Origin of the sequence: Dyadobacter sp. SG02 (assembly GCF_900109045.1) — a bacterium.
Classification (GTDB): domain Bacteria; phylum Bacteroidota; class Bacteroidia; order Cytophagales; family Spirosomataceae; genus Dyadobacter.
In genome coordinates, this window is sequence record NZ_FNYL01000017.1 from 114,691 (window position 1) to 171,993 (window position 57,303).

Sequence of the window (57,303 nt, forward strand, 5' to 3'; positions counted from 1 at the left end):
GAAAACGCCAAACCTGTGAACCAGCGGGCCATTATCCATTACATCGCCAGCGCCAAATCGGTACAGGTGCGGATCGACCGGGCGATAATGATGACGGACCGGCTTAAAGCGGGGAGGATAGTGTAGTGGTCAGGTGTCGTCGAGTGTAGTCAGGTATTGTCAGGTATTGTCAGGTGTATTCAGGTGTAGTCAAGTGTTGTCAAGTGTAGTCCGGTATTGTCAGGTGTTGTCAAGCGTAGTCATGTATTGTTTTCCTTTCAATGACAATGCATGACAATGCATGACGATGCATGACAATACTTGACAATACTTAACAATACTTGACAATGCATGACAACACCTGACAATATCTGACGACATTGACAATACCCGACCATGAATGACAACGAATGACCATTCCTGACTAAAATCGTCATTCGTCGCGGTTCGTGACGTTCCGGTATTGGCTCGGCGAGATGCCTTCTGATTTGCGGAATTGCCTGCCGAAGTAGTTCAAATCGGAGAAGCCGAGCTGGTAGCAAATGTCCGAAATGCTATCCTTGGTATGCGAAAGGAGCTGTTTCGCTTTTTTGATTTTTTCCCTCAATATAAAATCCAGCGGGCTGATGCTGAACTCGCGTTTGAATGCGCGGTAGAACGACGCCCGGCTCATGCATGCCTTCTCGCTCAGCTCTTCTACCTGGATCTTCTCATTGATATTGGCCTTAATGTAATTCACGACGAATGCCAGCGGACTGTCCTCGTGCAGGTAGGAGGCGTCTTCCGTCGCCGCCAGGTGTTGCGTCTGGATAATGTGGACGATAAGCTCCTGCAAGGTAAGGTCGGCGAGGATGTCCTTGCCCAAGGCAGTACCCGAGCAGATTTTAATGAGCTTGTTGAGCGTCTGCGCGAGTTCGATATTGTTGAGGAAATGGTACTGGCTATGCTGCAACGACCAGAATTGCTGCCGGCCCTCGCGCGGATAAGTTTCGCTGAGGCGGTCGACGATCTGCTGGATTTTCATCTGATCGATCGCCAGGGCAATGCATTGGGTAGGATTGTCGAGCTGGGCTTCGGGGAAATCGATTTTCATCGTCACATTGGCCGGTACCAACACCGTTTCGCCCGGCAGGTAATCAAATCCGGGCTGATCGAACAAATGCATAACCTTTTTGCCCCGCAGCATGCTCGTTACCACAAAATCCTGAAAGGTGAGCGGTACCAACGCCGAAGGCTGTAAAGTTTCGAACAGATTTAACTCGCAGTTTTCCAGCGTGAATGCCCTGCGGTTCTCCACCAATGTCTTCAATGATTTCTCCCCCGAAACCGCCACCTGATCCAATCTGAAACCCGCTGCCATTGTTCTTTTGCTTTTATAAAATCAATACCATTTCTCACATCACGCCCCCATCCCCACCACCAACCCCTCTTTGACAATACCTGACCAAACCTGACCAAACCTGACCAAAAATGACCACCCTCCCTTTCCTCCATCCTCCCCATCTCCATTTCTTAAATATAATTGTTTTTTGAAAAAATGAGATAATTATCCTAACACTTGACACGATCGTGCCAATGATTAACGCCCTGCTCAGCTAGGTTTGTATCATCAATCATTTCTAAATATAACCTTTAATCATGGATACGATCACCGAAAAACCGGCAGTTGAGAGTAAGACGTACAGCAGTGAAAATCTGGCTAAACGGCCTGATTTTAAGGAAAAATATGATAATTATATCAACGGCCAGTTCGTAGCGCCGGCCAAAGGCGAGTATTTCGAAAACGTCTCGCCGATAGACGGCCAGGTGTTCACCAAAGCTGCACGTTCGACAAAGGAAGACGTGGAAGCGGCCCTCGACGCGGCGCATGCGGCGTTCCCTTCTTGGAGCAAAACTTCGGCGGCCAACCGCAGCAACCTGCTTCTGAAAATCGCGCAGGTGATTGAAGATAACCTGGAATACCTGGCTGTTGTCGAAACCATAGACAATGGGAAAGCCATCCGGGAAACCCGTGCCGCTGATTTGCCGCTTTGTGTCGACCATCTCCGTTACTTCGCGGGCGTGATCCGGGCCGAGGAAGGCAGTGTTTCGGAGCATGATGAAAATACGGTTTGCATTAACCTGCATGAGCCGTTAGGTGTCGTGGCGCAGATTATCCCCTGGAATTTCCCGTTGCTGATGGCGACCTGGAAAATCGCGCCTGCATTGGCGGCCGGTAACTGCGTGGTGGTGAAGCCTGCCGAGCAAACACCGACTTCGATCATGATATTAATGGAGCTGATCGGGGATATCCTGCCTCCGGGCGTGCTCAATATTGTTACCGGCTTTGGTGTGGAAGCCGGTAAACCGCTCGCATCGTCGCCGCGCGTGGCCAAAGTCGCATTTACGGGCGAAACCACTACCGGACGGCTCATTATGCAGTACGCGTCCGACAACCTCGTGCCGGTGACGATGGAGCTGGGCGGTAAATCGCCTAATATCTTCTTTCCGTCGGTAATGGATGCGGATGACGCGTTTCTGGACAAGGCGATCGAAGGAGCGGTGCTGTTCGCATTGAATCAGGGCGAGGTATGTACGTGCCCGTCGCGTATGCTCGTGCACGAAAGTATTTACGACCAATTCATCGAAAGGGTTATCCAGCGTACCGAAGCGATCAAAATGGGCCATCCGCTCGACGGCACCACGATGATGGGCGCGCAAGCCTCGAACGATCAGTACGAAAAGATTTTGTCCTACCTCAAAATAGGCAAGGAAGAAGGTGCGGAAGTACTCGCCGGCGGCGACGCACAGACTTTTGAAAATGGCATTTCCGGTGGCTACTATATTCAGCCCACCATTTTTAAAGGCCATAATAAAATGCGGATCTTCCAGGAAGAGATTTTTGGTCCGGTGGTGTGTGTGACCACATTCAAAACCACCGAAGAAGCCATTGCCATAGCCAACGATACACTTTATGGCTTGGGCGCTGGCGTATGGACGCGTGACGCGCACGAGATTTACCAGGTACCACGGGCGATTCTGGCGGGTAGGGTGTGGGTGAATAACTACCACGCCTATCCCGCCCACGCTCCGTTCGGCGGCTATAAAAAGTCGGGCTTTGGCCGGGAAAACCACAAAATGATGCTGGGTTACTACCGCCAGACGAAAAACATGCTGATTTCGTACGACAAGAATAAGCTGGGCTTTTTCTGAGGATATTATGACAGAGCGCGTATTAATCACTCCCGAAGCCGAAAAAGTCGTGAATCGGCTTCGGGAGGTGCATGGGGAGCTGATGTTTCATCAAAGTGGAGGTTGTTGTGACGGCTCGCAGCCTATGTGTTTCCCGAAAGGTGAGTTCCGCGTGTCGGATAGCGACGTGTTATTGGGGGAAATAGGGGGCTGCGAGTTTTTTATGAGCCGAGATCAATTCGAATACTGGCAGCATACGCAACTGACGATCGATGTCGTGCCAGGCCGCGGCGCGAGTTTCTCGCTGGAAATACCATTAGGCGTGCGTTTTATCACCCGGTCGAGGCTTTACACGCCGGAAGAAGCCGGTGATCTGACGGCAGTCGACGTCTGAAAGTCGCATATTAAAGGCAGGTGTAGTCAGGGGTAGTCAAGTGTAGTCAGGTGTAGTCAGGTTTTGTCAAGTGTAGTCAAGTGTAGTCAGGTTTTGTCAGGGATTGTTTTCCCAATGACAATACCCGACTATACCTGACTACACTTGACTATAAATGACCACACCTGGCCAACCCGTGTAGTTAATCTTTTACACGATGGTTTCGCACCTTTCTTGTCGTTTTAGCACTTATTGGTTATATTTGTTCAAATCGAGCGGTTTGCTGACTGGGAAAATCAAGGTCAGCTATATCTATAACACATCTGTAAATCAGCGGATTTATGGATTTTAAAAGCTGAATTTTGAATTTTAACGAATTTGAACTCCACGAAGACGTGCTGAACGCCGTGGATTCCATGAACTACCAACAGGCAACGCCTATCCAGGAGCAGGCTATACCACACATTATCAGCGGCAAAGACCTGCTCGCTTGCGCACAAACGGGAACCGGCAAAACCGCCGCGTACCTAATCCCCATTCTCGACAAGGTAGCCCACGAGGCCAACGAGCATACCGGTGCACTGATTCTGGTGCCTACCCGTGAACTTGCCGTGCAGATCGACCAGCAAATACAGGGGCTGGGTTATTTTGTGGGTGCTACCAGCATTGCCGTGTATGGAGGAAACAAAGGCCCCGAATGGGACCAGCAGAAAAAAGCATTGACGCAGGGCGCCGACATCATTATCGCTACACCGGGCCGGCTTATCGCGCATTTGCAATTGGGCTACGTCCATTTCCGTGACTTGCGGCACCTGGTCCTCGATGAGGCCGACCGTATGCTCGACATGGGTTTCCTGGGCGATATTATGAAAATCATGAGTTACCTGCCAACGGAAAGGCAGACGCTGATGTTCTCTGCCACGATGCCTTCCAAGATCGGCGAGCTGGCCAAACGCATCCTGAAAGATCCGGAAGAGATCAGGCTGGCGGTATCGCGCCCTGCCGACCGGATCGACCAGCAATTTTACTTGGCCAGAGACGAGCAGAAACTGCCGTTGCTGATGCATTTGCTGAAAGGCGTCGAAAACATCAGCATGGTGTTATTTACTTCGCGCAAATCCAATGTGGAGCCGGTCGTGCGGGCGCTGCGGAAACTTGGCCTGGGTGCGCACGGCATTTCCTCCGATTCGGAGCAGGGCGAGCGCGAAATTGTGCTGCGCGATTTCAAAAACCGACAGTTCCCGATCCTCGTCGCGACCGATGTACTATCCCGCGGCATAGATATTGATAATCTCAGCCATGTGGTGAACTACGACGTTCCCCGCGACCCAGAGGATTACGTGCACCGTATAGGGCGTACGGCACGTGCCGAATCAAAAGGTACTGCCATGACGTTCATCAATGAGCAAGATCAGAAGTATGTATTGAAGATCGAAAGGCTTTTTGAGAAGGAACTGGAGAAAAAATCCGTCACCGCGGAATTGGGACTGGGCGAGGCTCCTGTATTCGAGCCGCAACGCTTTCGTTCCGGAGTACGTAATGGTAACAACAGGAATAAGAAAAAGAAGGATGGACACGGAGCTCCAACCGCGCGGAAACCACACCGCGACGCAAGGCCCCGGGACACCAGCGCGGCGGCGAGCGTAACCGCCACACCGGTCGAAGGCGTAGCGCCTTCGGCGGAAGCAGACCGCAAACCGAAACGCAGAAATAAGCGGAGGAGGCCGAAAAAGGATCAGCCGCAAACCGTAAACCCTACTGAGGCACAGGCCTCTTGATCAGAGTTAGTCAGACGTGAGCATTGTTTGTCTTGCTTATTCGTCATGAAAGAACTTAAATTACGTACACTTGGACCGTTTGATAGATTGGATAAGGAATTATAAATTCAGCGTATCCGATCCTCCCATCATCACGATGGAGGGCTTGTTTTCGCTGTTGCTGCTTTTGCTTCTAAGCTTGCTTGCGGTATTTTTCCACCTTGTCCGCATCCTTTTCAACTCCCCGGTTGATTTTTCACTCGACTGGAACCTCTTCCTGAGCTGGATACCGCTCATTATCGCCTTCTTAGCAGATAATCTCACGAAGCGTTTCGGGCATATTCCGGTGGTGTTGGCCCTGTTCAGCATTGCTTGGCTGGCATTCTTCCCGAATGCGCCTTATATGATCACGGACCTTGCACACCTTACCGTGGATTACCAGCGCGACCTCACTTGGCACGACACCATTATGCTGTTTTCCTACGCCGAGGTGAGCCTGTTCAACGGTCTGGTGTCGCTCTACTGGACCCATCGCTCTTGGCGCCGGGTATTCGGGCGGAAGTCGGCTAACACCCTGCTGCTCATCAGTCTTCCGCTCGCAGGCTTTGGCGTGTATCTCGGTCGGGTGCGCAGGATGAACAGCTGGGACATCATCCACGAGCCAAAAGCTATTATCAATCACCTCTTCGAAAGTCTGCTCGACCGGACGGCCTGGGTATTTGCGATGGAGATCGGGATGCTGCTCGGGATACTGTACCTTGTATTGTGGGGTGTGATCCGGTTCCGTATCCGCCATTCAAGAAAGAACCCCGAATCCAATTAGTTCGTGATGAGTGTTAGTGTTGCGGACCGGGAGTGGCGACCTCTCCATTGACGATTTTCAACACATCAGCCGCCTGTTTTGGGATAAAATTCCCCGCTTTTAAATTTCAGAATGGACCCGTTAGAAATTTTATTTCAATGCGAGCATTTGGTTGCGATCAATAAACCCAATGGCCTGCTCGTACATCGCTCGCCCATCGCCAGCGATGCCAGCGAGTTCGCCGTGCAACTCCTCCGAGACCAGCTGGGGCAAAAAGTGTACCCCGTCCACCGCCTCGACCGCAAAACTTCGGGTGTGTTACTATTCGCACTGGACGAAGCGACCAACAGTGAAATGCAGCGCAAATTCATGGAAGGACAGGTCACCAAGACTTACCACGCGATCGTGCGGGGATACACGCCCGACGCCGGTGAAATCGATTACCCATTGAAGCGCGATGACGGCGTAACGCAGGACGCAGTAACCCGTTTCGAAACATTAACGCGCACCGAAGTGCCTTTCGCCATTGGACAACATCCCACCAGCCGCTACTCCCTCGTGAAACTGAACCCCGTCACAGGCCGCATGCACCAGCTCCGGAAACACATGGCGCATATCCTGCACCCGATCATCGGCGACCGCCCGCACGGGTGTAACAAGCAGAACCGATTCTTTAAAGAGCATTTGAATATGATGCAGATGATGCTGCATGCGGTGGAGTTGGGGTTTGTGCATCCTGTGAGTGGTGGGCCCGTGAAGATACAAGCGCCGTTTCAACCGGAGTTCGTGCGAATGCTCAATGCTTTGGATTTGAATGCGGAAGGTGTCCGGGAATAGGCAGACGCCGTGTTTAGTCACTCAGGTAATATGATTGAATTCCGCTGTTGGCAAAAAAGCCTTATATTTGCCCATGCTTTTGAATATGTTTTCTGAATGTGGCTAAGTCATTGCATTTAGGACTGTTAAAAGGCAAGACACTCAACGTAAACTTTTAAGATTTTGTTAAAAACTTCTCGGGTCATCCGACCGGCCGTGGCTGCATTGAAGCCGGTTTTGGACCCAATTCCACTTACCCGTGCTAGTACCAGGCACATGCAGCGAACTGGGATGTCATATGCTGGGTTCGTTAATGCAGCAATCACCTCATCCGACGCGCTAACCAGCCGCCAGAGTTCAAACTTCTATTATTGGTTATCTGCTGCCAGAATCACTGGCAACTCAATTACGCAATCGATGTACTCAAATCAAAACGGGGGATATCGCGTTGTGGAGGGCGTTGCTCGACGTCAACGGTAAATTCACTTGTGATTACTCTATCTAGTCAATAATTCCAGCATCAATTTTGTTGGCATTTCAATCAAAAGCCTAATGAAGCACAACACAAAATTTTTAGATGGCGTACGTCTTGTACTAGCGCTATGGGTGGCAGTGGGGCACCTTTATAAGTATATGGGCGGGGAATCATTTCTTGACATACCTATTATTGGCCGTTTAGTATTATACAACGGTGCCGCCGTGGATGGATTTATGGTAATTACTGGGTTTCTTATGATGTATCACTATTCATTAAGGGAAAACAAAGAGCCACCAACAGAGCGCAGTACTGCAATGAAATTTTACTTGCGCCGCCTTTTTAGAATATATCCGCTTTACCTGCTGGGAATTATCGCCGCCTATTGTCTTTTTAGTTTTAATGCGACCTGGGTAAATTCAAACTATGAATTTTTCGCCGGGCACAGCAACGTATTTACAACCACATATAACATTAATAATGTACCCGGGTACATTGATCTGTTGACGCATCTTACATTTTTACATGGCTTTATTCCTGGTCAGAATGTAAGTATATTGGGCCCGGCATGGAGTCTGTCGCTGGAAATGCAGTTTTATGCAATATTTCCGATACTTTTTGTCATTTTACTGCGTGGGAAAAATACAGCGATGATAGCCTTTTTTGTAATAAGTCTCGTCTGCCTCTATTTATCGCCTATTATTTTCGGAGACTGGAATCGTAGCGGGTCGTTAATATCATTGGGGGCACCTTCGATGATAACACACAAGCTAATTTACTTCTACTTTGGGATGCTGATATCAAACGTGCTGATGAGAAGATCTTCCTGGACTTTATTGGCAGTATCAATTGTGCTTGCTGCACCGGTAATGGGAATCGTATCGACGGGCGTGTTGATGATCATCGTGTTATTTATGTTTGCCGACGATATTCATTATAATTGGATAAGTTCTCCATTGCAAATAACCAGGAATGTTTTCTCCGGAAAGGTGTCAAAATGGGGCGCTGACGTATCTTATTCGCTCTACCTCATTCACATGATAGTGATGCCGGGCATCATTCATTTCGCCATATCTCTCGGGTTGAATAAATATTTAACGGGAGCCTTAGCATTATTCCTTTTCCTGGGGGTGAATTTTGTGATTGGTACATTACTTTATCAATATCTGGAAAAGCCATTCATTAATATTGGCAAACGGGTTATTACGACTAAGGAACAACAATTGGTTGTAAACGTATAAGATATATCACTTTCTTCAATCGTCACTAGGTAGCACCTTGTTGGAAGCGTCGCTGAGCGTTGCAACCGACAGGTGCTAAACCTAAAAGAAAGATTCATTCAGGAAAGTGAACTATCAAAGCATCAAACACGCATGGCAAGCTCCTTGTGAGGTGATCTGGAAAGGGGTTTTCCTCCGCGCAGGCCAGCATCGTGCTTATTTCCAGTACTTTCCGTTTTCAGGATTCCTGGCTTCTTGGCAAGTTCGACGAGGCTGATGAAATGCTTCACACTGAACCGCTCCATCAGCATCCTGCGATGGTATTTTAGCTCGATCATGGAAATTTTCAGGTTATTGGCGATCGTCTTGAACGGTTCGTCCCTCGACAGCGCTTCGAGAATGGCCCGTTCGACGCTCGACAAATATTCGACGGACGGCGCACCCGTGGTTATTCCCGTCGATAGTATCTTCTGAACATCTTCCGATAAAAACAGATTGCCTTTCTGTACTTGTGCTACGGCGGCAAAAAGCTCCTGGGACAGACAAGTTTTGGTCAGAAAAGCCTTTGCGCCTAACCGCATGTAGCTTCTGATCAGCCAATCGTCGTTCAGGGAGGTCAAGACGATTATTTTGGTCTTCTCGGAGTCCAGGCGGAAGATAACATCCACACCTTTATCGTATTTACCATTAAAACAAAGCTCGGTAATCACAAGGGTCGGCGTCGCCTCGCGGGCTTCCGCCACGAATGCCTGGATTGAACTATAATGATCTATCGATTCAATGTCGGGTAATGAGGTCAACAAATTCATTCTGAGCGCTTCCGTGAAGATCTGATGGCTATCGATCAATGCTATTTTCATTGTTGGAGGGTTTAAGGACAGGCGATTAATGTGTTGCCTGCCAATGGGTTGGTGATTTTGTGAGAAAATACAAACACGCCGTTCCTTACCCATGAATGCACCGAATGAAGCCGAGATCCCGTCAAAGAGATTCGGACAGCTTCTGCCATGAAAATCTCGACGCTGATTCTAAGCAGCGATTTCCAGGGATGAGGCGGTGAAAATGGGCAGGGAGCGCCAGGCGGCTAATGCGTGTACCCGACTGTGCATTGGGACGGCCGATCGTCAGGAGATGCCGATTGTTGCTGCGTGATCGGTGAAGAGATCCGGCCCGGTCGGCCGGTAAGGAAAATGGTTGCTGGTGACATCTTTTATAAATTAACGTTGAATAAAATCTCAATTTATCAGGTCACCATATCCTAAGTCAGCTGTGACAATCGTCGGAAGCCTGCTTTCGCGGATCATCGAAATACGTTGATCGGATATGGATATCAGTGCGTGAAAATGCGGGACCAGTGCCCCAAAAAAAGAAAATGTTTGGTTGAAACTATACAACAAACTTTATTATCACAAATCGCAAATTGACGTATATTGTAATTATTTGAAGAATTATTAAAATAATTATATTAATAAATTGGAAAGTTTTATTTTGTCTGTGCGGACCGTCGTGGCGTGTGTCAATTTGTTGAATGCGAGCTTCTTACATTTAGATGTTTGCTATGTTGGGCGGTAGTCCCCAGGCAGGCGCAATCAAAATAATACAAATCGTAACGTTCCCTGATATACGCAAAATGGCTCATCGAGTCGAATAGGGCGGCCCGGGAATGTAGTATTTGTAACCTGCAAGTTAATGACGAATGAAATGCAAGAGTACTATTACTTCTACACGTCGATGCTTCGGATGAATTGCTGTCGTGGAGACGTTGTGAAGGAGTTTTACAGTGCTGACCGATAGGTAATTATGTTGTAGAATGTAACAGGAGTTACAACCTAAACCTCGAATTAGGTCACTACATTCATATCGATTTTACTCAACGATATAAGGAAGGGGATCTTGCGCAATGCAGATCCCCATTTTTTGTTTTAGTTGGCTGCAACTTGCTGTGGCCTGAATTTGACCACCTTGTTGCTCTGGGGCTTCACAGTTTGCAGGTAGGCAAAAATCGCACGCAAATCACTTTCCTTCATGCCCGCGTACATCGTCCATGGCATGGGGGTATTCATGTCGTTCGGGCCGACTTTGTGTGGTTTGTAGCTGGAATCGGCGTAGGGTTTGAAGCGCGCTACGAATGCGTCGGCCGTCCAGGAGCCGATACCGTTGGTTTTGTCGGGTGAAATGTTTGCGGAGGTGGTGATCCCATTCGGCATGATGAATTCCATCCCGCCGCCAAATTCCGTTCCGGGTACTTTTTCGCCTTTCTCGCGTTTGCTGTGGCATTCCACGCAGCTGGCCGCAGTGGCCATATAGCGTCCGTAGGCGACCTGGTCGGTTTCAGCGGGGCGTTTTGCGAGATTGGCTTTCGCAGGCATCGTATTGATGAGGATGTTGACCGGGAAGTCGTAGGCTGGCGCGTCGATGTCGTGCTGCACGGGCGCGAGTGTGCGTATGTAGGCGATGAGGCTGTAAATGTCCTCCTGGTCGAGCTGGCCGTAGTTCAGGTAGGGCATGATGGGGAAAAGCGCGCGGCCGTCCTTGCTTGTGCCGGTGGTAATGGCCCGGAAAATCTCGCCGTCGGTCCATTTGCCGATGCCGTACGGCGTGATATTTCTGGCATAAAACACGCCGGGGAAACCCATGTCGCGGCTGAAAAGCTCGCCGCCGCCGCCGAAATTGCCTGCCGCCAGCGGGGCAGAGAACAACGACCAGTCGCGGGTACTGTGGCAATCCATACAGACATTGACGTGGTTGGCCAGATACTCGCCGCGTGCGATCCGTTCCGGCGTCTTTTCAATGGTCACTACCGGGGCTTCGCCCACGTCGGGTAGTGCGGTTTTTACATAGGTGGCGGCGGCCGCGGCGGCCAGGATGAGCACCAAAAGGAGAATGCCCACGATTTTGAGCAGCTTTTTCATAACAGAGGGGTGACAGTAAATGGTGAATTTGAGGATGGGTCAAAAGGTACAAAAATTCTTATAAAGCTCAAATACTTAGTTATTTACGGAAAATTGGAGAAGAAGCTTGCAACGTTTAAATGCAACATTGTGTCTAAAAACTCGAAATTCTAACCCGATCGCTGCCATGAAAAGAATATTACGCGCAAGCTGCCTTGCATTGCTGATGCTTTCGTGCTATCCGAGGGAATCGGAGCCATTTGTAGGCAATGAGAAATTCAATGGCACGGGTTACCGGCCTGTTTATAAAAATCCCGAAGAAATATCGAAGATCGAAGTCCAGGCGGCGCAGGCGCTCAAAACGCCTGGCAAAATCTACACATACGATCGTTACCTGTTTATCAATGAGGTCGGCAAGGGCATTCATATTGTCGACAATTCCGACGCGAAAAAGCCTGAAAACCTTTCATTTGTCTCCATCCTGGGCAACTATGATATTGCGGTTAAGGATAACTGGCTCTATGCCGACAATTTCTCGAACCTGCTCGTTATCGACATTGCGGATCCCAAGGCCCCCAAGGTCACGAAAAGCATTCCCAATGTCATTCCTGTTCATGATTATCCACCTTTGACCGGCATTTACTTCGAATGTGCCGATTTCAAAAAAGGCGTCGTGGTGGATTGGGAAAAGGTGGATATGGAACAGCAGCCCAAATGTTACCGGTAATCATTAAAAGCCATTTATTAGCTATGAAAAAGTTGATACCCTTCCTGTTCCTGGGGCTTGCCGTGGCGGGCCTGATGCTCCTGCTGAATGCATGCGGCGATAGCTCCGATTCCGCCCCGAGCCCTCAAACGGGCACCGGCGGATCTATGGCACGGTTCGCCATTACAGGGAACACACTGTACATCGTTTCGAAGGAATCGCTCGAAGTGTACGATATCAATGATGGCCAAAATCCGACAAAAACGGTGACGAAGAATCTCGGTGTGGGAATTGAGACCATTTTTCCATATCAGAACAAGCTTTTCATCGGCTCCAACGATGCCATGTACATTTATGATAACAGCAAACCCAATGCGCCGGAGCTAACGTCCAAATACACCCATGTGGTTTCCTGCGACCCGGTGGTGGTGCAGGGGCAGTATGCCTACGTGACGCTTCGGGCGGGTACGAACTGCCGGCCCGCAGGGTCTTTCAGCTCGCTGGACGTGGTGGATATCAGCGACCCGTCCAACCCGCGGATGGTAGGGAGCCAGCGGATGGACTCGCCCTACGGACTGGGCGTGTCAGGAAACAAACTGTTCGTGTGTGAGGGTGACAGAGGTTTTCGAATGATGGACATTACCGATCCAAAGGTGCCCATTGAAAAGCAGTTCTTCCAGGACGTACCCGCCTACGATGTGATCGTGCGTAGCAACCAGCTGATCGTTACCGGCAAGGGAGGTCTGTTCCAATACAAATACGACGATTCGGATAGCCTGCAATATCTCAGCAAGATTCCGGTCCTATGAGAAGTACACTTTTTATCTTCTTTGTATTGCTGTGTACGCTGGGAAATTCCTTCGCCCAGCCGTTCGATGTGGAAACGACCAAGCGGCACGTCATTATCAAATATTCGCCGGCGGCGATGTTCGATTTCGACAACACCATTCAGTTTGGCGTTGAAATACCTCTGGGTAAGGGAAATTTTGCGTTGCAACAGGACCTCGGCTACGGTCCTTCGCGAATGAGCTCCTGGCAGAACGACGATAATGACGTGGATAAGCAAACCTTTAAAAGCCGCACCCATTTGAGGTGGTATTTTATGGAGAAGAGAAGGATGCGCGCCTATGTCGGGCCTGAGTTTCTGTTCAAAAAAGTGGTGTTGAGGGAATCTCAATGGATAGGGAAGGATTGCAGCGGACCGTGGGGACCATGCAGCTTTTTTCAAAACCAGGACGTCCGGATCGATAAGAACGTTGTGGCGGGGCACGCGCGGTTCGGCTGGCAGTTTATTAAATCGAACCGATTCGTATTTGATGTCTTCACAGGTATCGGATTCCGGCATATTTTCAACACCTCGCACTCCCCCGGGGTACCCGACTACGAAGTCCGCGGAATCGATGACGTATGGGAATTCCTCCGGCCCAATGAAAGCGACCTTCGCCCCAGCGCGGTCATGGGCTTCCATTTGGGGATTATTTTGGGAAAATACCGCAGGGATTGAGTACATTACCATTCAATACCTTAACATCGGAGAACCATGGACAATGCTATCAGCTGGTTTGAAATCCCAACCACCGACCTCGATCGCGCTACCGCTTTTTACGAAGCGATTTTTCAGATCAAATTCTTCCCGCTCGACACGCCGAACCTCAAAATGCGCATGTTCCCGATCGATAATATGGCGACGGGCGTAGGCGGGGCGCTCGTGTATAGCGGTGGATTCCACAAACCATCCGCTAGCGAGGGGCCGCTGATTTACCTCAATGCGAACCCGGACGTACAGATCGTGCTCGACCGCGTGGCGGGTGCCGGCGGCACGGTGATCGTCCCCAAAACGCAGATCAGCCCCGAATACGGCTATATGGCGGCATTCATCGATTCGGAAGGCAACCGCATTGCGCTGCATTCTGCACCGGTCGCCTAGTTTTCCAGAATTATATTTTGACCTGCAATGTCAGGTAAAAGCCGCGCCCGTCGGACGGCAGGATACCCGGACCGGGATAGCCTGTTGCGCGGCGGGTGAAATACATTTCGTTGGTCAGGTTGTTAACGCTACCCTCGGCGCGGAACCGCTTCCATTCGTAGGAAAGGCTCACGTCCATGATCTTGTAAGCGGGAATAAGCCCGACTACCGATGATACACCGCCGTCGATAGCATTGGTAGCTTCGGAAAACTGGTCGGTGAGGTGCGTGAGCTGGAATGAACCTTTCAACTTTTTGTAGCCCAGCCGCAAGCCGGTTTTCAGGTTGACTTTCGGTACAAATTCCACCTGGTTGCCCTGCACGCCCGGAATTTCACTGTGTTTGTATTCTGATTTAATGAATGCGACATTGCCGAACAGGACGCCACTCCAATCCGCATTCCCGCTTCGCGCGAGCCTGAGGAAATCGGCTTCGGCGTAGGACTCCACACCCATGATAATGGCCTGGCCGACATTGCTTCTCAGCCGCAATACGCGGTTGCTTTCGTCATAGAACTGCACTTCGCCAATGCGGTTGTCATAATTCAGGTAAAAAAGGCTCACGTCGTAATTGAACAATGTGGTCTGATGGCTGCGCACACCGAGGTCGATGGAGTAACCTTTTTCGTCTTTCAGATTCGGATCGATGACAGACGACGGGTTTGCAATGCGCATATCGCTGAATGTGATCGAACGGTAGTTTTGGGAAATGTTGCCGTAAAGTTCCACCTTCTCAACAGGCTTGTACCCGATCCCGATGCCGGCAAGCAGGAAATGCCGGCCGTTGGTACGGTACTCGTCGGTGCGCGAGATGTTGATGACATTGCCCGCGAGGTCGCGCGCGATGTTGCCGTAGTAGCCGTCCGCGGTGGTTTTAATGTATTCAAAACGCAAGCCCGGTGTAATGGATACCTTGTCGTTAATGTAAAAGATGTTTTCTGCAAAAAGCGCAATGTTGCGGTTCGGGAAGCGGTAGTCATAGGTAATGAACCGGTCGGGTTCTACGAATGTGAAATCAGCGTCTTTCCCCTTGGTACCCAATCCCTGCAAATTGTGGTTGTACCCATAATAATAGCGCCCGCCTACCAGCAGCACCGACATTTTCTTGGCAACGGAATATCTTTTCAGGTAACGCGCCTCGGCTCCCCAGTTAGTGAAATCACCTTTAATGAGGTCGCGCTCGCTGTTATCGTCGATCGTCGCGACGCGGTTGGGGCGGAAACCGAGCGAGTACCGGTTGGCAGCCAGCCCGAAAATGCGCAGGTTGAATTCGTTGCCCGCATTAAAACGGTGGTCGAAATGCAGGGCGGCCATGTTCCAGTTGACGTTGAACCAGTTGCGTTCGCGGTTGGTCTGACGGGGGTTCTCGGCAAACATGGCGTCCGAAAGTCCGCCGGGCTGCTTGGCCAGGTAATGCATGTGTGTGATATCGAGGCCAATACTGGTTTTTTCGGACAGCTTGTAATCGAGATCGGTATAAAAAGTATAGTTATTGAAACGGGAGTTCGCACGCCAGCCGTCGGCCCTTTTGTATTGAAAAAAAGTGTAGTAACTCAATTTTCCTACGGTCCCGCTGGCGCTGGTAAATGCATTGTAAAAGCCGAACGAGCCTACGCTTTGCCGTGCTACTACCTCTATTTTGCGATCCTGAACCGGTTTTTTCATCACAAAATTGATCAACCCGCCAAACTGCGTACCATATTGCAGCGAAGCCGCGCCGCGCACGATCTGGATCTTGCCGACCGCTTCGATAGGAGGGGTATAATAGCTCTCGGGGTAGCCGAGGGCATCGGCGCTGATGTCATGGCCATTCTGCCGTACGTTGAAATTGGCCGTCCGGTTCGGGTCCAGGCCGCGACCACCGATATTGAGCTGCAAACCGCCGCCCTCGTTTTCCCAGATATTCAACCCGGCCACGCGTGAATATACTTGCCGCGCATTGTTGGTCGATAGGTTGGCTACCAGCTGATCCGGCGTGATCACTTCCGATTTTTTGCCTTCATAAATCCCCATGCTCTCCACGCCCCGCAACCGCGAGAAACCGAAATCCGCTGCTTTTTCCTTCACGGTCAGCTCGTCCAGGTTTTGTTCCGAGGAGGTCAGATAGAGATTGAAATGCATGTCTTTACCGCGCGCATTCAATTGCTTTTTTTCAATGCGGTAACCCGACAGCATTGTTTGCAGGGTATAGTTGCCATTTGGGACGGAGGTAAATGCAAACCTGCCTTCTTCGTCCGTAACAGTCGTGAGGTTTTCGTTCAGAAAGATCGTGCAGCCTTTGATGGCTGTGGAATCGGATTTGGAAAAAACGCGACCGGACAGCCTGGTTTGCGCCATGGAAATACTGCCAATCAGCAGCAGGAGGGGTAAAAATTTATAGACCTTTAATTTCATTGTTGAATGGGGTAATCCAGGATTTGTGTCGGAAGGAGTCGCTTTGCTGTGCCAAATCCACGTCCGGCGCGACCAATGGTTTGCCGGTGCGCCCGTTCAGGGCTACATACGAGTCCACGTACACCTGTGGTTGCGTGAAGCCGCGCGCGGCATAATGGTCGCGTAGCATATGGGCGTATTGCAGGATCATGTCGGGTTGGGTCGACATCATTTTTTCCTGCAAGCGTGTGAGAAAATCGTTGTTGTTGACGACCCGGTGTTTTCCAGTGGCGTCCATGACGGTAAATTGCGTGTAACCAGCCTTTTCCATCAACATAACCCTCCAAGAAAAACGATAACCTTCCTCTGTCCAGAAAAGCTCGTTGGGATAGAGCAGATACCGGAAAGGGAAGATGATTTGGAATACAAAAAACAATATAAAAACTGTGTAGACAGCCGGTTGCAGCAATGTGGGAAACCGGTAGCGGCCTGTCGGCTTTGTGATGGCCGTTTGTAGCCTGAATGCACGCCCGAAGCCGTCGATGAGCTTCTGGTGAAATGTAGCAGGGAAAAATACCAGCGCGGTTACGATCATGATGTACGGGAACATGCCGATCGGGAAAAGCAATGAAGTGAGCAAGTGAAACACTACCACCGACGTGTAGGCAAATGGCCGGGTCCGGCGATTCCAGAGCAGAAAACCTACACTTAGATCATAAACACAGCCTATCCAGCTGAAAATGTAGGCAGTCTCCAAATGATTGAACAGGGGGCCGATGACCGGCGTGTCGTTTTTGGCCGGCAACCATATTTTCATGGGTAATGCTTCCAGAAGCCAGTCGCTGTTGAGCTTGGCGATGCCTGCGTAGCAATACAGCATGCATACGATCACCCGAATGCTGTCGATGCACCAGGCGGGAATTTGACCAGCCCGTAATGCTTTATTTTGCCGCGCATCTACCGAAAACATCGCATTCGCGGGCAAAAAGATGAGCATGAAGCACAGTAGGCTCACAAAATAGTAGTGGTTGAGGTAGGTGCTTTTGTCCATGAGCTCGATATAGGTAAAGCTCAGGAAAAGCGCGACGGAGGCGAGCCGGTAATGCCAGCCGATGGCGACAAGCAACGCCGAAATGCCGCAAACCGCGAACAGGAGGTAAGTCCATTCGCCCAGCGGTTTTACGAACTCGAAACCATAAAACGGAAAGAAGAATTGCGGGCTGATATACAGTTCCCTGACCCACCCCAAAACCATAAAACGGCCTGTGCTGATGACCAGCATCAGGCCGAAAATGGCCCTGAATACGGCCAGGGGAGCTGCCGAGGTATATTTTTGCAGATATGCCCGCATTGTTCGGTACTAGTCGCCGTCGTTGTCGGTGTAGGTAATGGTAATGCTCATGGCGGAAGTCATATCGACTTTCAGCATGCGTACGGCCTTTTGCATTTCGGTGTACGTGTCTTTCATGGCCTGGTTGTTGGTTTTGACCTCTTCGTACAGGTTAGGCTTCAATGCGTCGAGCTTGGCGGTAGCGACTTGAAATTGTGTGTTAATGCTTTCGCTCAACGATTTGCCGGTACCGCTATCCTTCGCGCCCAATGCATCGAGGTAACTTCTGAGGCCGGGGCCTGCTTCGCCGGTAACTGCATGTTTTCCGTTGAAGAAATCGGCATAGGCTCTGTGCGCCGCCTGCGCGAGTGATTTGGAAATGTCTTTTTTGTAAAACGCCTCTACCTTTTCAGGTGCCGGAATGCCGTTGGCCATAGCGCCGGAAGGAATCCCGAACTTGCCCGATCGAATGTAGCGCTCGTAATGCAGCACGGTACCATTGACCATCAGAGAAGTGGATGAACCAATGTCGAGGCCGGTTTTGCTGATGAATGTATTGAGGTACTCGCCCTTCCATTCGCCGATCACTTTGCCCAGCAGCGACTCCATGCGCGTGATCACACGGGTAACGTACGCGAGCTTTTTGGCGGCGTCTTTGTCGGCGGTGTATTGTGCAAGAATGGCCGTATCGTTGGCGCCGAGGCCGTTGATGAGGTAGTCGAGCGCCGGGAAACCCTGGGTAGGGTAGGATGCAGGTACTTCGAGGCTCGATGTCGGGTCGGTGATGTTGGCTGCAATACCTGCTTCGCTGGCAGGATAGATGTTGAAGAAGTTGCGGATCGTCTGTTTCTCGGCCGGACCGAAATCGAACAGTTCTACGCGCTCCCATGCTACGTATGCGTCAGCCCACGCGTTGCGGAACTCGCCCAAAGTCTGTGCATCGGGCTTAGCCGTGAATGCCTTCGATTTTACCGCCATCAGGTCGAATTTGGTTTTGAACTGATCGTAGGAGGGGACAATAATGTTTTCGGCCAGGGCTTTGAGCATTACCGACCGGTCTTTCCCTTCGTCCGTCGGCTGTGGGTCGGGCTTATCGCTTCCGCCCGAACAGCCAAGGAAAAGCAATGTCAGCAGGAGCGCGAAGTACTTTTTCATTTTATCAAAGATTAGATTTTAAACGACAAATGGTGGACCGACAAAATTGCCGATCCACCCATTTGAATAAAGGTAATATGAGCCGTTACAGCTTGAATTTCGCGGTAATGGCGTCGGAAGCTGCGTTGATCTTGTCGTTGGTCAGATCCCAGAAGCCGTTTGGCGAACCGATCAGGCCGAGCAAGATCGCGTCGGAAAATGCAGCATCGGCACCGTTGATGGTCGCAAAGCGGAGCGAGTAAATGAAACCCAGCCCTTCGCCCATGGCGTGTGCGCGGGTTGCGTCGTCGGTACCGCTTTTCCATTTGCCGAGGTAGCCCAATGCCGCAGAGGCGATTGCTTTCTCCATCTCGGTACGGATGAAAGTAGCCTGCGTTTTCAGTTCCGTTTTGTCGTTGTTAACGATTGCCACCCGGCCTTTCAGGAATGCAGTGTGGATTTTGGCGTAGCTGGCCTTGTTGTATTCCCAAAGGTAAGAGCCGAGGAACGATTCGGTTGCTTTGGCGCCTTTGGCAGCGTCTGTCGCACCTTCGAGGAAGATAGGGTTGGGCGTAAGCAAGCCGAATGCTTCATCCCAGTTGTGTTCCAAAGCAGTGTATTTTTTGCCTGAAACCAAAGTCTTGTTATCGGCTTCGAGGTTTTTGTCCAGTTGGATATTACCGATGTAATCCAATTGCAAAGCGCCGATAAGGCCTTTCTGAATGATCTGCGCGATTTCAATTCCTTTTGCATCCACCAGGTAGTTACCCAGCTTGCCGGCCTTTCCCTTCTCAGCTTTCGCCTTCACGGATTTGCTGGCTTCGGCGATTTGTGCAAAGTAGGTTTCCAATGCGACGCGGTTAGTTTCAGCTTCCGCGGCAGATTTGGACGATGCCGTGATGTTACGAAGCTGCACACCCGATGCGTTCAGATCGTTACCATTCACCAAAACAGCTCCTGATTTAATATCCTTGAACGGGTTACCGCTATTCGCAAACATGTTTTTCATGACAGCCGCGTCGAGCGTCGCCGAATCGCGGACGGCGCTGCCGAGGTAGTAGTTCAATGCCTGGAACATTCTGTAACGGTCGGTACCAGACTTCAAATCGGCCGTAGTATCGCCTTTGGCGTCGATAAACAGCGCCTTGTAAGGCGTGGTGGCCGTTACTTTCGCATAGTCGATTTTGGTGCGAAGGTCTTGCTGTCCGGGAGGTGTAGGTTCGTCGTCATCCGAGCAGGAGATAAGTCCGAACGCAACAACAGAGGCGAACAATATAGCCCGCAACTTGAAATTGTAGTGTAGCATTTGATCCAGTAAGCGTTTTGTTAGGGATGTAACTCTGTGGTTTATTTAGAATAATTATAAACCTCCGCAAACATAGATATTATTTAGAATTGGAACAAATTATAAGACAAAGCAGGTGAAAAGTTTTTGGGACCAAAAAGCAAAAGGGACATTCCGCTTTGAATGAGAGTCGTTTGACTACTCATTCGAGGAATGTCCCTTTTACTCACTAATTACGAAGCAAGTCGTTAGCTTCCGCTTTCCCCTTTCTTCTTACTATTAAATTTCTTCTCGGCAGTTTTGGCCTTTTCAAAATCCAGCACTACACCGTTAATGCAATACCGCAAGCCGGTAGGAGGTGGTCCGTCGTCGAAAACGTGGCCCAAATGCGATTTGCAACGGCCGCACATGACCTCGATGCGGCGCATTCCGAGGCTGTTATCTGCTGCTTCCACGATGGATTTTTTGCTGATCGGCTCAAAGAAGCTGGGCCAGCCGCAACCACTTTCGTATTTGGCGTCGCTTTTGAAAAGTGGGTTACCGCAAACGGCGCAGTAGAATGTGCCGATCTCTTTCGAATGCTCGTATTCGCTCGTGAACGGTCGCTCGGTGCCTTTGAGGCGCGCTACGTTGTAGACTTCGGGCGAAAGGATCTTCTGCCAGTCGTCGTTGCTTTTTTTGACGGGCGCCGTTTCTGTATGCGAATATTCGGGTGCTTTGGAGGCCGGTTTGCCCTGGTCGGAGGAGGATTGTCCGTAGCAGTTTTGCAGCGTAAGGGCAAACACTCCCGCAATGGCGGCCATTATCAGGTTTTTCATGCGTTTATGATCTGTTTTTTCAAGATATACGATTAAAACGCTCGCACAGGTCAAACAAATTCCCCGAATTTTATAACAAAAGTATCACAACGCTGATCAGATGAATACCGAGAGGTCGCGTACGCCCAGCTTGCGCGCGGTCGTGAAGCCTTCACCGTATTTCACACCGATCGCGTGGCCCATTTCCTGGGCCCGCGCGATGATGAATTCGAGGAATTCGGGGGAGGAGATATAGCTCTGAGGCTCGCCTTCGCCTTTGTATCCTGGCACGTGAAACTGGCTTTTGAATGCTTTGACCGCCTCGACTTTCTGATCGTGAAAAGCAGTAATGTCTACAATAAAATCCGGGTTAATGTAGCGGTCCTGAATGGCGTGGAAAATTTGTTTCGGTCGCCATGCTTCCTGTTCGTTGCCCTGCTCGTCGTAAGTTTTGACCATGCGCAAGCCTGAATAGAAACTCGCGTCGGCCACCAGCGCGCCGCCGCGCCCGTGATCGGGGTGGCGGTCGTCGATTGCATTGGTGATCACGATTTCAGGCCGGTATTTACGGATAAAAGGGATAATGGCTTTCTGATGCGCTTCGTCGTTTTTGAAGAAACCATCTGCGAGGCCCACGTTTTCACGCACTTCTATACCAAGAATGCGGGCGGCATCGATGCCTTCCTGAATGCGGCCCTCGGGCGTGCCCCGCGTGCCCAGTTCACCCCTTGTGAGGTCGACAATACCTACTTTTTTGCCCAGCGCCATTTGCGCGAGCAATGTACCGGCGCAGCACAGCTCCACGTCGTCGGGGTGGGCTGTGATGGCAAGGATATCTAATTTCATGATTGTTTCGGACTATTTGATGCGCAGTTTCTGGCCGATCCGCAGCGTGCTGCGGGTCGACATACGGTTTTTGCGGGCAATGGATGAAATGCTCACGCCATAACGTGAAGCAATGGAGCCCAGGGTGTCACCCGAGCGTACTTTGTGCAAAATGGAACGGGAATAGGCCTTAGGCGCGTCGCCGGCTTCAAATTCGCTTTTGCTCGACTTGCCACGGATGTGGCTCCATGCCGAGGCGGTGAGCAGGAAGTGGTCAGACTTAATGGCTGCGCCGGGCCAGTCGAATATATGTTCAGGATCGAACGGGTTACCTTCATAACGGTTCTCGTAATGCAAATGCGAGCCGGAGCTGCGGCCTGTATTTCCTCCCAAACCGATTACTTCTCCCGCTTTTACCAACTGGCCTGATTCCACCATTTGCTTGGAAAGGTGACCATAAAGGGTTTCCAGGCCATTGTAATGCCTTACTACCACAAACCGGCCGTATCCGCTCCCGTCCCAGGCTACAATCCGGACCATACCGTCGTAGGTGCTGCGTACCGAATCGCCTGTTTCCAGGTCGAGGTCGGTACCGTTGTGCCAGCGACCCCAGCGGTAGGCAAAGTGGGAGGTTACCGGTGTGCGGTCCATAGGAGCAGCCCACATGCGGTTGGCGGCCTGGTCGTATAATTTGAGGTCCACCGGCTCGTCAAAATCTTCCGCTTTGAGGCCGTAGGGGTTAATCGTGCGGGCGTCCCAGATCACGTAGTATTCGGCAGCCTTTACCCATTCATCCGCAACAAGCACAGAATCTTCGGCGATCACTACTTCGGGTTCCCCTTCGTCAATGGTGGTTGTATCTTCATTCACGACGGGGTTCAGCGGTTTGACCGGTTCGAACTGGCTCTGGAATTTCAGGTTGGAGGTTTCTACCTCGTATTCGTCCTCGGGCTGAGGCGTGGCTTTGGTAGTGGGGCCATCGTTGGCATTATTGCCCGACTGGTTGATCTTGGGGTTTTTTCGGAATTTTCCTCGCTCTTGCGCTTGCGTGTTCCAGGAGATCAGACACACGGCCATTAGCAAACAGACAATAAGCTTTACTTTCATAAGTATAATACCAAATCAGACTACGCTGGTGCTTATTATTCAGCGTAGCCTGATCCTTTTAGGGGTTGTGCGATTGATTTAAGCTGTTTCTTCTTCGATAATAACGTCCACTTCCCGTTCCACAAGGAATCTTTCAGCATCCAATGCCGCCATACAACCTGTTCCCGCAGCGGTGATTGCCTGGCGGTAAACATTGTCCTGGGCATCACCACAGGCAAATACGCCTTTGATGTTGGTGCAGGAGCTTCCTTTGATGGTCTGGATATATCCGGTTTCGTCCATATGGACATAACCTTTGAAAATATCCGTGTTCGGTTTGTGGCCAATCGCAACAAAGAAACCGGTTGCTTCCAAAAGTTGCTCCTCGCCCGTTTTATTATTTTTAACCAATACCGATTCAAGGCCTTCTTCGCCGTTCAGTTTCACGGTTTCAGTGTTCCATAGGATCTCGATATTAGGTAGTGTTTCCAAACGTTTCTGCATGATCTTCGACGCGCGCATTTCGTCGCGGCGAACGAGCAGGTATACTTTGCGGCACAATTTGGCAAGGTAGCTGGCTTCTTCGGCAGCTGTGTCGCCGGCGCCTACTACTACCACATCCTGGTTACGGAAGAAAAAACCGTCGCAAACCGCACAGGCAGATACGCCGCGGCCGTTCAAACGCTCCTCATCTTCCAGGCCCAGCCATTTGGCGGAAGCACCTGTGGAGATAATGACTGCATCGGCCGTGATCTCGTGCTTGTTGTCGATGATCACTTTATGCGGGTAACCCGTGAAATCAACCGAAGTAGCAAGGCCGTAACGGACGTCGGTACCGAAGCGTTTGGCCTGTTTTTCGAAGTTGATCATCATTTCAGGCCCGGTAATGCCATCGGGATAGCCCGGGTAGTTGTCAACTTCTGTGGTGATCGTCAACTGGCCACCCGGTTGGGCACCCTGGTAAAGTACTGGATTCAATCCCGCGCGGGATGCATATATGGCGGCTGTGTAACCGGCAGGGCCGGAGCCGATAATTAAGCAAGAGACTTTCTCGGATGACATGTTAATATAAAACTACTGTTAATGACGATTGTTCTACGTTTTAGCTGGAAATTCCAGTGGTGCCAGACAAGGCAAATCTTCGTGTGTGAAAGTGAATTTTGCCTTATTGTACCTGTCAGTACAACACAGGCAGACTGACAAAAGTGCAAAATTTCAGCCCGTTATGCAAATGCATTTAGAGGATGCGCCACTCGATCCTTCGGTTTTTTTGCCGGTTTTCATCCGAATCGTTGGGCGCCATGGGCTTTGTTTCGCCATAACCTTTGGCCAAAATCCGGTCGGCCGCAATTCCCGACTGTTGCAGATAATATTGTACCGACTGTGCGCGGCGTTGCGAGAGGGCCATATTCTCCGTATCCGAACCCACGTCGTCGGTGTGGCCGGATATTTCAATTTTAATGGTTTTATTCTTGTGCAAGAAGTCGGTCAGCTTGTCGAGCTCCACTTTCGATTTGTCGTCGAGGATGTACTCGCCCGTTTTAAAGAAAATATTATTCAAAACCTCCGCACGGTCCTTCTCGATCGCTTCCAGCGGGATTTCAAGGTCAACAAACGATTGGTCTTTATCGACTGTAAACGAAAGGCTTTTAAACAAATACCCGGGTTTCGACACGTAGAATGCATATTCGCCCCCGCTGTTCAATACCGCCAGAAACGAGCCGTTCTGGCTGTCGGAAGTGAATGAGCCTACTTTTGTCTGTGTTTTCAGGTCGTAAAGATCAATGTCGGAAGCGAGTACCGTTCCCGCCTTTTTATCAAATACTTTGCCCTTCGCATAGCGGGTAGGCGTGATGATTTTTTGCAAAGACTCGGGCACATGGAATGTGTACAGCAGCGAGCGGCCGCCGCCTTTTTCCGTGTTGTCATCCGTGTAATAGGCATTTTCGCCATTTGACGCGATGAAAAGTCCTACCTGATCGGAAACGGTGTTGATAGGGTAGCCCAGGTTTGCAGGCGGCGCCCAAACCGTATCCGTTTTTTGGGAAATAAAAATATCAAAACCGCCCATTCCAGGGAGGCCGTTGGAAGAATAGAACAGCGTGCGGCCATTGGCATGAATGAACGGGGCATTCTCTTCGTCGGGCGTGTTAATGGCCGGGCCGAGGTTCTTGGGAGTGGTCCATTGCTTTTTGTCGTCCAGATGTGCTACCCAAATATCACGCTTGCCCACGCCGCCTTTTCTGTCGGACGCGAAATAGAGCGTGTGACCATCCGCAGACAGTGAAGGCTGCGACTCCCACTCACGGGAATTGACCTCCTGTCCGAGATTCGTCGGCTGGCTCCAATCTTTACCTACCTTATGAGAAATGTACAAATCGCAGCTGCCCAGACCGTCGGGTCGGTTGCAGGCGGTGAAAACCAGCGTGCGGCCGTCGGCCGACACCGTGCAGGTACCTTCGTTATTAGTGGTATTAATGGTTTTGGAAATTTCCTCCGGCACGTCCCAATGGTCAGCCGCGCTGCTGCCTTTAATGCGGCGGGTGAAGTAAATATTCTCGTCGCGATTTTCAGTTAATCCTGTGAATATCAATGTTTCATCGTCGGCGGTCATCACCGGGAAATACTGCGTTCCCAGGAAATTCACCGTATCACCCATTGATTTCTTCTCGATAGGAAGCGGATTTTTGATAGCCTGCTGCGCAAATTTCGACGAGGCTACCGACTTTTCCGCTAACCTGCCCAGGCTCGATTTCGGCGGCAGCAATGCCTGCGCCTTTTCGAAATAGAACTGTGCGGAATCGTAACGCTGTACATTGAAATGGTCGCGGCCTATCCATTGAAATGCCGGTGCCGATTGAGGTGCGTCAGGTTTGATGCGGATAGCCCTACTATAATGCTTTCGGACGAGGTCGGGCTTTCGTTGCAGCTCGTACACCTGCGCTAAACGGAGGTTGGTATCGTAGCTGTTCGGCTCTATTTCGAGTACTTTTTCAAACAGTTCCGTAGCTTCGGGGAGCCTCCTTTCTTGAAGGGCTTTCTGTGCCTTATCGTATACTTCCCTTGCTTTCCGGGATAACGTAGCGTCCTGAGCTGAAACAGATTGGAGGGTGAGAAGGCCTATTGCAAAACAGAAAAGAAGAACCCGGTGCATTATGGAATGTTCATAAACTTGTGAGTTTGTAACGACATTTTCCATTTGGGATTGTCTTTGATATAGTCAATTATCAAAGGCAACATCACGTCCTGCTTACTCCATTCAGGTTGTAACAGAAGGGTACAATCAGCCGAAACTTTGGCCGCATGTTCTTCCGCGAACTCGAAATCGCTTTTGTTATAAATGATCGCTTTGAGCTCGTCGGCATTCGTATAAATGTCCGGGTGAGGCGTTTTGAATTTTTTGGGAGAAAAACAAACCCAGTCCCAATGCCCCGTGAATGGGTACACACCCGATGTTTCTATGTTGGTCTTGAACCCCGCCTCCTGCAATGCGCCTGTTAAACCATCCAGGTTGTACATTAGTGGCTCCCCACCGGTAATTACCGCTAATCGACCGGGAAACTGCAATGCGCCGTCCACAATGGCATTAATGTCAAATTTGGGGTGAATACTGGCGTCCCACGACTCCTTCACATCGCACCAATGACAGCCCACATCGCAGCCGCCGAGGCGGATGAAATACGCGGCGCGACCGCTGTGCTGGCCTTCTCCCTGCAAGGTATAAAAGGCTTCCATCACCGGAAGTTCAGAAGTAACGATGGGCAAAGTTTCGGTAAGCAAAATCTTGAAAGTCTTAATGTTGAAAAAAGTGTAACACGCCGCGGCGCCGGAAAAATCCCGTAAAGGTACAAAATTCAAACTTCCTGTCTTCGATATTGGTTGTCTCAAATAGTAGCATATTTGCAGTTATGAATACAGCAGTAATACAGCAGCAGGAAGTGATTTGTGCCCTCGCGACGCCCTCGGGTGTAGGCGCGATAGGCGTTATACGCGTGTCGGGCCTGGGCGCGATCGCCATGGTCAACAGCGTATTTAAAGGTAAAAACCTCGAAAATGTCGAAACCCACACCGTGCATTTCGGTACCATCAATGCCGGTGACGAGATCATCGACGAAGTGCTGGTAAGTGTTTTCAAAACCCCGCGCTCATTCACGAAGGAAGATTCCGTAGAAATTTCCTGCCACGGCTCCGACTACATTATCCGCCAGATATTAAAGGTACTCATCACCAAAGGCGCTAGAATCGCCAAGCCGGGCGAATTCACCCAGCGTGCCTTCTTGAACGGCCAGTTCGACCTGGTGCAAGCCGAGGCCGTGGCCGACCTGATCGCCGCCGACTCGCAAGCCAGCCATAAAACCGCATTGAACCAGCTGCGCGGCGGCTTTTCCAAAAAACTCGCCTCCTTGCGCTCCGAGCTGATCCATTTCGCCTCGATGATCGAGCTGGAACTCGATTTCGGCGAGGAAGATGTAGAATTCGCCGAGCGCGACGATCTGCGCAGGCTGATCGTGGCGCTGCAAACGACCATCGAGCCGTTGATCAGCTCATTTGACTTTGGTAATGCGATTAAGGAAGGTGTGCCGGTAGCTATCATCGGCTCCCCGAACGTGGGCAAATCAACCTTGCTGAATGCTTTATTAAACGAAGAAAAAGCCATCGTAACCGCCATTGCAGGCACCACACGTGACGTGATCGAAGATACGATCGTACTCGACGGCCTGAAATTCCGCTTCATCGACACAGCTGGGATTCGTGAAACGACCGACGTCGTCGAATCCATCGGCATCGAGCGCTCGAAAGCGGCCATGGACAAAGCGGATATTGTGATTTTCCTCTTTGATAGCGTAGAAACGCTGGCAGAGAACCGTGCATTGGCGGCATTGCTGCCGGGTGATAAGGAGGTTCTTTTTGTGTTGAATAAAACGGATATTAATCCGGCTTTGGCAACGGAACTGGTAGGTGAAGAGTCTGATATTGTTCCCATTTCCGCCCATACACAGCAAAATTTGCCTGCACTCACGAAGAAGCTGGTTTCGCTCGTCCACGGCCAGGCGGCTGGTGATACGGTGGTGACCAATTTGCGGCATTATGAGCATTTGATTAAAACTTCGGCTTCATTGACGGATGTTTTGAATGGGCTGTCGCTGGGCGTTACGGGAGATTTTTTGGCGCAGGATATTCGGTTGGCGCTGCATCATTTGGGGGAGATTACGGGGACGATTGTTACGGATGATTTGCTGGATAATATTTTTTCGAAGTTTTGTATCGGGAAGTAAATGTCAGCAAAATATGCATTTAATATCCTGTTTATCAGTTGATTGCAGATTGTGATTGCCTCTTTTTTTATTTCGCTATTTTTGTAATTTTACACCATGACGTCAAACTTAGGCATATCCGCAGGAAGTCTACACGCTCTTTCAAAGATCCTGTCTAATGCAGGTATTCAGCGCATAATGCTCGATGAAAATTTTCGATCAAGTGGTAATCAGATAAAGCGATTACTTAAAAAGAGTGGTGTTTCGTTGGACCAGAAATGTACGCTAGGAGAAATGATTGAATATGCTCACGCACATTTGCTGAAAAATTATCGTCATGAATACCTTTACAAAGCTGCCTTGTTGAACGACTACATTTTAAAGAATCATTCACTAGTGGATTCTATCCTACTTAACGAATTCCGTGTGGGTCAGTCCAAAGCAGATGCTGTTCTTGTAAATGGGACAAATAAAGTATTCGAAATTAAGACGGAGTTGGACAATCCTGGCCGACTTGCTTCTCAAATTAACGACTATTACAAAGCATTTTCCGAGGTATTTCTAATTGTACACCATACACACTATGAGAAATATTTAAGTTTGATCGATGAAGGAGTCGGCCTAATGCTCTTTAATGATAATTCTATTGAAATTGCTCGACCGGCGGTGCCCGACAATTCTAATCTCGATACTATCACTATGATGAAAGCTCTTCGTAAAAATGAATTTTTAGTTGTGGTTAAAGCACTTTCGGGGGAGTTGCCGAATGTTAAGCCTATTTTGCTTTTTAAGTCTTGCCTAGAAATTCTTCGGCAATTTGCTCCCGACGAGGTACAGGCAGAGTTTTTGAGTGTAATCAAGGGGAGAATCAATTTATTCGTCAGTGACGTTGTAACTAGTGCTAAGCTGCCTGAAAGTTTGAAGCTTTCGTTGTATTATTCGAATATCAACCGAAATGAATATATTAGCTTGGTTAAGCGACTAGACTATCAATTCTGATAAAATTTATGTATCTACCCTTCCTCCGAGGTAAACAATTTGAGCTACTGGCATTGAGAGAATTGACGACGTTGCCGCTTGTGGCGACGAAAGTTACTCCAATAATCGAGCCAGTAAAAAAGGACCTCAAAAGTGTCGAAACGGCTATTAGAACGCTCTCTACTTATGGAATCAATGTTTTACTTATAGTGAATCCTGAACAAGGCGATCTCAAAAAAGACTATGTTTTGATTGAGCAGTCGATTGATCGACTTAGGAAATCTGGACTTGATAACATAGTTCCTACATATATAATAGCCAATGAAAGGGATTTTACTTTTTTTTCAGCAGATGCCAAATCGAGAGGCTATTTGACGACTGGGTACGCACTTGTCCATTTGAACCAGATTTCCAAAGCCGCGGAGCTTAAAGAGATTGCTGCAAATTCCAATTTGAGGTACAACCTCATTCATGTCAACCATCTAATTGCCCTTAGAAGAGGATTTCCTATCTCGTCTCTCGGTATTTTAAGTGATCCGTTTGTAAAGCAAAAACGAAATGTTGATTATGAAGAATCTGAGGACGAAATTTTTTCTAGTGACCACTTCTACTATAGAGATGAAGGGTTTACCGCTTTCTCGGACTACCTTACAATTGGAACCGAGTATATTGAGGGAGGGATGCTGCCTTATGCAGTTGTAATTCATCTTACCTATAAAGATAAGGAGAGCGAGAATGTGAGGATCAGACACTTTTTGTCCGATAACAATCTTGATACAAGCGATACGGCCGGGAAGTTCGGTGAAGCGCTCGCGAAATTAGTTGAGTTCATAGACGAGCAAGGCATTCACACTCTTGCATCAGAACAATTCCGAGATTATCATAACCGAGGTGCCTATCCAGGCCTGGGAGTAATTAAGAAGCTCTCGCTTATGCACCACATTGAATTGATTCAAAGTTTAATATAAAATGTATGAACTGTTGTATCAACTGCTTTGTGGACCAAAGCTTAAAACACACTATTACGACACTTTCACGAACACACGGAGACTGTGATTTCTGCGAATCAAACAATGTAAGTATTGTTTCCTGTGAAAGCCTAAGTAGTATTTTTGACCAACTTTTTGAGCTCTATGAAAATCACGCCGATGCTGCGCATTCTATTAGTGCATCACCGTTCCTTATTCATGAGCATATTTCTACCTATTGGGAAAACCTATTTAACTCGACTCTTCTAGGACAAAAAGAGGTGAAGCACCTTGTGAATCAAATTGGAAGAGGAAGTTCATTTTATAGCCCCGACTTGTTCGAAAAGCCAGTTGAATTTGAATTTTTGATTGGTGCGGCAGGTATGCCAGCACAAGACCTCCAATTGCGATGGGAGAACTTTTCAGCTGAGATAAAGGAAAAAAATCGATTTTTTGTAAACGCCGTAATTGACACAGATACCCTGGATTCAATATTTGGTAGACTCGCTATCACTTATTCTTCCGGTAGTACATTTTATCGGGCTCGCCCGTCAGAATCTCGCTTACCGATAGGAGAGTTAGGCAAGCCACCTGCCTCTATTGCTACGCCCGGCAGAGCAAACCCTGTCGGTATTCCTTATTTATATGTTTCGGACAGCGAAAAGACTACACTTTATGAGACGCGCATAGCTTTGCATGAGGGAATTACAATCGGCAAATTCGTCGCGATCGAACCAATTAGTTTAGTCTCGTTAAAGGATATTAAGAAATTTGGGCCATTTGAGATTTTGGATCGAGGATTCACCTTCGAAGAGTTTATACTCTACCGGCCTTATCTACAAAGATTGGGTGACGAGCTTTCTAAGCCTGTGCGTAAGCAAGACGCGAATCTCGACTACTTGCCTACGCAATTTTTGTGTGAGTACATCAAATCCAAACTTGGTTTTGATGCTGTTGAGTATAGAAGTGCAATGAATTCAAGTGGGTATAACTTGGCAATCTTTAATGATCAAAAGCTCGAATGTGTCGATGCTAACTTCTACGTTGTAAGCGACTTGAAGTATACTTGGTCTTAGAACAACTGATAGTTTTCAATTCATTGGGAGGGCATAGCTTTCGGAGAACAGCGTGTAGCCTTACCTAAAATGTAGCCTTACCTAAAATGTGAGCTTCCCCGCATTTGGGCTTGAAGTGGGGTACTTCAATCGTTACAATGAAAGCGAAAGGAAACTAACATAGCATCCCGACAATATCTTATCATGAACCTATGTTAACAAAATTACTTATCCTACCTGATTTCGAGGGGCGTGGCTGTTAACGAACTTTGCATTAGTTTGTTAAACGTCATTCGAAATGCAAATCATAACTACATTAATCAAATGCTTTGCCACTGCCGTTCTTTTTTTGCGGTTGTGCCTCATGTTCTGGGGCAGAGTGCTGCGGGCCGGGAATCGTCTTCGGCACAGAAGTTGGTCGGTCAGTTTTTTTCAGAGGCCAGGTTGCTTCAAAGGGCCGATTGATTCGTATGCCGCCCGCGCCTATATTTGCTTGCTATGCATGAGCTTTTAATCCAAAACCTGAGCAAATTTGTGCCTCTCTCTTCGCTTGAAGCCGAGATCATACAATCCCTTTTTACATTCAAGAAATACCGTAAAAAGCAGTATATTCTGCAAGAGGGGGACGTGACGCGCTATGAAACGTTTATAGTAAAGGGTGTGACGCGCACTTATGAAGTGGACGATAAGGGACAGGAGCACATCTTGCAGTTTGGCCTGGAAGATTGGTGGGTGGGCGATCTGTACAGTTTTTTGACAGATACCCCAACAACTTACAACATCGACTGCCTGGAAGATACCCAGGTACTGCATATTACCAAGGCAGACCTGGAAATATTATATGAGAAGGTGCCTAAAATGGAGCGGCACTTCCGTATCCTGATCCAGAATGCATTCATTGCGTCAACAAAAAGGCTATCGGCTAGCCTTTCCAGGAGTGCGCCCGAGCGGTATGAGGAGTTTATCAAAAAGTACCCGCAGATAGAGCAGCGTGTGGCCAATCATCAGATCGCCTCTTACCTGGGCATTACCCCGCAAACGCTGAGCCGTATCCGTTCGGAAAGCAAATAACTTCTTCCTGGTAATCAATAAATAACATTTGAAATGCTGGCTTTTCTAAGCCCTGTCGAGTCCGGGACAGGAGCGTCGTGCTGTGCATTTTTAGCAGCGAAACCGTCAAAAAGTTAATCCAGGTTAACGTTTTTTCTTATCCCAGGTGATTGGTGACGACGGGCCGGAACCGCAAAATTTGCATTAAAATATTAGCCATGAAAAAAGTCACAATCGCTATTGTTTACCACAGTCGGGCCGGGCATACGGAAAGGCTCGCCCGACTGCTGACCCGGGAAATGACAACCGATCGTTCCGAAGTGCATTTGGTCGGTGTGGATGAAGCCATAGCACGTCCGGAACTGCTGCACGATGCGGACACCATCGTTTTTGGAAGCCCCACCTACTTTGGCAATGTCAGCGCAGAGTTCAAGCAGTTTATGGAAAGCACAGGCGAGTTCTGGTACAGGCAGCCCTGGAAGGATAAGCTGGCCGCGGGTTTCACCCTTTCGTCGACCATCAATGGCGACAAGCTTAACACGCTGGAAGCGATGATGCTTTTTGCCTGCCAGCACAGTATGAACTGGATTTCGCTGGGCGTACTCCCGCGGTTTTTGCATAATGAGCAAACCGAAGGGCAAAACCGGCTGGCCAGCTACATCGGCCTGATGGAGCAGTGCGACAACGGGGAGCATGTCATCAATGGCCAGCATCCTGGCGATCTGCTCACGGCCGAGCTGTTTGCAAGAAGGGTCGTGCAGGTAACGGTACGGTACATGGGCGGGCAAGAAGGAATATAGTCTAACAAATCACTTATGAATTTTTCCAACAATTAAACATTAAGATTATGTCTGATAATATTTTAAAACCGGATTCAAATCTGGCAGCGCTGCTGCTTCGTCTTTTCCTTGCATTGGTACTCTTCCCTCATGGTGCACAGAAGCTGCTGGGCTGGTTCGGAGGATTCGGGTTCGAAGGCAGTATGCAATATTTCACCGGCCAGGTCGGCTTGCCCTGGGTGGTCGGCTTTTTGGTGATAATGATCGAGTTTTTTGGGCCATTAGCGCTGGTCCTTGGCGTTGCAGTACGTTTCTCAGCGGCGGCAATTGCAGTGGTGATGGCCGGTATCATCGCCACAACTTTCCACGATCATTTTTTTATGGATTGGTTTGGCATACAGCATACCGAGGGAATGGAATTCTTTTTGCTGGCGATAGGCATTGCACTCGGATTGATTTTTACCGGCGGAGGGGTTTACTCGATTGGACGTTTCCTCCGGCATGAGCCATCGACGTCCCGATAAAAACCGGGACGCCCAACGGCGGTATATCACGCTGTTTTTGGAATAACGATATTCCATGTGCTTAATCCATTGAAATATATAAGCCCCCCCGAGAAATCTATAAGCCTGCCGCCCCGCCACGCACCAACTTTGCATCATTCAATCAAACAAACAGAAATGATGGCAAGTACAGTATTGATTACAGGCGCTTCTTCGGGATTTGGTAAGGACGCCGTTCGGTTGTTTCAAAAAAATGGATGGAATGTGATTGCTTCGATGCGCTCGCCTGAGAAGGAGGCTGAGCTCGGCAAGCTGGATAATGTGGCGCTGGTGCGACTGGATGTGACAGATAGCGCGAGTATACAAAATGCGGTTGCAGAGGGCATTGCGCGTTTCGGTAGTATCGACGCGTTAGTGAATAATGCCGGTTTTGGATCACTGGGCGTGCTGGAAGCGGCGCCGACGGATGTGGTAAGGCAGCAGTTCGATGTGAATGTGTTCGGGGTGATCGAGGTGATCAAGGCGGTGTTGCCGCAGATGCGTCGTCAGAAGAGCGGGGTGATCGTCAATGTGGCGTCCATGGGTGGAAGGATCGCTTTTCCGTTCTCTACATTGTATCATGCTACCAAATATGCGGTGGAAGGACTTTCGGAATCGCTGCAATTTGAGCTCGAACCGCTGGGAATTAAAGTGAAAATCGTCGAGCCGGGCGGTTATAAAACAGATTTTGCAGGCCGGTCACTGGCAACTTTTGGCGCAGGCGATTTGTTGGACTACAAGCCGGCATATGACGTTTTCGCGAGTAAAGTCGACACCTGGCCGATGTCGGAACGCGTGTGGGAGGTAGCGGAGGCTATTTTTGAAGCAGCCAGCGACGGGTCGGAGCAGTTGCGTTACCCGGTAGGGGCAGATGCGGTACAGTTACTTCAAGCCAGAAAAGAAATGGACGACCTGGCGATCAAAAATCTGATTGCCAGCCATATTTAGCATTTATCATTCCAATGTTATGACCAGCCAGTACCTTGATATCGAGACCATTGCCGGCCTGCACGAGTACGTAGGCGCGCCCAGCCCCAGGCACCCGCTGATCAGCCTGATCGACAACACGCAGTTCTACGCGCAATGCCCGCGAGAGCTTACGGCATTTCGGTTCGGCTTTTACACGATCTCCTGCAAGCGCATTCACGGCGTTTTGAAGTACGGAAAGGGGCACTACGATTTCAGCGAGGGCTCGCTCATGTTCACGGCGCCCTGGCAGGTCATAACGGGCAGCATCGAGGAAGGCGGTGTGGAGGATGGGTGGGCGCTGTTCATCCACCCCGACTTGCTCAATGCAACCGAATTGGGACAAAAGATGCATCAATACTCTTTTTTCAATTACGATGTCAATGAGGCATTGCATATTTCCGAGGATGAAAAGCTGCTCATCCGCGATTGCGTGGCCAAGATCGAGCGGGAGTATTCCCAGAATATCGACAAGCACACGCTCCGGCTGATCACGGGCAATATCGAGTTGCTGCTTAATTACTGTGATCGGTTTTACGACCGCCAGTTTTACACCCGCGCGAAAGTCAGCAACGACCTGGTGCAGCATTTCGAAAGGCTGCTGAACGATTATTTTTCGAAAGACACATTGATCGACAGGGGCCTGCCGGGCGTCAAATACTTCGCTTCGGAGCTGAACCTCTCGCCGAATTACCTTTCCGACCTGCTCAACCGTTTCACGGGCAAAACGACCCAGGAACATATTCATTTGCGGATGGTCGACAAAGCCAAATCCCTGCTCTGGGGCACCGAACAGTCGATCAGCGAAATTGCCTACGATCTCGGTTTCGAGCACCCGTCGCATTTCACCAAAATATTCAAAACCAAAACCGGCAAGTCGCCCAGCGCATTTAGAAACCTTAATTAGCAGCCGGTTTTCGGGTGAGTTGCGATTTTTGTTTCACCGGGCTCGTTTTCGTCCAGTTTTTGAATGCGCGGTGAAATGCGCTCGGCTCGGTGTAGCCCAGCAGTTCGGAAATGGCCAGGACTTTGGCGTCGGAATTTTTCAAAAGGTTCATCGCAAGCTCCTGCCGGATACGCGCGCTGATCGACCGATAGCTTTCACCTTCCTGTTGCAACTTGCGCTGTAACGATCGTTCGCTCACATTCATATGCGCGGCGATGATTTCCAGCGACGGTACCTTGCCGTGGAAATCGGCCATGATCGTCTTCCTGATCAGGTCGCCCATCGTTTCCGATTTACCCAATTCCGCAACTTTCTCCTCCAAAATGTGGGTAAACGAGACGTGCAGCGATTCATTATGGCTTATTAAAGGCATATCGGCGAACGCTTCGCCGAACACCAGTTTGTTTTGAGATTTACCGAAATAAACAGGACAACCCCATATGCGCTCGTACTCGGCCTTCAAAACGTTTTCACTATAACTCAATTCCGCACGCACGGGCAGCATGTGCTGGCCGGTGAAAATGCGGATGTAGTTGAGCCCCCCGCTCATCGCGAGCTCCACCGGGTGTCGGGCCGTCGCGGGCGAAACCTGCCACCATTCGGGGTTGGGTAAGAAAATCAGCTCGCAACTTTTCCCAATCTGAAATGCGTAGGAAACCCAGCCGGAAATCGTCTGCTGGTATTGAATCACGGCTTGGCAGGCGTCTTTCAGCGTCCGGCAGCTTTGCATGAGGTAACCTAGCAGCCCGAAGGTAGACGGGTTACTGCCCATGCCCGCATGCAGGCCGAGCGCCATGTCGCCGGTTTGCGCCACGGCCTCGGTCCAGAAACGGATCATCGGAGCCACGCCTTCTATGCGCCGTTCCGAATCGCCGATGTCGCGCGGGTGAATGCCCAGCGCGCCGCATAGTGTATACAAATCGGCGCCTTTTTCGCAAGCCGTGTAAATCACATTTTTCAAAATTCGCAAACTTCCTTCCATACGGTACCGACTGGCGCCAAATGTTACATTCTTGGCGTGAAATATTAGTTTTTCCCGGATTCTGACCGGCTTATTTTGTACCCGATCAAATCATTCAAAATTAGCCATGAAAATCAGAAGAAAAGTACTTGTAGTTTTTTTGTTTTTGGGAGGACTGTTGGGGTGTAAGGACAACGACAGCGAGGTAAATCCGGGAAATGGTAACGGGGGAGGCGCCACTGAGGTCGGTATACCGAATGGCGACGTCGCAACGAAGCGGATCGGAACGGCGGGCGGCACGATTACTTCCTCCGACAACCAGGTAACGCTTACGATCCCGGCCGGTGCATTGTCCAAAGAAACGGAAATCAGCATTCAGCCCATTACCAACGAGGCGCCCAACGGCTTAGGCCTGGCGTACCGGTTTTCACCCGACGGGACTGCATTTACCAAACCCGCATCGCTGACATTCCATTATGATTCGCGCCGCGCCGCTTCACCTGACGCATTCAGAATAGCTACGCAAGGCACCGACAGGCGGTGGTACCACACGTCAAAAGTGACGGTCGATAGGAATGCACGAACCATCACGACCGAAATGCCGCATTTCAGCGACTGGACCGCGTATGAGATGTTTATGATTGAAGATTTGTCCTTGCAAGGTGCAGATTATGTAGAGCTCGGCGCATCGATCGATCTGCAAGTCCTTTTCGCAAATCTTGTGATACCGATTAAACTTCCCGGTGAAACGGAAACGCCAAATATCGAGATGGAGCATATCGAGTTTTCCGTGCTCGGCGGCAGCGCGAACGGGAGCATTAAAGCAACTGGCGGAAGGAAATTCACGGACGCCGGGGACGCTTATCCTGCCCGCTTCACAGCCCCGTCGGCGAATCCGCCGAGCAACCCGGTCACGGTTGTGGCTGATGTCACATTAAAAGGTACGAACGCCAAAATCCAGTTGGTAAAGCAGATACTTATCGGCAAGGATTATTTCAGGGGTACTTTCGACGGCAAGCCTTACAATTGGGAAAACCTGGTTTTTGCCAAAACGGATGACGCATTGCTGATAGGCGGCTGGAACGACAATCCTGCCCAATCCCTTAACATCGAACTGCATCACGTCAACTTCGACGCGCCAAACCGACTGTATGCGTACGGCGCGCTGGTGGACACAGAAGCCTGGGCGGAATTCAGCGAAACATACAGTAATACGGGTGGAGGCTTCATTTCTTCCAACTTCGATTGCGTCAGAGAAGCGATGCGTGTATCGCCCGGAGGCGTCAACATCACACAGATCAGCATTATCAATGGTGTGGAGTACATTCAGGGAACGATCACGGGTACTTTTTATAATCTGCCCGGTCCGTGCCCGGCTGCATTGCGGCCCAAAGACGTCACCGGCGAGTTCAGGATCAGGAACACGGCGGGTAATGGGCGCCAAACCGGCAAGTTTGCTAACTTTAAAGGTAAGTAACACCTTTAAAGTAAACTGCCTATGACCATCCAAACAAAACGCATTTACGAGCCTGCCGCAACCACAGACGGCTACCGGGTACTGGTAGACCGCCTGTGGCCGCGCGGGCTCACGAAGGAAGCAGCCGCGATCGACCGCTGGATGAAAGAAGTGGCGCCATCGGACGAGCTCAGGAAATGGTACCACGCCAATATGGACGAATGGGACGAATTCAGAGCACGTTACCAGGCCGAGCTGAAAGATTCCGAAGCATTGAAAGTATTGCGGTCGCTGGTGACCGAAAATGAAGTGGTTACCTTGCTGTTTTCAGCTAAAACAGAAGACCGCAATCAGGCGCTCGTCCTGAAAGAATTGCTTGAAAAAGCCTGATTACCTCGCTCAACGTTCCAATCTCACAATCAATTATTCGTAGCCTTTCTCCAAAAAAAACACGCACGCCCAAATCGAAAATTTTATAGGAATAATTTGATAAAAAATAGGTATAATTGAAGTGTATTGGTTATATTTAGGTAAATCAAAAATTACTCAGACCATGATGCCTTTCATTAAAGTTACCGGCGAATTCGACGAAAGTCTGAACGTGAGTGTAGAGAAGATCCTGTACTACATGGGATATAGCCATGGTTGTACGATCTTTCTTGGCACGAGTATCTCTATTCGCGTGAAGGAATGCGAAGAGGACATTAAAAGGCTCATCGAAGAAGCATATATGCAGGTGGCGTAAGCCCGGGTGCTGCAATAAAATATGCAGCATTATACTGTACCAGACATTGACCGATCGCTGATGGGAGGGAAACCTCGTCAGCGATTTTTTTGTGCATTTCAAGAGGTTAGCTGACTTCCTTTTGAGAGTAAAATTGTATTATTCTGATAAATTGAAATGCCAATAAGAAGAATTTTGTGCTACCGAAAGAAGAATTACTAATTTTGTAAACGATTGATAAACAATATCAGTTTATAGTTTGGATTGTATAAATAGCGCTGTTGGTTCTTTGTGACTAATAAATGTATTTTAGTATTTTACCGTTTTTGTAAATCCGTATCACTAAATAGCTAAAAACCTCCTGAAAATATTGCCCGACGGGCATCCAGTAAAATTCAATACCATGAAACAAGTGAAAAAGAGTAAAAGTAAACAAGCACCGGCAGGGTTCCGGGCATTTCTGGGTCAGTTTTTCACTGACCGCACACAAGTAAAAGAAGAAGCATATTCAGCGAACCGATATTCGGTACTATATACTTTGAATGATCAGTACCAGCATGTTGGCTGCCCTACACAAGAAGAGGCGCAATTGGTTCAGAGCCTGATGCTTACCGATGAAAATCGCGTTCCCGTAGGCATTTACGATTCCCGTGCCGATTCTTTCGAATGGGAGATTGTAGGTGAATATCTGGCGGCCCAGGGCTCTGATGAGCATCAGCGCGATCGTCAGGAAGCCATTCTGACCGTCGCACGGGCGCTACGCCGCCGCGATGCGAGCTGGCATCCGGAATATCTGCAACGCCCAAGTTTTTTTGCCTGAGCAGAAAAGCAATTTCTTATCGTATAAAATGCAACCAGGCCGCCTCCGGAGGAGTACGGCCTGGTTTTTTAATGTCTTAGTCTATTACCAGGTAAGGATAACAGAAACATTAGGAAGAATAGAATCAAGCCACAAAAGAAGCTGAGTTAGAGAAAGTCCAATTCCTACCATGATATTGATGAGGTTAGTGTTTTTGTTGCCTACTCGTTTTTAGTGGTTTTCGGCTGTCCCACACCTTGCAAGATGATGTAATATTAGTGCGACACATTATTAAAAGCAAATTCGATAACCAGGGCTCGTTGTGCTTTGTGATGTGGTGTGTCTGGACTTGTTGTGTAATTTCACTTTGAAGCGTTAAATGGATTTCTACAATCAGTTTATTTTATAAGATGTTGATTATTAATAAATTGTAAAACAATGCTTTGAAATGTTTCGGCTGAGGCCGGCATAATCAAGTTGTAAAATAGTGTCGCATTTTTGTAGAATAAATTCAGTTAATAGGAATTAATTTGACTCGATTTCGGGATTTATGCCACAATGGAGCTGAATCATGGCTAGGACATTGTCGGGGTGAGGCTAATTTGCAACGTCTGAATGGTTGGCTTAACTTTCAGAAAATTTCCAAATCCCTTATAACTGATGAAAAGATTTCTGCTCCTTCTCGCGCTCACGATCATCGTTGCGGCTTCGAAACCACGCAAAATCACCTGGGTGGCTATCGGCGACTCTATTACTTACCTCAACGACCATCAGAACGAAACCGGAAATCGTGTGACGAAAGGATACCTGACGCTGATCTCGGAGAAATTTCCGCAGGTTACCTACATCAACCAGGGGCACAATGGCTGGACGTCGGTGAACATTGCGGACAAAATCGAATCGCTCGGACTTGTGGAGGCTGATGTGTATACGGTTTTTCTCGGTACCAACGACTGGTGGCAGGGCAAACCGCTCGGTACAATCGCGGATTACGAGCAAGGAAAGGGTAGTGGCACGGTTTATGGCGCGTTCAGGGTCATTACCGACAAGCTGAAACAGCTCAATAAAAAGGCGAGGATCATCCTCATCACACCCATGCAGCGCGGGGATTTTGTGTATATCAACAGCTATAAAAACAATGCATTTGGCTCCTACAAGCCCAAAAAGGACCAGACTTTGGAGCAATTCGCCAATGCGGTGGTGGAAATAGGGAAGAAGGAGAGACTTCCGGTCGTGGACCTATACCACGACAGCGGCATTAACCTCGATAACATGGTTCGTTTCAAACGCCTGAAAGACCCGCAGACCGGCACCTACAAGGATTTCAAATATCCCGATTACGTTGACGTGCCGTACAACCCGGAAACGGACGAATATCCCTATCCGGAACAGTCCATTGATATGACTTACGACGGTCTGCACCCCTCGGATAAGGGCTATGAAGTGATCGCGGGAATGCTTGTGAAGAAATGGAAGGGGCTGAAATAGTCGCCCCGTGTTCTATCGGGCGTTGGTAATATAGGTTTTGAGGTCGCCAAGCAGGTTATATAATGATGCATTAATGCCTTCATTGTCCGCCTTCGCTACTTGAAGGGCAACTTCTGCTTCCTTGCGTTTTTTGCGGTTGCTTTCCGTTTTGATGATCTGCTCTTTCGCGGTGATATTGTCATTTTCCTTTAAACCCAACCGAACGGGGCTGTGCTCGGCGGAAACGCCGTCGAGGGTTGTAATGCGGGCCTCGTACTGGTTGTCCTTATATTGTACGCCGAGGTCGAAGCGGATGTACTGATAATCGGAATGGATGACGGGGATGTAGCTGGTAATGAGTATGATTCCTGCCTGTGCATCGTCGCTGGTGATCGCATTTTGCGCATTCCCGAATTTCTTGTCGACCCAGGCTCTGATTTTTTCGTGGAGTTCTGCCTTGCTGAATTTGGGCTGTCCGGAATCGGTATAGCTGATGCTGTTTTTAGAATCGAGCGGCAACCGGCCGTCCTGTGCGAAACTGTGGGTGGCCGCGATAAGCAGCGCGAAAAGGAGCAGATGTTTCAAGTCAAAGTGTTGAATTAGTGAGCGGGCAAATATAGCGGAAAACATTTTGGCGGTGCTTTCGGCGACTTTGTATTTGGTTCGGTTTTTTAAGAGGGATGATTTGGTTACATTTAACTATACTAAACTCAACAGGTTATGGCTAAGCTCAAAAACGTTTCGCTTGCAATTGCGCTGCTCGTCTGCGCATCGTTCACCATCCTGCACCACGGTTGGGCCGATTACGACCAGACCAAACCGACCGATTTTAAGGCCAAAATCGAAGACCTTACCTACGAAAACCCCCACGTATTGGCCAAAGTGAAGTACAACAAAGAGCTCACCACCGTGTACCTCGCGCCCGTTACCCGCATGGAATCGCGTGGATTGAACGCGGATATGGTCAAAAAAGGCACGACGATCCGTTTTGTGGCCTACCCGCACAAAACGGAAAAAAACGAAATGCGTGCCGAGCGCATTTTTGTGGGTGATGACAAATACGAACTCCGCTAAGCGTGCTGTCTTACCATCAATCGCTTGAATGGCTGGAAAAATCTTCCTGGGCTGCCGGCATCCGGCAATCGCTGTGGCTTTACCCGGCTTTGGAAATCGTGCATATATTGGGCATTGTGATGCTCGTGGGCGCAGCGTTCCTATTCGACCTGCGCCTGCTGGGCTTCTCCCGTGAACTACCCCTCAGTGGGCTGTCCAGGCATCTGTTGCCATGGTCGCAGCGCGGCTTGATCTTGATTATCCCTTCCGGCCTTCTGCTATTTCTCACCAATGCGCAGGCGCTGGGCATCGATCCCGTTTTTTGGACCAAAATAGGTTTGATACTGCTGGCGGCTTTCAATGTGTTCTGGTTTCACCGGTTTATTTACGGTCCGTTCACCCGATGGGGTGCCACAGGCGAGCTGCCGGGCGCCGCGCGTTTGTGCGCGGCGATTTCCATTGTTGTGTGGGTCGCAGTCGTGGCTTGCGGGAGGTTGCTGGCTTATTGAGCGGAGCCGTTTGCTCATTGGTTTTCGATGCGTCGATTTATGTTTTTAGCTTTTCGCTGAATGTAAATCCGTGACTTATGGGCAATTCTTATTCTCAAATCTTCATTCAGTGTGTTTTTGCGGTAAAATATCGTGCTGCCCGTCTGCATAAGCCCTGGCGGGTTGAATTATTTGCAGTAATCGGCAATCTAATTAATGAGACCGGGGCAAAGACGCTCATTGTAAATGGTGTTGAGGATCATGTGCATTGCCTTTTTGTGCTGAAACCGGCACAATCGGTAGCAGAGGTCATGAAGGTGGCGAAGGCGAAATCTTCAAAATGGCTCAATGAATCAGGTTTTCTGCGAAGTCGATTTGAATGGCAGGTCGGTTACGGTGCGTTCTCCTACAACAAGACGGAAATCAAGCGGGTTTACAGATATATTGAAAATCAGGAAGAACATCATTACGGAATCACTTTCCCGGAAGAATATCTGGATATGCTGGTAAAGAACGGCGTTGAATTTCAGGAACAATATCTTTTCCATGCGCCCGTCTAATTCCTTTTTCAGGGATTTAAATCCCTGGCTGGAGTATTGTTCGTGCCTCCGGCACTGAGCCTCGGGAGTACCGGAGGTACGAATGATTTTTTTGACCAGGCAATTCATTGCCTGGTTTAAAAAACAAAAAAGCCGTACCTTTGCGCCTTAATTGGACATCATGATTTACTTCTTCACTGGCGGGGACGAAACCGTCTTTGCACTACAAACCGAGCGAACGCTCACTGCCTCCGATTCCTCCAAATTAAGCTGGCTTTTCGGCGGCGCAGAACTCCGGAAGGAGACCGTTCTCACAGATTATTTCGTCGGGCCACGCGCTGCCATGATCACGCCGTGGAGCACCAATGCCGTCGAGATTACCCAGAATATGGGCCTGGAAGGCATCGTTCGCATTGAGGAATTCAAGAAGGTAACCGCTGATTTCACGGATTTCGATCCAATGCTTTCGCAGAAATACAGCGAGCTGAACCAGGACATTTACACCATTGATATCAAGCCTGAGCCTGTTCGGGAAATTGCTGATATTGCTGCTTATAACAAACAGGAAGGCCTCGCATTGAACGAAGAGGAAGTCGATTACCTGACAGGCCTTTCAGAAAAGCTCGGCCGAAAGCTGACCGACTCCGAGGTGTTTGGTTTCTCACAAGTGAACTCCGAGCATTGCCGCCACAAGATCTTCAACGGCGTATTCGTGATTGACGGCGAAGAGCAGCCCATTTCGCTTTTCAAGCTGATTCGCAAAACATCGGAAGCGAATCCAAATACCATCGTTTCAGCCTATAAAGACAACGTCGCATTCCTCAAAGGGCCGATCGTGCAGCAATTCGCACCGAAGCGCCCGGATGTGCCGGAATATTACGAAATCAAGGATTTTGAATCCGTACTTTCATTGAAAGCGGAAACCCACAACTTCCCGACGACCGTGGAGCCATTCAATGGTGCCGCGACCGGTTCGGGTGGAGAGATCCGCGACCGCCTGGCAGGCGGGCAAGGCTCGATCCCGCTCGCGGGTACGGCCGTGTACATGACCGCACTCTCGCGACTCGAAGAAAACCGCCCTTGGGAGAAAGGTGTTGAAGAGCGCCAATGGTTATATCAGACGCCGATGGACATCCTCATCAAGGCTTCCAATGGTGCGACTGATTTTGGTAACAAATTCGGGCAACCGCTAATTGTCGGTTCGGTGTTGACATTCGAGCATGAAGAAGCGGGTCGCAAGCTGGGTTATGACAAAGTGATCATGCAGGCTGGCGGTATCGGCTACGGTAAAGCTGAGCAAGCCAAAAAACATACGCCTGCTACCGGTGACAAAGTGGTGGTAATGGGTGGCGAAAACTACCGGATCGGGATGGGCGGCGCGGCTGTTTCGTCTGCGGATACCGGCGCATTTGGTTCGGGCATTGAATTGAATGCGATCCAGCGCTCCAACCCTGAAATGCAGAAACGCGTTGCCAATGCCGTACGCGGGATGGTGGAAAGCGGTAATAATACCATCGTTTCCATTCACGACCACGGCGCAGGCGGGCATTTGAACTGCTTGTCTGAACTGGTAGAAGAAACAGGCGGGAAGATCAACCTCGACAAGCTGCCGGTAGGCGACCCGACGCTTTCCGCGAAAGAAATCATCGGCAACGAATCCCAGGAAAGAATGGGCCTCGTGATCAGCCAGGATGATATCGACTTCCTCCAACGCATCGCCGACCGCGAACGCGCGCCGATGTATACGGTAGGAGAAGTGACAGGTGACCACCGCTTCACATTCGAATCGTCGACCACCGGCGCTAAGCCGATGGATTTGGCAATGGACGAAATGTTTGGTAGCTCGCCGAAAACTTACATGCGCGACAAAACCGTCGAGCGCACATACGAGCCTGTGCAATACGAAACGTCGAAACTGCACGAGTATCTCGAACAAATGCTGCAACTCGAAGCCGTTGCTTCCAAGGACTGGTTGACCAACAAAGTCGACCGTTGCGTAGGCGGCCATGTGGCGAAGCAGCAAACGGCCGGTCCATTGCAGTTGCCGCTGAATAACGTAGGCGTAATGGCCCTCGATTTCCAGGGTAAAGACGGTATCGCGACTTCGATCGGTCACGCGCCGCTTTCGGCATTGATCGACCCCGCTGCTGGCAGCCGCAATGCCGTCGCAGAAGCGCTTTCCAACATCGTTTGGGCTCCATTGAAAGACGGTTTGGCAACAGTTTCCCTCTCGGCCAACTGGATGTGGGCTTGTAAAAATGAAGGCGAGGACGCGCGTTTGTACAAAGCCGTACAAGCCTGCTCTGATTTCGCTATCAGTCTCGGCATCAACATCCCGACAGGAAAGGATTCCCTGTCGATGAAGCAGAAATACAAAGACGGCGATGTCATCGCGCCGGGTACCGTCATTATTTCGGCAGGCGGCCATTGCAACGACATTACCGCGGTGGTAGAGCCGGTATTACGCAAGTCAGGCGGTTCTATTTATTATATCAATCTGTCGGGCGACCGTTTCAAACTTGGTGGCTCGTCATTCGCGCAAATCCTGAATAGAATCGGTTCCGAAACACCGGACATTCAGGATGCGGCGCAGTTCAAAATTGCATTCAATGCAATTCAGCAGTTGATCAAAGCCGGCAAAATCCAGGCGGGTCACGATATCGGCAGCGGCGGTTTGATCACCACATTGCTCGAAATGTGCTTCGCTGACCGCGACCTGGGCGCTTCTATCGATCTGTCGGCACTCGGCGAACAGGATATTATAGAAAAACTTTTTGCTGAAAACATTGGTATCGTATTCCAGGCCGATGAATCGGCTGAGGCGGTATTGACCGAAATCGGCGTTGCATTCCATAAAATAGGTACCGTTAACCTGGCCTCCACGCTTACTGTGAAGGACGCAACAGGCAAATGGGATTTCGATATCGACCATCTGCGTGATGTTTGGTTTAAAACATCTTATTTGTTAGACCAAAAACAGACTGGCAACGGTCTCGCGAAAGAGCGTTTCGACAATTACAAGCACCACGTATTGCGCTACAAATTCCCTGCGCAGTTTGACGGTAAAAAGCCTGTGATTGATGCTTCAAAACCACGTCCGAAAGCAGCGGTACTCCGCGAAAAGGGCAGCAACTCCGAACGCGAGCTGGCAAATGCCATGTATCTGGCCGGTTTTGACGTAAAGGACGTCCACATGACCGACCTTATTTCAGGCCGCGAAACGCTGGAAGATATCCAATTCATCGGTGCCGTAGGAGGATTCTCGAACTCTGACGTTCTCGGCTCCGCCAAGGGATGGGCCGGCGCCTTCCTTTACAACGAAAAAGCCAAAATCGCGCTGGAAAACTTTTTCAAACGCGAAGACACACTTTCGGTAGGCATCTGTAATGGATGTCAGCTCTTCGTCGAGCTCGGCCTGATTAACCCGGATCACGAGCAGAAACCCAAAATGCTGCACAATGCGAGCCACAAGCACGAAAGTATATTTACTTCGATGACGGTTCAGCCCAACAATTCAGTAATGCTGTCGTCGCTCGCGGGTAGCACGCTAGGTGTATGGGTGTCACACGGGGAAGGTCGTTTCAAATTGCCTTTGGCCGAAAATGAATATAATATCGTTTCCAAGTACGGTTACGAAACCTACCCGGCCAACCCAAATGGCTCGGATTACAACACAGCTATTTTGTGCGATAACACCGGTCGTCACCTGGTAACCATGCCGCACATCGAGCGATCACTTTTCCAATGGCACTGGGCTAATTATCCTGAGGGTCGGAAGGATGAAGTTTCTCCGTGGATGGAAGCGTTTGTGAATGCGCGGAAGTGGATTGAGGAGAGGCGATAGTTTTTTGGAGGAAGGAGGAAGTGGTTGCCTTCTGATAAATGGGCCCGTTGCGATGGTAATCGTGACGGGCTTTTTGCTTGTTTCCTGGGAAAGTGATTGGGGCAAATTAAATATTTTGCGCATATTGATAGCTCAACTAATAGCCTCCACATACTATGACAAAGCAAGATGCGATCCAGATTTTTGAAGATAGGCAAGTGAGAACGGTTTGGGGTGACGAACAAGAAAAATGGTTTTTCTCGATTATTGATGTGATTGAAGTTTTGACTGGTACTGACAGACCAAGGAAGTACTGGAATGACTTGAAAGCAAAGCTCAAAAAAGAAGGAAGTGAGTTGTCCGAAAAAATCGGACAACTGAAAATGCGATCGGCTGATGGTAAAAACTATCAAACTGATGTTGCTGATACTGAACAACTCTTCCGCTTAATTCAATCTATACCATCTCCAAAAGCTGAGCCATTCAAGTTATGGCTCGCTGCGATTGCCTCCGAGCGCCTGGACGAAATGCAAGATCCGGAACAGACAATTGATCGAGCATTGGAGCAATATTTGAAACTCGGCTACTCAGAAAGCTGGATTAACCAGCGTCTTAAAAGCATTGAGATTCGTAAGGAGTTAACCGAGGAGTGGAAAAGCCGGGGTGTGCAGGAAGGGACGCAATTTGCTACTCTAACCGACATCATCACCAAAACCTGGGCTGGGAGGACAACCAAAGAATACAAAACGCTCAAAGGTCTCAGGAAAGAGAATCTGCGAGACAATATGACCAACACCGAGCTAATTCTGAATATGCTGGCCGAGGCATCTGCCAAAGACATCTCACAGGCTGTTAATCCCGACGGTTTTGAACAAAGCAAAAAAGTAGCCCGGCAGGGTGGGAACGTAGCGAAAGTTGCATTGGACGAACTCGAAGCGCAAACCGGGAAAAAGGTCGTCACTGATGCGAATGCGAAAACAATGCTGAATGAAAAGGTCATTAAACGACTTGATTCCGAAGGTTCTGAGTAAGGAAGCTTATTGTGTTAACTCCCCCACAAACCGATCAATATCCCCAATCCCCTTCTTAGTAGCATAAGGCCGCAACAAATGCGCCTTCATCCTTAGATAATGCGTCAATTGCGACGCCAGGTTCTGCCGGGATTCGGTGAGGACTGCTTCCGAGAGCCAGAAACGGCTTTGTAAGCTGTTGCTGGAAATGATCAGTAATCGATCATCCTCACAGCCGAATTTCAGGTATTTATTCTCTTGTAAAATCCCAATATCCCGGATCAGGCCGGCCATTCTGTTTTGTATTACATTGCCCTGATAATTGGCGGCGATGCGGGTGTTTTGTTCCATCAGATGCACCATGCTTAGCAGGAGGCATTGGTATTTCAAACCGTTCTCGAACAGCAGTTTGTTTTTGTCAAGAAAATCATACAAGCTATTTGTCGGTAAGTCGCTGTGGATCTTTGAATTGGATTCGGTATAAGCCTGGCTGAGACTGAAAACGAGGTCATCCTTGGTCGGGAAATAGTAGGTGAGGTTCCCGATTCGTATGCCAAGGTCTGCGGCTAGTTCGCGCATGCCCACATACTCGATGCCCTTGAGGTTGAAGAGCTCCAATGCCCGTTTACTAATTTTCTCCTGTGTAGCGTTCATCTAAATTTGGTCAATGTCCTAAATCCTTGTAATTTTAGGTCGTTGTCCAAAAATATAACATTTTGATCTCATGACGAAAACATTCCCGAATTTCCTGCACATTATGGCATCGATTGCCTTTATCACCATCATCGGCGCCGCCATTTACGAGCATGCCGCTGTGGTGCCCGCGTGGAGCGCCGCGCCGCCGCGTTCGCTTTCTATGTTCCAGGGCGAGTATGGCTTGCAAGCCGTTAACTTTTGGAAGCCGGTACATCCGGTGGCTATTTTGTTGCTGGCAGCTGCATTGATCACCAACTGGCGACAACCCCGCCGCAAGCAGTTATTAATTGTTGTGGGTGGTTACGTACTGGTACTCGCGATTACCGCAGCCTATTTCGTTCCCGAACTGGTGGCCATTACCACTTCGGCCTATTCGCCCGCGGTGAACGGCGACCTCGCCGGACGTGCCCAAACCTGGGAAAAGCTCAGCCTCGTCCGTTTGGGCGGATTGCTGGTGTTGGCGGTTATTTTGTTGTATGGTTTAAGCGTAAAACAAGCAGAAAACTAATGGAAACCCTCACAATGGAAAAAGGATACCCCGTAACGATCGATAATGGCCACGGCGAGCGGCTAACCTTCCTCGGACGCGAACTGCGCGATGGTGTAGAATATATTCAGGTCGAAAACCAGGTGAGCCCAGGGGCTGGGCCGCCTATGCATGTGCACCACCAGCAGCACGAAAGGCTGCATATTCTTGACGGAAAAATGGGTGTGGAAGTGCTTGGTGAGCAGCCCTACTATCTGCACAAAGGCGAATCGGCAACGTTCGAAGCCGGGATCGCCCACCGGTTCTGGAATGCCGGTGATACCACGCTTTACTGCGATGGCGAAATCTGGCCACCGCATAATATCGAGTATTTCCTCTCGGAAATCTACCGCTCCTCGCGCGAAAACGGAAATGGTCGTCCAGCAGCATTTGACGCTGCTTACCTGTTGCGGAAATACCGGACAGAGTTCGACATGCTTGGTATTCCTGCGTTTGTGAAGAAGGTTATCTTCCCTGTCGTGTTATTTTTGGGAAAAATACGTGGCAAAAACAAGCGGTTCCAAAATGCGCCGGAAGCACAGCCGGCGCGTTGAAGGACACGGTTATTTACCCATTCGTAACAGTTTCTTCACAGTGTAGCTTTCATTAACCTTCAACCTGCAAAACAAAATGTCGTCGTAAGTATCAGGCAACCCTTGAACTTCGTATTGCCACTTTCCTTTCGCGTGCGGATTGTTCACAACTGTTTTCAGAACCGCCCCCTGAATATCCATGATCTCCAATTGGACATGGCAATTATCTTGTGGCACACAGAATGCGATGGTGAAGCTTTCAGTGAATGGGTTTGGATACGCATTTAGCTCAAAACCAGGTTCTTCGGGTTGTCCCACTCGGGCAATTTCTGTTCCTTCGAGTTGGCTGCTATAATGTCCGATGTTGATCGCAGCTGAAACATGCCAGTTTCCGATCGCATCTTTCATATAGCATTTCATGCCAAGCCAGCTCTGATCGGTGGTGTACACGCTTGACGTGCCACCTGCAACGCCCTGGTTATTGATGTGGGTTGAGTTCCAATGGTACTGCACACCTCCGGAAGGAGCGGTAAGAGTCCGCCAGTCGTTGTTCTTGGAATAGGCGAGAAGTGGAACGTAGCTTGCGGGAACAGGATTGGTAAGTGCTCCGATCGTTGCCGCCCATTTGTTGGCGAGCCAGGTGAGGCCTTTCGTCTGCCCCGGACCTTCGTAAAAATGGGTGCTGTCTTTGCGATATTCTTCGCCTCCATCACTAACCGTGGTAGCTCCTGCGCTGCCTGTTATATAGTCGGTATCCGCGCCGCTAAGAATTGTTGAACCGGTAGGTGTATTGCCCTGCCCGGTCCTGATTGTGGGATGGATGGGGCTGAACTTACTGATTGTTGCTTTGCAAATATACCAGGTTAGGTTGGGTGCTGCGAAGTCAGACCGGGACTTGGCTATGACCGCTTGAAGTTTTGCCTGGTAATCTGCGGCGCTGCTGGCCTTGTAATCGGGTCTACATTTGGATCGGCATCGGCTTCACCCTGGTGCCAGAGCACGGCCCGCACACCATAGAGCGATCCGTAGTAATTTAAAGCGGTTTTGAGCGCCGTGTAGGGCTGGCCGTAATAGTCCTTCGGCACCGCGGAGCCTCCCATGTAGCCCAAACAGACTTGCGCTCCCGTGTAGGGATGTTTGGCCTCGACACCATCGGCTCCCTGTTTCCATTCTGTAATGCTTGATCCTCCCGTAGCCGCGTTAAATAGGGCAACTGGCATGCCGCCATTCGCGTCGGAAATCAGTTTGCCAAGGACCGCATAAGCCCACACAGTATTTCCAGTAGGTCCCAAAGCGCCTAGTCGCTTCATATCATCCGAGGTGTTCAGTGGAAACATGTGGGTGAATGATTCGGGTAATTTTCTCGTACAAGTGTTTTTCTCGGACGTTCCAACAACCCACTCCGGTATGCCAGCACTCGAAGGTAATTGATTAGATAGAAGAGGGATCCCCTGGGCATTTGACTGCCCCGCGATGATAAACACGTCACCGACCCCAAATTTGTTAGCGGTATAAACAATGCCGTTCACAAGAATTTCACACAGGTACCAACCCTTATTTATCACGGGTAACGCATAAAACATGCCATTGGGTGCCAGGCTGAGATTGGTTGCAGCACCAGGCGCTCCGGGGATGCCGGTTGGGCCCACTGGACGAAATCGGTAACTAACTGTAACGGCCAGATTGCTATAATTAAGCTGCCCTGCAACGGTTACAGTGGCCATGTTGAGCGTATTGCGCTGGACTACGCTGTTATTAACGGGGTAAGACAACGACACTGTTTGGGCGTTGCAGACATGAGAGTTGAAACAAGTGAATACACATATCCACACGAAAAGTGTTTTCATTTTAGAAATTGATGTCGGTTGATGACTGCTACTTTTCAAATCCTGTCGTTCTGACAAACCCGGTAATATCGATTAATGGGATCTTTGCATCATAATGCTTATTAATCGCCTTGATCACCTCGTTTGCAATGATGGCCTGTCCAAGTGGTGTGGGATAAATGCCATCCGATGAAAAGAAATTGCCATACGCGGTACCGTCCACTAAAATGCCGTCATCTGTTCTGTATCCCCCTTGATGAATCTGTTGATAGAGATCAAATAGATCGACTACGGCAAGGTCTTTTTCCGCCGCGTATTCCCTGATTTTTCCATTGTAATGCAGTTGCGGATCGGACATGAAGGTTTCGTCCTCGTCTATTACTTCGAAATCTTCGAAATTTACCCGGAACTCTCCCCCGCGGCTGAAATTTTCAAAAAGGTGATGTAATTTGGCCGACGGGATCATGGAAAAGGGTCGTGAGGCGTCTACGATTTGATCGGCGATGCCGTTGCGATTAAAGCTGATGTAGAGCCCCCATCCTCTTTTGATGAGCTTGTGGCGAGAATACCATTCCATGTACGGTAAGTCCTGGTAGCGTGGAATGGTAAATATTACCCCTTTCGGACGGGCTGCCAGCATGCCATTGAGTGCGTAGTCAGCAATTCTGCCGGAGTTTAAAATTGAGCCGTTGAAGTCGTATACGCCGATTTGGCCTGTCATTCGAATTCCTCGCATCCACCAATCGAAAAACTCCTCGACAACGACAAAATTGTAAGGTACGTCCTCTCTGATCTTGCGAAATGCTTGGGCAGGATATTGGGGTATGTAGCGTTTGATACGCGTGAGAAGGAGCTTGTTCAAGCCACATCTGTCGCAATTGGCACCATGTACATACCATTCAGCGTTGCCGTCAGGTAATCCGTAGTTAGAAATCTTTCCGGCGTACTCAGGCATGGTCGGAGAATTGCCGGGTAAAAGCGAAATCGTATTATTTACCACCCGGTCCCACTGCGGATGCCCGCTTTCCGTATTACGATACACGTAATACCCCGTACCATTATAATGCTCCTTGTCAAAAAGCGGCATTTCAAAATTTTTGATCCCCATTTGATGCGCCAGCAGATTGGTGTAGTTGGTTTGCTGACTTTCCCGGGTAATGCCGCCGTTCATCACGCCGGCGGTCAGCCCACCTCCGAATGCGGTCATTTCCATCGCTTGTTCCGGTTTCAGGATGCGCCCAAAATCGGCCAACGGGGTTGGGGCAGAGAGCCATTCTTCAATTTTGAGCTCCGGTTGCCGGTCAATATTGTCATGAATCATTTCCGGGTGTTGCCCCGTCGGATGAATGCGCATAAAAGGTCCATTCGTCCGCGCGGAATCTTCGGCCGTGGCGACCACAAAGGGTTCTCCCGGTACAGGATCAGGCCAACTGTTTCCCGGCTGATTGCATGCGGTAAGAACGAAAATCAACAACATCTTTTTCATAGCTCGTTTGTTTTAGGTAAAACACTAAAAATGGAACTGAACGAGGATCCCGGAAGATTGCACACAGCAACGCCAAGCTGCTACTGACAAAGGTCAACGGGCCATAGTTGAATGGTACAGGTCCTGGAAGAAGTAGTTGAGTTATGACGAGTAGAATTAATGGCCGTCAAGCGTGATGCAATACAAACGCATTTGATTTTCAAAAGCAAGAAAATTGTAACCGGATGAATAAACGGTTAGAGAATTATCAAACGGTGTTCAAGGGCCTTAGCAGTCGAAATTCCAGACTTCCGTCAGCGTCTCCCTGAAAAGTTCGTTCAATGCAGCGGTATCGGGCAGAGTTGTTGGTGGGAGTTGTTTTGCGTATTCTTTGTAAAATGCGAGTTTCTCCGTCAGGAAATCGTGCAGCAGTGGAATGCGCGGCTCCTCGCTGAGCTCTTCACCAGCAGATTTGCGGATGAGCAAGGCATTGATTTCTTTTCGCACGGCATCGTCTTTCACCTGGCTGTCGAGCAGTTTGATGAACTCCGTAGGTGCCATCGTGTCGGTCGTGCGTATCCAGTCGCAGGCCAGTACAGGCCGCAGCACATAGAAGTACTTTTTGACCCGCACCATATCTTTGAGTAGGTAATCCTTATAATTACCATCGGCCATGCTGAGGTAATGGTGCAGGCAAGAGCGTGGGTTGAAATATTGCCTTTTCAATTCCCGCAGCCGCTCTGCCGTTGTGAACTGTTCCCGGTAAACGATCGGACTATCGAGCCATTCGAGCATCGGCGGGTTCGATTTCCTGAAAAGCCGCAGCGCCTTCCGCAGCTCCCAGCCGGCAAGGTCGATGTCGTTGGGCAATATCTCCTCCTGATTATCCTTCTTGTCGTCGATCTGCAAATACCACTCGGGCCGGTGCACATAAATATACCGCACATCCCAATCGCTATTCACTGAGGCAAACCCCCAAGCCCGGCTTCCGCTTTCGACAGCGTAGAGGATCTGGATGTTGTGCTGGGTTTCGAGGCGGTAGAGTTCTTGCTGGATTTCGGTGGTCATTGTTGGAATTCTTTAATCGTTATAACGGGCAATATAGTAGGTTTTAGAATCGTAAAGGATCTTCGAATATGTGTTTCCTTTATTTGATATGTTAGGTCTGCTGGTTATCATTGTCTTCCGAAAATACATCAAATGAACGACGGGACCGACTATACTCCTTCCATTGACGACAACCTGCTGAATTTAACAGATAAGGACCTTCTAAATCTGTACGAAGCAAGCGGTATTGCCAAATGTGAGATCACGATTCAGGAATTGGACGAAGATGCAGACCTTGATATCAGCCTCATCCTGGAAATCCATCGGACGGCTTTTGGGGAATTGTATAGTTGGGCAGGTAAATGGCGCACGATTGATGTTCAGGTTGGGAAGCTCTCTCCACCTCATCCGTCACAGGTTCCGGCGCTGATGTATCAATATGCAGATCATGTCAATTATAGGTTAAAGAGGGTAGCGAAGAAAGACGAAGTTGCAGAACTACTGGCTTATCTACACCACCGGTTTGTCTGGATTCATCCATTCAACAATGGTAATGGTCGTACGGCGCGATTGCTTTTGAATGCAGCAGCAATGCTCAAAGGCTTCGAGCCGATACAATTGTATCACAGAGAAGGAGAGGCGCGGGTGAAATATATCGAAGCTTTGAGAAAGGGCGACGAAGGCGATATAAGCGCATTAACCGCCCTAATTCTTAACGAACTCACGCCCTTTTAACTCGGCTTCCCGCAATAGCGCGATGACGATAGCCTGTACTTGTGGCTCGGGTACGTGCTGGTTTTCCAACGCCATGCTGCCGCGTACGGCATTCGTGACCATCGAGGTGACGTAGGATTTCTGACGCAGTTTGGCGTATTTTTCGAATAGTTTCATAGGAACGAAGATAGCGAATTTACTTCTTGTTATTAATGTAACTTTTAAGCCTAAGATCGTTGCGCATCGCAGCTGCTGCATCGGAATCCAAAAAAGCCTCTTTATTCCGTTCGAAATCGTTCTCAATAACTTTCTTCTGATTTTCAGACACAGGTGGAAGGTTGCTTAACTGCTTCAATCTATTTTTGAAAAAAGATTGCATATAAGGATCCGACCATTGTTGAGGAAAGCTTAGAGAGCCTCTGCCGGCGGCAATTTTAAGTTCGTTCAAGCCTTTGGGATTCCCGCCGTGAACGGTGGCCCAAAATGCAAACCGATTAAATTTAGCATACACTGCCACAAAAGTTGGGGGATCATTAGCGACAATAGTGGTATCGATCGCCCTAGTTAAATAGTAGTCGGCTTCATCAGAATCAAGAAGATGCCATGAAACTCTGTTAGTTAATAACAGATAAATTTTGCTAAACTGAGGCTTTGTTTGATTCCCTAGAAGGTAGGACTTCCAGTCGGCAGCCACTAGCTTAAGTTTATTTACATAGGGTTGGCTTTGAATATTCGGCTCAGTCAAGTGGCAGATCAGTGATCTCCACAAAACAGATATTGCAAAGAACATCAAATTCTCATCATACGATAGAGGATTCTCGCTATCCTCTAAATAAGGGCGGAAAATATTCTCCGCAAACCATTTCTCTTTCTTTGAAAATAGTTGCTCTGCTTTTTCACTCAGGATTCGCCTTTTAAAACCGTCCTGGACTCGTTGATTCGGATTTGCGAAGTTGCGAAGGAATCGTGAACCGGTTTTCTTTGTATAGTCGAAAACGAACTTTGGAATAATGTGGCTGTCCCTTAATTCAGTCTCAACGTCATATAATTTGCATATGCCCTTCATTGGATTTTAACACTTTGATTTACTGATAGAGTTGATAGCCGATGTTTGTGCCTGACAGTGAATGTCGTAAAGAGGTAACTATAAAGCAAATAGTTGAATAGCTAAATTCGATGTTATGCATATTGTTTTAGATACTAATGTGTTAGTCCGAGACCTGGACCTCAACTCCGTTGCGATGAAGAATTTTCTGCGTTTTTGCAGAACAACTTACTCAACAATAGTTCTTCCGGAAATGGTTCTACTTGAAGCAACTAGAAAATATGAATTGAACCTTCGCGAAGCTATTGGCGCCAATCGGAAGTCGTCACTAAAGCTGAACAAGTTAACGAGGGGTGGCTATCAGGTCGCAGCAGATGATATCGACATAATGTGTTTATGCCAAGAATACGAATCCTATGTGAGATCGATGCTTAGTTCGTTTTGTTTGGAAGAAATTCCTATCAAATCAGAACTTCTTTCGAAGGTTTTGCAGCGTTGGCGTAAAAGTGAAAAGCCGTTCAGCGCGGAGAGAGATGTTTTTAGGGACGCTATAATTTGGACTTCAATTGTCGAATATATTTCAGAAGTGAATCGAGATCATGTAGTATTTATCTCGGATAATGTAAAGGATTTCTGTAATACCGATGGAATAGATCTGCACCCTGATCTTCGGCGCGAACTTTTGGCAAAGAACATCAATATGCAGTTTTACAGATCGATTGATGATTTTAACAAGGAATTCGTTAATCACGCGAATTTTATCACCGAGTCCTGGTTCGTCAATAATATAGATTGGGCAACACTTGATTCGACTGCGTTAGTGGGGCTCGGTAATATTTGCTGTGGATTCTTTTTCGAGAATTTTGAAAGAAGAGTAAGGGGATTTCGTAGCTATGACTTTGACGTGGTAAGCGCCGAGTTCTGTAGAGAAGTCAATACTTATTCTATAAGCAGGGAACGCTTGGGTGAGTATTCGGTTGAGGCAGGATTGTTAGGTAGGTGCGTCATTAATTACTTTATAGATCAGCCTGTACTAATCCCGCTATCAACATACTTTTACACGAGTGTTAATTTCGAGATAAAGAACGAGGTGATTTGTAGCTGGAAGGTCCATTATTATCCGGAAGATTCTGGACTTTGCTTTTGGGAGGCTAACTAAAAATCGGATAATTTCGCTTGCATCCCATCAGCATCCTTACCATATTCGCCTTCCCAAAAAATGCGCGTAAAATGAAAAAGTTCAGAAGTATTGCCCTGTTATGGTGTGGATCAGGTGAAAGCCCCAAGGCGCTTACGCGAGCGCGGGACACCTAAGACAGGGCATTTTTATTCATCCCAAAAAACGCGTTTTATGCACAACAAACTAACTGAAATCGAATCCCCGGATTCGGCCACGCTCGCCTATGGAGAGCAAGTCAAAGCATTACTATCCATGAGCGATCCCGCCGAATGGGTCGAAGACCTTTGGACGATCTACACCGGCTACATGATTGCGCAAACCGAGCTAGGCCACAACCCGCGTGCGAGCGACCTGTTTTGCACATTCCGCGAGCTTGTCTTTTTCTTCCAAAAGATCGAAGAACGAAAGGCGGCATAGGACCAATGGAT

General features: G+C 49.1%; 57 protein-coding genes (1 of these 57 only partly in view). 35 read left to right on the forward strand and 22 right to left on the reverse strand.

Annotated elements, in window-relative coordinates:
• Window positions 1-126, forward strand: partial view of a YdeI/OmpD-associated family protein gene (locus BMW93_RS30525; RefSeq protein WP_090385543.1) — the end only. It extends 351 nt beyond the left edge of the window; only the last 126 of its 477 coding nucleotides appear in the window; its start codon lies beyond the left edge, outside the window; the stop codon is at window positions 124-126.
• A 286-nt stretch (window positions 127-412) separates the two neighbouring features.
• On the opposite strand, the gene BMW93_RS30530 is transcribed toward BMW93_RS30525, so the two are convergent.
• A complete protein-coding gene (locus BMW93_RS30530; RefSeq protein WP_090385546.1) occupies window positions 413-1,339 on the reverse strand; it encodes an AraC family transcriptional regulator in 927 nt (308 codons plus the stop codon).
• A 278-nt stretch (window positions 1,340-1,617) separates the two neighbouring features.
• Here BMW93_RS30530 and BMW93_RS30535 point away from each other — a divergent pair, with 278 nt between their 5' ends.
• The 6 genes from BMW93_RS30535 to BMW93_RS30560 all read left to right on the forward strand — a co-directional run bounded on the left by BMW93_RS30535 (window position 1,618) and on the right by BMW93_RS30560 (window position 8,614).
• Window positions 1,618-3,171: an aldehyde dehydrogenase family protein gene (locus BMW93_RS30535; protein WP_229241024.1), complete on the forward strand. Its 1,554-nt coding sequence runs from the start codon at window positions 1,618-1,620 to the stop codon at window positions 3,169-3,171.
• A 7-nt stretch (window positions 3,172-3,178) separates the two neighbouring features.
• On the forward strand, window positions 3,179-3,544 hold the full coding sequence (locus tag BMW93_RS30540) for a DUF779 domain-containing protein (protein ID WP_090385549.1): 366 nt from the start codon (window positions 3,179-3,181) through the stop codon (window positions 3,542-3,544).
• A 341-nt stretch (window positions 3,545-3,885) separates the two neighbouring features.
• Window positions 3,886-5,301 carry a DEAD/DEAH box helicase gene (locus BMW93_RS30545; RefSeq protein ID WP_090385553.1) on the forward strand — a complete coding sequence of 472 codons (1,416 nt, stop codon included), beginning with the start codon at window positions 3,886-3,888 and terminating at the stop codon, window positions 5,299-5,301.
• Window positions 5,302-5,371: 70 nt separating this feature from the next.
• On the forward strand, window positions 5,372-6,103 hold the full coding sequence (locus BMW93_RS30550; RefSeq protein WP_229241026.1) for a DUF1361 domain-containing protein: 732 nt from the start codon (window positions 5,372-5,374) through the stop codon (window positions 6,101-6,103).
• A gap of 111 nt (window positions 6,104-6,214) precedes the next feature.
• On the forward strand, window positions 6,215-6,919 hold the full coding sequence (locus tag BMW93_RS30555; RefSeq protein ID WP_090385556.1) for a pseudouridine synthase: 705 nt from the start codon (window positions 6,215-6,217) through the stop codon (window positions 6,917-6,919).
• Window positions 6,920-7,450: 531 nt separating this feature from the next.
• Window positions 7,451-8,614, forward strand: coding sequence for an acyltransferase (locus tag BMW93_RS30560; RefSeq protein WP_090385559.1), 1,164 nt, complete (start codon window positions 7,451-7,453; stop codon window positions 8,612-8,614).
• Between the two features lie 122 nt (window positions 8,615-8,736).
• On the opposite strand, the gene BMW93_RS30565 is transcribed toward BMW93_RS30560, so the two are convergent.
• Together BMW93_RS30565 and BMW93_RS30570 are read right to left on the reverse strand one after the other, a co-directional pair.
• Complete coding sequence (locus BMW93_RS30565) at window positions 8,737-9,453, reverse strand: response regulator transcription factor (RefSeq protein ID WP_177194245.1); 717 nt, start codon at window positions 9,451-9,453, stop codon at window positions 8,737-8,739.
• Window positions 9,454-10,515: 1,062 nt separating this feature from the next.
• The gene (locus tag BMW93_RS30570; RefSeq protein ID WP_090385564.1) at window positions 10,516-11,505 is read right to left on the reverse strand and encodes a c-type cytochrome; all 990 of its coding nucleotides are present in this window, start codon (window positions 11,503-11,505) and stop codon (window positions 10,516-10,518) included.
• 166 nt (window positions 11,506-11,671) lie between these two features.
• Between BMW93_RS30570 and BMW93_RS30575 the strand changes: the two genes are divergently transcribed.
• From BMW93_RS30575 to BMW93_RS30590, 4 genes are read left to right on the forward strand one after another with little or no spacing between them, the layout of a single operon-like run.
• Window positions 11,672-12,211, forward strand: coding sequence for a hypothetical protein (locus BMW93_RS30575; RefSeq protein WP_229241028.1), 540 nt, complete (start codon window positions 11,672-11,674; stop codon window positions 12,209-12,211).
• Window positions 12,212-12,234: 23 nt separating this feature from the next.
• Window positions 12,235-12,999 (forward strand): LVIVD repeat-containing protein, encoded by a 765-nt coding sequence (locus BMW93_RS30580; RefSeq protein WP_090385570.1) that lies wholly within the window; start codon window positions 12,235-12,237, stop codon window positions 12,997-12,999.
• Window positions 12,996-13,694 (forward strand): DUF3575 domain-containing protein, encoded by a 699-nt coding sequence (locus BMW93_RS30585; protein WP_090385573.1) that lies wholly within the window; start codon window positions 12,996-12,998, stop codon window positions 13,692-13,694. The genes BMW93_RS30580 and BMW93_RS30585 overlap by 4 nt, the downstream gene beginning before the upstream one ends.
• A gap of 36 nt (window positions 13,695-13,730) precedes the next feature.
• Window positions 13,731-14,117: a VOC family protein gene (locus tag BMW93_RS30590; protein WP_090385576.1), complete on the forward strand. Its 387-nt coding sequence runs from the start codon at window positions 13,731-13,733 to the stop codon at window positions 14,115-14,117.
• A gap of 10 nt (window positions 14,118-14,127) precedes the next feature.
• Here BMW93_RS30590 and BMW93_RS30595 read toward each other — a convergent pair whose 3' ends face one another.
• From BMW93_RS30595 to BMW93_RS30640, 10 genes are all read right to left on the reverse strand, one after another.
• On the reverse strand, window positions 14,128-16,548 hold the full coding sequence (locus BMW93_RS30595; protein ID WP_090385578.1) for a TonB-dependent receptor: 2,421 nt from the start codon (window positions 16,546-16,548) through the stop codon (window positions 14,128-14,130).
• A complete protein-coding gene (locus BMW93_RS30600; RefSeq protein WP_090385581.1) occupies window positions 16,529-17,878 on the reverse strand; it encodes an HTTM domain-containing protein in 1,350 nt (449 codons plus the stop codon). Before BMW93_RS30600 ends, BMW93_RS30595 begins: the two co-directional genes overlap by 20 nt.
• Before the next feature lie 9 nt (window positions 17,879-17,887).
• A complete protein-coding gene (locus BMW93_RS30605) occupies window positions 17,888-19,012 on the reverse strand; it encodes an imelysin family protein (RefSeq protein ID WP_090385584.1) in 1,125 nt (374 codons plus the stop codon).
• An 85-nt stretch (window positions 19,013-19,097) separates the two neighbouring features.
• The gene (locus tag BMW93_RS30610; RefSeq protein ID WP_177194246.1) at window positions 19,098-20,297 is read right to left on the reverse strand and encodes a DUF4856 domain-containing protein; all 1,200 of its coding nucleotides are present in this window, start codon (window positions 20,295-20,297) and stop codon (window positions 19,098-19,100) included.
• 227 nt (window positions 20,298-20,524) lie between these two features.
• On the reverse strand, window positions 20,525-21,094 hold the full coding sequence (gene msrB, locus BMW93_RS30615) for a peptide-methionine (R)-S-oxide reductase MsrB (RefSeq protein WP_090385586.1): 570 nt from the start codon (window positions 21,092-21,094) through the stop codon (window positions 20,525-20,527).
• 96 nt (window positions 21,095-21,190) lie between these two features.
• Window positions 21,191-21,919, reverse strand: coding sequence for a bacillithiol biosynthesis deacetylase BshB1 (gene bshB1, locus BMW93_RS30620; protein ID WP_090385589.1), 729 nt, complete (start codon window positions 21,917-21,919; stop codon window positions 21,191-21,193).
• 12 nt (window positions 21,920-21,931) lie between these two features.
• Entirely contained in the window at window positions 21,932-23,005 is a 1,074-nt protein-coding gene (locus BMW93_RS30625; protein WP_090385591.1) for a peptidoglycan DD-metalloendopeptidase family protein, read from the reverse strand.
• A gap of 78 nt (window positions 23,006-23,083) precedes the next feature.
• Window positions 23,084-24,046 (reverse strand): thioredoxin-disulfide reductase, encoded by a 963-nt coding sequence (gene trxB, locus BMW93_RS30630; RefSeq protein WP_090385593.1) that lies wholly within the window; start codon window positions 24,044-24,046, stop codon window positions 23,084-23,086.
• 175 nt (window positions 24,047-24,221) lie between these two features.
• Window positions 24,222-26,138: an OmpA family protein gene (locus tag BMW93_RS30635; protein ID WP_090385595.1), complete on the reverse strand. Its 1,917-nt coding sequence runs from the start codon at window positions 26,136-26,138 to the stop codon at window positions 24,222-24,224.
• The gene (locus BMW93_RS30640) at window positions 26,138-26,719 is read right to left on the reverse strand and encodes a 7-carboxy-7-deazaguanine synthase QueE (protein ID WP_177194248.1); all 582 of its coding nucleotides are present in this window, start codon (window positions 26,717-26,719) and stop codon (window positions 26,138-26,140) included. The genes BMW93_RS30635 and BMW93_RS30640 overlap by 1 nt, the downstream gene beginning before the upstream one ends.
• A gap of 173 nt (window positions 26,720-26,892) precedes the next feature.
• Here BMW93_RS30640 and mnmE point away from each other — a divergent pair, with 173 nt between their 5' ends.
• From mnmE to BMW93_RS30685, 9 genes are all read left to right on the forward strand, one after another.
• A complete protein-coding gene (gene mnmE, locus BMW93_RS30645) occupies window positions 26,893-28,260 on the forward strand; it encodes a tRNA uridine-5-carboxymethylaminomethyl(34) synthesis GTPase MnmE (RefSeq protein WP_090385598.1) in 1,368 nt (455 codons plus the stop codon).
• Window positions 28,261-28,356: 96 nt separating this feature from the next.
• Complete coding sequence (locus BMW93_RS30650; RefSeq protein ID WP_143061747.1) at window positions 28,357-29,238, forward strand: sce7726 family protein; 882 nt, start codon at window positions 28,357-28,359, stop codon at window positions 29,236-29,238.
• 8 nt (window positions 29,239-29,246) lie between these two features.
• A complete protein-coding gene (locus tag BMW93_RS30655; protein ID WP_090385605.1) occupies window positions 29,247-30,185 on the forward strand; it encodes a sce7725 family protein in 939 nt (312 codons plus the stop codon).
• Window positions 30,186-30,214: 29 nt separating this feature from the next.
• Entirely contained in the window at window positions 30,215-31,261 is a 1,047-nt protein-coding gene (locus tag BMW93_RS30660) for an RES domain-containing protein (protein WP_177194247.1), read from the forward strand.
• Window positions 31,262-31,738: 477 nt separating this feature from the next.
• A complete protein-coding gene (locus BMW93_RS30665; RefSeq protein ID WP_090385610.1) occupies window positions 31,739-32,311 on the forward strand; it encodes a Crp/Fnr family transcriptional regulator in 573 nt (190 codons plus the stop codon).
• 197 nt (window positions 32,312-32,508) lie between these two features.
• Complete coding sequence (locus tag BMW93_RS30670; RefSeq protein WP_090385612.1) at window positions 32,509-33,090, forward strand: flavodoxin family protein; 582 nt, start codon at window positions 32,509-32,511, stop codon at window positions 33,088-33,090.
• A 47-nt stretch (window positions 33,091-33,137) separates the two neighbouring features.
• Window positions 33,138-33,593 carry a DoxX family protein gene (locus BMW93_RS30675; protein WP_090385614.1) on the forward strand — a complete coding sequence of 152 codons (456 nt, stop codon included), beginning with the start codon at window positions 33,138-33,140 and terminating at the stop codon, window positions 33,591-33,593.
• Between the two features lie 156 nt (window positions 33,594-33,749).
• Window positions 33,750-34,559, forward strand: coding sequence for an SDR family oxidoreductase (locus BMW93_RS30680; protein ID WP_218147753.1), 810 nt, complete (start codon window positions 33,750-33,752; stop codon window positions 34,557-34,559).
• A 19-nt stretch (window positions 34,560-34,578) separates the two neighbouring features.
• The gene (locus tag BMW93_RS30685) at window positions 34,579-35,484 is read left to right on the forward strand and encodes an AraC family transcriptional regulator (RefSeq protein WP_090385616.1); all 906 of its coding nucleotides are present in this window, start codon (window positions 34,579-34,581) and stop codon (window positions 35,482-35,484) included.
• Here BMW93_RS30685 and BMW93_RS30690 read toward each other — a convergent pair.
• Window positions 35,477-36,505, reverse strand: coding sequence for an AraC family transcriptional regulator (locus tag BMW93_RS30690; protein WP_090385619.1), 1,029 nt, complete (start codon window positions 36,503-36,505; stop codon window positions 35,477-35,479). The two genes, BMW93_RS30685 and BMW93_RS30690, sit on opposite strands and share 8 nt — an antisense overlap.
• A gap of 106 nt (window positions 36,506-36,611) precedes the next feature.
• Between BMW93_RS30690 and BMW93_RS30695 the strand changes: the two genes are divergently transcribed.
• From BMW93_RS30695 to BMW93_RS30715, 5 genes are all read left to right on the forward strand, one after another.
• Complete coding sequence (locus tag BMW93_RS30695; RefSeq protein ID WP_090385621.1) at window positions 36,612-37,961, forward strand: hypothetical protein; 1,350 nt, start codon at window positions 36,612-36,614, stop codon at window positions 37,959-37,961.
• Between the two features lie 21 nt (window positions 37,962-37,982).
• Window positions 37,983-38,330, forward strand: a complete 348-nt coding sequence (locus BMW93_RS30700; RefSeq protein ID WP_090385624.1) for a DUF488 domain-containing protein — start codon at window positions 37,983-37,985, stop codon at window positions 38,328-38,330.
• Window positions 38,331-38,493: 163 nt separating this feature from the next.
• On the forward strand, window positions 38,494-38,685 hold the full coding sequence (locus tag BMW93_RS30705; RefSeq protein WP_012779727.1) for a hypothetical protein: 192 nt from the start codon (window positions 38,494-38,496) through the stop codon (window positions 38,683-38,685).
• 382 nt (window positions 38,686-39,067) lie between these two features.
• Window positions 39,068-39,484, forward strand: a complete 417-nt coding sequence (locus BMW93_RS30710) for a hypothetical protein (RefSeq protein ID WP_090385767.1) — start codon at window positions 39,068-39,070, stop codon at window positions 39,482-39,484.
• A gap of 639 nt (window positions 39,485-40,123) precedes the next feature.
• The gene (locus BMW93_RS30715; RefSeq protein WP_090385627.1) at window positions 40,124-40,951 is read left to right on the forward strand and encodes an SGNH/GDSL hydrolase family protein; all 828 of its coding nucleotides are present in this window, start codon (window positions 40,124-40,126) and stop codon (window positions 40,949-40,951) included.
• 12 nt (window positions 40,952-40,963) lie between these two features.
• Here BMW93_RS30715 and BMW93_RS30720 read toward each other — a convergent pair whose 3' ends face one another.
• On the reverse strand, window positions 40,964-41,515 hold the full coding sequence (locus BMW93_RS30720) for a DUF4468 domain-containing protein (protein ID WP_229241030.1): 552 nt from the start codon (window positions 41,513-41,515) through the stop codon (window positions 40,964-40,966).
• A 135-nt stretch (window positions 41,516-41,650) separates the two neighbouring features.
• On the opposite strand from BMW93_RS30720, the gene BMW93_RS30725 reads away from it, so the two are divergent.
• The 5 genes from BMW93_RS30725 (at window position 41,651) to BMW93_RS30745 (ending at window position 47,864) form a co-directional block, all read left to right on the forward strand.
• Window positions 41,651-42,004: a DUF6152 family protein gene (locus tag BMW93_RS30725; protein WP_090385633.1), complete on the forward strand. Its 354-nt coding sequence runs from the start codon at window positions 41,651-41,653 to the stop codon at window positions 42,002-42,004.
• Window positions 42,005-42,006: 2 nt separating this feature from the next.
• On the forward strand, window positions 42,007-42,492 hold the full coding sequence (locus tag BMW93_RS30730; protein WP_090385636.1) for a DUF6644 family protein: 486 nt from the start codon (window positions 42,007-42,009) through the stop codon (window positions 42,490-42,492).
• 77 nt (window positions 42,493-42,569) lie between these two features.
• Window positions 42,570-43,031 carry an IS200/IS605 family transposase gene (tnpA, locus tag BMW93_RS30735; protein WP_090385638.1) on the forward strand — a complete coding sequence of 154 codons (462 nt, stop codon included), beginning with the start codon at window positions 42,570-42,572 and terminating at the stop codon, window positions 43,029-43,031.
• A gap of 160 nt (window positions 43,032-43,191) precedes the next feature.
• A complete protein-coding gene (gene purL / locus BMW93_RS30740) occupies window positions 43,192-46,854 on the forward strand; it encodes a phosphoribosylformylglycinamidine synthase (protein ID WP_090385772.1) in 3,663 nt (1,220 codons plus the stop codon).
• A 155-nt stretch (window positions 46,855-47,009) separates the two neighbouring features.
• Window positions 47,010-47,864 (forward strand): Bro-N domain-containing protein, encoded by an 855-nt coding sequence (locus tag BMW93_RS30745; RefSeq protein ID WP_090385641.1) that lies wholly within the window; start codon window positions 47,010-47,012, stop codon window positions 47,862-47,864.
• A gap of 6 nt (window positions 47,865-47,870) precedes the next feature.
• Here the strand turns inward: BMW93_RS30745 and BMW93_RS30750 are convergent, their stop codons facing one another.
• Entirely contained in the window at window positions 47,871-48,497 is a 627-nt protein-coding gene (locus tag BMW93_RS30750) for a TetR/AcrR family transcriptional regulator (RefSeq protein WP_090385643.1), read from the reverse strand.
• Window positions 48,498-48,567: 70 nt separating this feature from the next.
• Here BMW93_RS30750 and BMW93_RS30755 point away from each other — a divergent pair, with 70 nt between their 5' ends.
• Window positions 48,568-49,047 carry a hypothetical protein gene (locus BMW93_RS30755; RefSeq protein WP_090385645.1) on the forward strand — a complete coding sequence of 160 codons (480 nt, stop codon included), beginning with the start codon at window positions 48,568-48,570 and terminating at the stop codon, window positions 49,045-49,047.
• Window positions 49,047-49,619 carry a cupin domain-containing protein gene (locus BMW93_RS30760; RefSeq protein ID WP_090385648.1) on the forward strand — a complete coding sequence of 191 codons (573 nt, stop codon included), beginning with the start codon at window positions 49,047-49,049 and terminating at the stop codon, window positions 49,617-49,619. Before BMW93_RS30755 ends, BMW93_RS30760 begins: the two co-directional genes overlap by 1 nt.
• A 9-nt stretch (window positions 49,620-49,628) precedes the next feature.
• On the opposite strand, the gene BMW93_RS35995 is transcribed toward BMW93_RS30760, so the two are convergent.
• The 4 genes from BMW93_RS35995 to BMW93_RS30775 all read right to left on the reverse strand — a co-directional run bounded on the left by BMW93_RS35995 (window position 49,629) and on the right by BMW93_RS30775 (window position 53,957).
• A complete protein-coding gene (locus BMW93_RS35995; RefSeq protein WP_229241032.1) occupies window positions 49,629-50,006 on the reverse strand; it encodes a T9SS type A sorting domain-containing protein in 378 nt (125 codons plus the stop codon).
• A 491-nt stretch (window positions 50,007-50,497) separates the two neighbouring features.
• Window positions 50,498-51,445, reverse strand: a complete 948-nt coding sequence (locus BMW93_RS36000) for a sialate O-acetylesterase (RefSeq protein WP_310590249.1) — start codon at window positions 51,443-51,445, stop codon at window positions 50,498-50,500.
• Window positions 51,446-51,473: 28 nt separating this feature from the next.
• Complete coding sequence (locus BMW93_RS30770) at window positions 51,474-52,910, reverse strand: hypothetical protein (RefSeq protein ID WP_090385660.1); 1,437 nt, start codon at window positions 52,908-52,910, stop codon at window positions 51,474-51,476.
• Window positions 52,911-53,177: 267 nt separating this feature from the next.
• Window positions 53,178-53,957, reverse strand: a complete 780-nt coding sequence (locus BMW93_RS30775) for a nucleotidyltransferase domain-containing protein (protein WP_090385663.1) — start codon at window positions 53,955-53,957, stop codon at window positions 53,178-53,180.
• A gap of 132 nt (window positions 53,958-54,089) precedes the next feature.
• On the opposite strand from BMW93_RS30775, the gene BMW93_RS30780 reads away from it, so the two are divergent.
• The gene (locus BMW93_RS30780) at window positions 54,090-54,671 is read left to right on the forward strand and encodes a Fic family protein (protein ID WP_090385666.1); all 582 of its coding nucleotides are present in this window, start codon (window positions 54,090-54,092) and stop codon (window positions 54,669-54,671) included.
• On the opposite strand, the gene BMW93_RS30785 is transcribed toward BMW93_RS30780, so the two are convergent.
• Together BMW93_RS30785 and BMW93_RS30790 are read right to left on the reverse strand one after the other, a co-directional pair.
• The gene (locus BMW93_RS30785; RefSeq protein WP_090385667.1) at window positions 54,642-54,827 is read right to left on the reverse strand and encodes a hypothetical protein; all 186 of its coding nucleotides are present in this window, start codon (window positions 54,825-54,827) and stop codon (window positions 54,642-54,644) included. The two genes, BMW93_RS30780 and BMW93_RS30785, sit on opposite strands and share 30 nt — an antisense overlap.
• Before the next feature lie 19 nt (window positions 54,828-54,846).
• A complete protein-coding gene (locus BMW93_RS30790; protein WP_090385669.1) occupies window positions 54,847-55,716 on the reverse strand; it encodes a hypothetical protein in 870 nt (289 codons plus the stop codon).
• A gap of 115 nt (window positions 55,717-55,831) precedes the next feature.
• Between BMW93_RS30790 and BMW93_RS30795 the strand changes: the two genes are divergently transcribed.
• Window positions 55,832-56,854 carry a PIN domain-containing protein gene (locus BMW93_RS30795; RefSeq protein WP_090385672.1) on the forward strand — a complete coding sequence of 341 codons (1,023 nt, stop codon included), beginning with the start codon at window positions 55,832-55,834 and terminating at the stop codon, window positions 56,852-56,854.
• Between the two features lie 192 nt (window positions 56,855-57,046).
• A complete protein-coding gene (locus BMW93_RS30800; protein ID WP_090385675.1) occupies window positions 57,047-57,292 on the forward strand; it encodes a hypothetical protein in 246 nt (81 codons plus the stop codon).
• Window positions 57,293-57,303 lie beyond the last annotated feature (11 nt).

Coding starts and splice junctions, on each gene's coding strand:
- BMW93_RS30750 (WP_090385643.1), bottom strand. CDS start 48,497: ATGAACGCTACACAGGAGAAAATTAGTAAACGGGCATTGGAGCTCTTC.
- bshB1 (WP_090385589.1), bottom strand. CDS start 21,919: ATGAAATTAGATATCCTTGCCATCACAGCCCACCCCGACGACGTGGAG.
- BMW93_RS30575 (WP_229241028.1), top strand. CDS start 11,672: ATGAAAAGAATATTACGCGCAAGCTGCCTTGCATTGCTGATGCTTTCG.
- BMW93_RS30790 (WP_090385669.1), bottom strand. CDS start 55,716: ATGAAGGGCATATGCAAATTATATGACGTTGAGACTGAATTAAGGGAC.
- BMW93_RS30675 (WP_090385614.1), top strand. CDS start 33,138: ATGTCTGATAATATTTTAAAACCGGATTCAAATCTGGCAGCGCTGCTG.
- BMW93_RS30635 (WP_090385595.1), bottom strand. CDS start 26,138: ATGCACCGGGTTCTTCTTTTCTGTTTTGCAATAGGCCTTCTCACCCTC.
- BMW93_RS30795 (WP_090385672.1), top strand. CDS start 55,832: ATGCATATTGTTTTAGATACTAATGTGTTAGTCCGAGACCTGGACCTC.
- BMW93_RS30800 (WP_090385675.1), top strand. CDS start 57,047: ATGCACAACAAACTAACTGAAATCGAATCCCCGGATTCGGCCACGCTC.
- BMW93_RS30600 (WP_090385581.1), bottom strand. CDS start 17,878: ATGCGGGCATATCTGCAAAAATATACCTCGGCAGCTCCCCTGGCCGTA.
- BMW93_RS30715 (WP_090385627.1), top strand. CDS start 40,124: ATGAAAAGATTTCTGCTCCTTCTCGCGCTCACGATCATCGTTGCGGCT.
- BMW93_RS30530 (WP_090385546.1), bottom strand. CDS start 1,339: ATGGCAGCGGGTTTCAGATTGGATCAGGTGGCGGTTTCGGGGGAGAAA.
- BMW93_RS30595 (WP_090385578.1), bottom strand. CDS start 16,548: ATGAAATTAAAGGTCTATAAATTTTTACCCCTCCTGCTGCTGATTGGC.
- BMW93_RS30580 (WP_090385570.1), top strand. CDS start 12,235: ATGAAAAAGTTGATACCCTTCCTGTTCCTGGGGCTTGCCGTGGCGGGC.
- BMW93_RS30655 (WP_090385605.1), top strand. CDS start 29,247: ATGTATCTACCCTTCCTCCGAGGTAAACAATTTGAGCTACTGGCATTG.
- BMW93_RS30585 (WP_090385573.1), top strand. CDS start 12,996: ATGAGAAGTACACTTTTTATCTTCTTTGTATTGCTGTGTACGCTGGGA.
- msrB (WP_090385586.1), bottom strand. CDS start 21,094: ATGAAAAACCTGATAATGGCCGCCATTGCGGGAGTGTTTGCCCTTACG.
- BMW93_RS30565 (WP_177194245.1), bottom strand. CDS start 9,453: ATGAAAATAGCATTGATCGATAGCCATCAGATCTTCACGGAAGCGCTC.
- BMW93_RS30680 (WP_218147753.1), top strand. CDS start 33,750: ATGATGGCAAGTACAGTATTGATTACAGGCGCTTCTTCGGGATTTGGT.
- BMW93_RS30670 (WP_090385612.1), top strand. CDS start 32,509: ATGAAAAAAGTCACAATCGCTATTGTTTACCACAGTCGGGCCGGGCAT.
- BMW93_RS30590 (WP_090385576.1), top strand. CDS start 13,731: ATGGACAATGCTATCAGCTGGTTTGAAATCCCAACCACCGACCTCGAT.
- BMW93_RS30755 (WP_090385645.1), top strand. CDS start 48,568: ATGACGAAAACATTCCCGAATTTCCTGCACATTATGGCATCGATTGCC.
- BMW93_RS30540 (WP_090385549.1), top strand. CDS start 3,179: ATGACAGAGCGCGTATTAATCACTCCCGAAGCCGAAAAAGTCGTGAAT.
- BMW93_RS36000 (WP_310590249.1), bottom strand. CDS start 51,445: ATGAAAACACTTTTCGTGTGGATATGTGTATTCACTTGTTTCAACTCT.
- BMW93_RS30555 (WP_090385556.1), top strand. CDS start 6,215: ATGGACCCGTTAGAAATTTTATTTCAATGCGAGCATTTGGTTGCGATC.
- BMW93_RS30695 (WP_090385621.1), top strand. CDS start 36,612: ATGAAAATCAGAAGAAAAGTACTTGTAGTTTTTTTGTTTTTGGGAGGA.
- BMW93_RS30625 (WP_090385591.1), bottom strand. CDS start 23,005: ATGAAAGTAAAGCTTATTGTCTGTTTGCTAATGGCCGTGTGTCTGATC.
- trxB (WP_090385593.1), bottom strand. CDS start 24,046: ATGTCATCCGAGAAAGTCTCTTGCTTAATTATCGGCTCCGGCCCTGCC.
- BMW93_RS30705 (WP_012779727.1), top strand. CDS start 38,494: ATGATGCCTTTCATTAAAGTTACCGGCGAATTCGACGAAAGTCTGAAC.
- purL (WP_090385772.1), top strand. CDS start 43,192: ATGATTTACTTCTTCACTGGCGGGGACGAAACCGTCTTTGCACTACAA.
- BMW93_RS30685 (WP_090385616.1), top strand. CDS start 34,579: ATGACCAGCCAGTACCTTGATATCGAGACCATTGCCGGCCTGCACGAG.
- BMW93_RS30700 (WP_090385624.1), top strand. CDS start 37,983: ATGACCATCCAAACAAAACGCATTTACGAGCCTGCCGCAACCACAGAC.
- mnmE (WP_090385598.1), top strand. CDS start 26,893: ATGAATACAGCAGTAATACAGCAGCAGGAAGTGATTTGTGCCCTCGCG.
- BMW93_RS30745 (WP_090385641.1), top strand. CDS start 47,010: ATGACAAAGCAAGATGCGATCCAGATTTTTGAAGATAGGCAAGTGAGA.
- BMW93_RS30725 (WP_090385633.1), top strand. CDS start 41,651: ATGGCTAAGCTCAAAAACGTTTCGCTTGCAATTGCGCTGCTCGTCTGC.
- tnpA (WP_090385638.1), top strand. CDS start 42,570: ATGGGCAATTCTTATTCTCAAATCTTCATTCAGTGTGTTTTTGCGGTA.
- BMW93_RS30760 (WP_090385648.1), top strand. CDS start 49,047: ATGGAAACCCTCACAATGGAAAAAGGATACCCCGTAACGATCGATAAT.
- BMW93_RS30640 (WP_177194248.1), bottom strand. CDS start 26,719: ATGGAAGCCTTTTATACCTTGCAGGGAGAAGGCCAGCACAGCGGTCGC.
- BMW93_RS30770 (WP_090385660.1), bottom strand. CDS start 52,910: ATGAAAAAGATGTTGTTGATTTTCGTTCTTACCGCATGCAATCAGCCG.
- BMW93_RS30665 (WP_090385610.1), top strand. CDS start 31,739: ATGCATGAGCTTTTAATCCAAAACCTGAGCAAATTTGTGCCTCTCTCT.
- BMW93_RS30775 (WP_090385663.1), bottom strand. CDS start 53,957: ATGACCACCGAAATCCAGCAAGAACTCTACCGCCTCGAAACCCAGCAC.
- BMW93_RS30785 (WP_090385667.1), bottom strand. CDS start 54,827: ATGAAACTATTCGAAAAATACGCCAAACTGCGTCAGAAATCCTACGTC.
- BMW93_RS35995 (WP_229241032.1), bottom strand. CDS start 50,006: ATGAAAGATGCGATCGGAAACTGGCATGTTTCAGCTGCGATCAACATC.
- BMW93_RS30690 (WP_090385619.1), bottom strand. CDS start 36,505: ATGGAAGGAAGTTTGCGAATTTTGAAAAATGTGATTTACACGGCTTGC.
- BMW93_RS30605 (WP_090385584.1), bottom strand. CDS start 19,012: ATGAAAAAGTACTTCGCGCTCCTGCTGACATTGCTTTTCCTTGGCTGT.
- BMW93_RS30570 (WP_090385564.1), bottom strand. CDS start 11,505: ATGAAAAAGCTGCTCAAAATCGTGGGCATTCTCCTTTTGGTGCTCATC.
- BMW93_RS30710 (WP_090385767.1), top strand. CDS start 39,068: ATGAAACAAGTGAAAAAGAGTAAAAGTAAACAAGCACCGGCAGGGTTC.
- BMW93_RS30780 (WP_090385666.1), top strand. CDS start 54,090: ATGAACGACGGGACCGACTATACTCCTTCCATTGACGACAACCTGCTG.
- BMW93_RS30650 (WP_143061747.1), top strand. CDS start 28,357: ATGACGTCAAACTTAGGCATATCCGCAGGAAGTCTACACGCTCTTTCA.
- BMW93_RS30535 (WP_229241024.1), top strand. CDS start 1,618: ATGGATACGATCACCGAAAAACCGGCAGTTGAGAGTAAGACGTACAGC.
- BMW93_RS30610 (WP_177194246.1), bottom strand. CDS start 20,297: ATGCTACACTACAATTTCAAGTTGCGGGCTATATTGTTCGCCTCTGTT.
- BMW93_RS30560 (WP_090385559.1), top strand. CDS start 7,451: ATGAAGCACAACACAAAATTTTTAGATGGCGTACGTCTTGTACTAGCG.